We start from the raw sequence: 54,700 nt of genomic DNA, 5'->3' as shown, positions 1-54,700 counted from the left end.
GGGAGTGCACGCGGGCCGCGGAGGAGGCGGCCGCCGAGGCGGTGCGGGCGTGGAGCGATGTGATCGGGGAGGCTGAGGTGCGCGTGTTGGGCGACCGGTTGGGGCGGATCGCGCCCTACGGTCCGATCAGGCCTTCCTGGTGACGGGATGTCAGGGATCCCGCTGTCCTCGGCTATCACTGGAAGTTTTTACTGACGCGTAACTTCACAGTTCAGCTACTCGTCCGTAACTTGATGAGTGAACAGCACCTCGTGATCCGGATCACAGGGCGTAAGGCCATCGCACCTCCCCTTGAGCCGCAAGGAGATCACACGATGCTGCCCTGGAAGCGCGTGCTCAGGCCTCTGGCCGCACTGCTCCTGGCCGCCGCCGCGGTCACCGTCCCGATCAGCGCCGCCCATGCCGAATCCGCCGCCGAGACCACGTCGAGCGGCTGGAACGACTTCTCCTGCAAGCCGTCCGCCGCCCACCCCCGCCCCGTGGTCCTCGTCCACGGCACCCTCGCCAACTCCGTCGACAATTGGCTGGTCCTCGCCCCGTACCTGGAGGACCGCGGCTACTGCGTCTTCTCCCTCGACTACGGTCAGCTGCCGGGAGTCCCCTTCTTCCACGCCCTCGGCCCCATCGACAAGTCGGCCGCGCAGCTCTCCGCCTATGTCGACAAGGTGCTCGCCGCGACCGGCGCCGCCGAGGCCGACCTCGTCGGCCACTCGCAGGGCGGCATGATGCCCCGCTACTACCTCAAGTTCCTCGGCGGCGCCGCCAAGGTGAACGCCCTCGTCGGCATCGCGCCCAACAGCCACGGCACCACCCTCAGCGGGCTGACCAAGCTGCTGCCGTTCTTCCCCGGCGCCGAGGACCTCCTCGACGCCGCCACCCCCGCCCTCGCCCAGCAGATCGCCGGCTCCGACTTCATGACCACCCTCAACGCCGGCGGCGACACCGTCCCCGGCGTCCGCTACACCGTCATCGCCACCAAGTACGACGAGGTGGTGACGCCGTACCGGACACAGTTCCTGAGCGGTGCGAACGTCAAGAACGTCCTCATCCAGGACCTGTGCCCGCTCGACCTGTCCGAGCACGCGCTGCTCGGGCTGATGGACCGGATCGCCTTCCACGAGGTGGCCAACGCGCTCGACCCGGCCCGTGCCACCCCCACCACCTGCGCGTCCGCGCTGAGCTGACGGAGGGGGTTTCGCCGGGGCCTGTCCGGCCTGAGCCGCCGGTCAGGCCCCGGAGTCCAAGGTGCGCGCAGGGTCAGCGGCCGCGGTGGCCGCCGCCCGTCGCGCGCCGCCGCACCGACGCGAACAGCAGCGCCGAGCCCAGCGCCAGGACGGCCGCGCCGCCCGTCGCGAGATACTGGGTGCTGCTGTCGCCACCGGTCTCGGCGAGGTCCGTGCCCGAATCCGAGCCGGTGTCAGCCGCGCCCGCGCCCGCCCCCGCCGCCTTCGGGGCGTTGGCCGAGGTCGTCGTGGAGTCGTCCGTGGACCCGTCCGTGGGGCCGGTCGTGGGATCGGTGGTGGGGTCGGTCGTCGTCGTGGCGTCGTCGTCCCCGTGGCCGCCGTGCTCGATCGTCGACTGGTCCGCACCGTCCTCGATCTGCTCCTCGGACGGCGCGGAGGTTTCCGGCGCGGCACCCGAGCCCGAGTTCGAACCCGAGCCCCCTGCCGCGGCGCCGCCGAACGTGACGTCCGAGCAGGAGTAGAACGCCTCCGGGCTGTCCGAGCGCTGCCAGACCGCGTACAGCAGCTGCCGGCCCGAGCGCTCGGGAAGCGTGCCGGAGAACGTGTAGAAACCGCCCGACGCGACCGGGTCGGTGGCCGTCGCCACCGGGTGCTCCAGATCCAGGTCGGACCAGGCCGGCGGCTGCGCCGGGTCGTAACCGGCCTTGGTGAGGTACACCTTGAAGGTGCCCTTGTGCGGCGCGGTCACGCGGTACTTGAAGGTGTACGAGCCGGCGCCCACGCTCGTCGCCGGCCAGTCGGCGCGGGCCAGGTCGAGGCCCTTGAACTCCTCGTTGTTCGCGCTGCACAGCTTGCCGTCCGGGATCAGCTCCAGGTGGCGGCCGTTCGCGTCGCCGATCCGGATGCCGTTCCAGTCGTACAGCGCCTGAGTGCCGCCGGCCGCGACCGCCGCCCGGCACGCGTCCGACTTCGGGCTCTCGGGGCCCTCCGCGTAGCACTGCGAGACCCGGCTGACCGGGTCGCCCATCGAGCCGTGCGCGGCCGCCGGCGTGGCGGACAGCGAGGTCAGGGCCAGCGGGGTCAGCCCGAGGGCGGCGACGGCGGCGGCCTTGCGGCGTGCGGGCATGGGGGATCTCCTCGGAACCGGGACCAGGGGCGTCTGTGAGCGGCGCGCTGATGTGTGCCGGAACCAAGGAACCCTGAAAACGGCTGCTGGAGGAGGTCCGAAGCGATCTTTAGGGTGGGCTTAAGGAAGCGCTGAGACTGAGATCAGGTAGGTGACGTGCAGTCATGGAGCATGAGCAGATCCGGCCCGCCACGGCGGCCGACGTACCGGCCGTGAAGGCCGTGACGGATGCCGCCTACCGGCCCTACATCGAGCGCATCGGCATCGCGCCGCAGCCCATGGAGGCGGACCACGCGGCGAACGTGGCCGCGGGGAAGGTGTTCGTGACCGGCGATCCCGTCACGGGTCTGGTGGTGGTCGAGGAGTTTCCGGACCACCTGTTCCTGGACAGCATCGCCGTCCACCCCGACGCCCACGGCAGGGGCGTCGGACGGCGGCTGCTCGCCTTCGTGGACGCACACGCGCGTGCGCTCGGCCTGGCCGAGGTCAGGCTCTGCACCAACGTGCTGATGTGGGAGAACCAGAAGATCTACCCGAGGTACGGCTACGAGGTCGTCGGGCGTCGGGTCGACGGCCCGTACGACCGCATCCACTACCGCAAGCGGCTGAGCTGACTCGGGCGGCGGTCAGCCGTCCGGCCACCAGGTGCGGGCGATGTCCTTGCGCACCTCGGGGCGGCCGGCCGGGCGGTCGTCCGTCTCTTCGCGGACCCGGCGGGCGTCCGACTTCTTCAGGGGCTTCTGCACAGTAGTGCGGCGCATGACTGCCTCCTTCAGGGACCACCGCGTTCCGCGTTCTCACGGAGGCAGACCCTTTCGGGGAGAGTTCCTCATCGCCCCGTGCTCTGTCAGTGGCGGCTGTCACGATTCGAGTGTCAGTGGTGGGTGTCACTCTTGGGCACATGAGTGGAAACAGTGACGAAGCGACCGCGGCACGTGTCGACTGGGACGCGGCGGCGGCCGCCTTCGACGAGGAGCCGGACCACGGCCTGCGCGACCCCGACGTACGCGCCGCCTGGGCGGAGCGGCTGCGCACCTGGCTGCCCCGGCGCGCCGGTGACCTCCTCGACCTGGGCTGCGGCACCGGCAGCCTGTCAGTGCTCGCGGCCGAGCAGGGACACCGGGTCACCGGGGTCGACCTCTCCCCGGCCATGATCGGCCTGGCTCGCGCCAAGCTCGCCGGGCGGGACGCGGCGTTCCTGGTCGGCGACGCGGCGGCGCCGCCGGTCGGCGAGCAGCGCTTCGACATCCTGCTCGTACGGCATGTGCTGTGGACCCTGCCCGACCCCGCCCGCGTGCTGCGGCACTGGCGCGGCCTGCTGCGGCCCGGAGGGCGGCTCGTGCTGGTCGAGGGCGTATGGGGGAGTGTCGCACCGGTCGGCATACCGGCGGAGCGGCTCGTCGCGCTCCTGGCCCCGCTCACCGCCGACCCGCACGTGGAGCGCCTCTCGGACGACACGCGGCTGTGGGGCGGGGCCGTGACGGACGAGCGGTACGCGGTCGTGGCGACGGTCTGAGCGGAGCCCTACGCCAGCAGTGACTCCAGGCCGCCCGCCACGGTCGCGAACGCCTCCAGCTCGTCGAGGGCGGTCACCGCGGCGGCCGCGGCCTCGGGGTCGCGCTCCGCCAGCCCGCTCTCCGCGAACTCGTCCTCGTCCAGCCGGCGGATGTCCGTGCCGTCGGCGGAGCGCCACAGGTCGAGGTCCAGGTCCTCGACGACCAGCTCGGTGCCGGAGAGCGTCGCCGGCCGGGTGACATCGCAGTACCAGCCCTTCAGCGCGCCGGACCCGGCCCGGACCTCCTTCACCGCGTACCAGCGGTCCCGCCAGTAGTACTCGGTGAAGACATCGCCGGGCTCGAACCGTACGAAGCCGAAGTCGCGTGCGTCGTCACCCGCCCACGGGGCGCGTACGGCGATCCGCGTGCCGTCGTCGGACAGCAGCTCGGCGCTGTAGCGGATCTTCGTCCGGCCGCCCTTGACCAGCACGACGTCCACCGGGTGCCCCGGGTCAGCCGAGTTCGCGGACATACCGCACCTCCGATGCGTGGATCTCGTAGCCGAACCACTTGTTGATCGCGAGCATCGGCCCGTTGTCCGCGTCGTTGCCCGTGTGTGCCTCCGTGTACCCCGCCGCGCGGGCGCGGTGCAGGGAGGCGTTCTTGACGAGTTTCGCCAGGCCCCGGCCGCGGAAGGCGCGGACGGTACCGGTCATGCCCGTGGCGTAGCGGCGGGCGCCGTCGGTGTGGGCCAGGCTGAAGGCGACCGGCCGGCCGTCGGCCACCGCGACCGAGGTCAGCTCCCGGTCCAGCAGCGGGTGCCGCCAGTTCTCCGCCAGCCAGGCCTCGTAGTCGGTGAACTCGGCGCCGATGTCGCTCGGCTCGTCGGACACCGTCTCCGCGTCCAGCGCGAACAGCGGGCGCGGGTCGTCCTCGAAGTCCGCCGCCGTACGCAGCTCGACGCCGGGCGGCGGAGCCTGGAGCGGGGGCAGCGCGGCGTGCGCCAGGTCCAGTACGAGGAAGTGGGACGAGCGGCTCGCCCGGTAGCCGTGACGCTCGGCGAAGGCCCGGTTGCCGGGCTCGTCCAGCACCCAGGCGAACAGCTTCGTGGCCCCGTGGGCCGCCAGGTGCTCCTCGGCCGTGCGCATCAGCAGCGTGCCCGCGCCCCGGCCGGTGCGCGCCGGGTCGACGTACACGTTGAGGAAGGCCTGGCCGGGCTCCGGGCTGTCGTGGGCGAGCCCGATCTGCGCCGTGCCGACGATCTCGCCGTCCTCCAGCGCGACGAGCTTGCGGTGGTGGGCGTCCGGGTGGGACCGGGACAGGTCGTGGAGCACGGACTCCGGGCTGAAGAACACGTAGGGCAGGGCGAGATGGCGGACCCGGACGTATCTCTCGATGTCGCTGGTCGCGTCGGGGCGCAGATCGCGCACGGTGACGGTCATGTGAGCGCACGCTACGGCGAGTGGGGTCCCCGTGCCCCTCATTTTCCGCCGGGTACGGGACAATCGGGCCGTGACGTTGAAGATCGACATCGATGAGAGCGCCGCGCCGTACGAGCAGGTGCGGGCGCAGATCGCGGAGCAGGCCCGGTCGGGGGTGCTGCCGGTCGGGTACCGGCTGCCCACGGTGCGGGGGCTCGCCGAGTCGCTGGGCCTCGCGGCGAACACCGTCGCCAAGGCGTACCGGGCGCTGGAGACCGACGGCGTGATCGAGACCCGGGGCCGCAACGGCACGTTCGTGGCGGCCGCGGGGTCGGCGGCGGAACGGGAGGCGGCGGGCGCGGCGCAAGCGTACGCCGAGCGGGTGGTGCGGCTCGGGCTCAGCGAGCAGGCGGCGTCGGCCGCGGTGCGGGACGCGCTGCGGGCGGCGTACGGCGGGTGACTCAGCGGCGTGACGCGAGCGCCCTCGGTGTCCGGGTCACCGTCAGCCCCGCTCGTTCCGCCGTTCTGCCGAAGAGGGCCGCGTCGCCCACCGCCGCGCCGCCGGGGTCGTTGTTGAAGTACGCGTAGACGTCCTCGCCACGCGTCCAGGTCGTCGCGACGCGGTCGATCCAGGTCTCCAGGGCGTGCTGGCCGTAGCGCGGCCACGGCTGGGCGCGGCCCTCGTGGAAGCGGACGTAGCCGAAGCCGGCGGTCCGCCACAGCGGTGTGGCCGGGCGGGCCAGGACGTCGGCCCAGCACAGGGCCGCGCCCCGGGCCTCCAGGACCCGCCGGACCGCCGGCGTCCACCAGGACGGGTGGCGCGGCTCGACGGCGACCCGGGTCCGCGGCGGGAAGGCGGACAGGCAGGCGTCCAGCAGCTCGGGGTCGGCGCGCAGGGTCGGGGGGAGCTGGAGGAGGACCGGGCCGAGGCGGGCCCCCAGGCCGGCCGCGTGGGTCATGAGGCGGTGGACCGGTTCCTCGGGGTCGCGCAGCCGTTTGATGTGGGTCAGATAGCGGCTGGCCTTGACCGCGACCACGAAGTCCGCCGGGACCCGACCGGCCCAGGACGCGAACGTCTCCCGGGACGGCAGCCGGTAGAAGGCGTTGTTGATCTCGACGGTGGCGAAATGCTCGGCGTACTCCTCCAGCCACCGCCGCACGGGTACGTCGGCCGGGTACAGGACCTCACGCCAGTCCTTGTACTGCCAGCCCGACGTGCCGACATACAGGGTCATACCTCCATGGAACCACTACAGGTACAGGCCCGCGTCCGCCCCGCCGCGCGGTTCCGGCACCGACGTCGGCGATGTGCCCCGGCGCAGCGCGTACAGCTCCGCGAGCGTCGCGCCCTCGCGGCCGACGCCCTCCTCGGTGCCGAGCCAGTCGACCGCCTCCCGGCGGGTCAGCGCGCCCACCTCGATCCGGGCGAGACAGCGCCCGGGACGGACCACGGCCGGGTGCAGACGCTCCAGGTCCTCGTTGGTGGTGACGCCCACCAGGACGTTGCGGCCCTGGCCGAGCAGGCCGTCGGTGAGGTTCAGCAGCCGGGACAGCGCCTGGCCCGCCGTGTGCTTGGCCTCGCCGCGGATCAGTTCGTCGCAGTCCTCCAGGAGCAGCAGCCGCCAGCGGCCCTTGCCCGTGGAGTCCTCCTCGCCGATCGCGATGTCCATCAGATAGCCGACGTCGGAGAAGAGCCGCTCCGGGTCCAGCACACAGTCCACCTGGCACCACTCCCGCCAGGAACGGGCCAGCGTGCGCAGCGCCGAGGTCTTGCCGGTGCCGGGCGGGCCGTGCAGCAGGAGCAGCCGGCCGGCGATGTCCTCGGGGGTGGTGCCCATCAGGCGGTCCATCGCCTCGGCCACGGGCGCCGTGTAGTTGGGGCGGACCTCCTCCCACGTACCCGCGGAGATCTGCCGGGTCGTGCGGTGCGGGCCGCGCCGCGGGGAGACGTACCAGAAGCCCATCGTCACGTTCTCCGGCTGGGGTTCGGGCTCGTCGGCCGCGCCGTCGGTCGCCTCGTTCAGCACCTGCGCGGCGAGTTCGGCGGTGGTCGCGGTGACCGTGACGTCGGCGCCGCGGTTCCAGCGGGAGATCAGCAGGGTCCAGCCGTCGCCCTCGGCCAGGGTCGCGCTGCGGTCGTCGTCACGGGCGACGCGCAGCACACGGGCATGGGGCGGCAGCAGGGTCGCGCCGGAGCGGACGCGGTCGATGTTCGCCGCGTGCGAGTACGGCTGCTCGCCCGTCGCGAAGCGGCCGAGGAACAGCGCGTCGACGACGTCGGACGGGGAGTCGGAGTCGTCGACGTTGAGCCGGATCGGCAGAGCGTCGTGTGGGAGCGCAGACATGCCGCCATGATCCGGCACAAGGACGTCGTCTGCACCCGGTTTCCGCAGTGCGCGTGGTGTGTCGCGGGTGTCCGGTAGGTCCGGCCTGTCGCGAGCGGCCCCGGCGGAGTCCTCCGCCGGGGCCGCTCGTCGGGCAGTCGCTCAGCCGAGGGCGTCGACCGCCCTGCGCCGCAGCCGCCGTGTCCTGCGCACCGCCGCGTACCCCTTCGTCAGCACCCGGTCCCGGGCGAAGACACGGCCGACGGCGTGGCCGTCGAGGAGCTGTTCGAACTCCTCGGCGCCCGTGCCGCGCCGCACGGTCACCCGCCGCAGGGCGTACGGCCCTTGGGCGCGCCGCGCGAGGGAGTTGCCCACGGCCAGCGCCTGGGCGAACCCGTTCTCGCGCACCGCCGTGCGCACCCGGCGGCTGGAGTAGCCGTACGGGTAGGCGAACGACACGGGCAGGGCGCCCAGTTCGCCGGCCACGATGTCCCGGCAGCGGACCAGCTCGGCGCGCAGAGCCGCGTCGTCGAGCTGGTCGAGCTGCGGATGGGTGTGGCTGTGGCCGCCGATCTCCACACCGGCCTCCGCCAGCCGGCGCACCTGCGGCCAGTCCAGCATGGTGTCGAGGCCGCCGCCGGTGTCGTACGCGCCCCGGATCCAGCCGGTGGAGACGAACAGCGTGGCCGGGAAGCCGTGCTTCGCCAGCGCCGGGAGGGCGTGCCGGTGCACGCCCTCGTAGCCGTCGTCGAAGGTGATCAGCACCGGCCGGCCGGGCAGTGGCCGGCCCGCCCGCCAGCGGGCCGCGAGATCGGCCGTGGTGAGCGGGGTGAGGCCCCGGTCCGCGATCACCGTCATCTGCTCGGCGAACGCCTCGGGTGTGACCGACAGGGCCCGGGTGGCGTCGTTCGGTGCGGCGGCGACCGCGTGGTACATGAGGATCGGCACGCGGGCCCGCGTCATGCGGCGTCCTCCCGTTCCGCCTCCCGTACGGCCCCGATCCGTACGACCTCGAACGTCGTCCCGGCCCGGCGCGCCCGCAGGCTGCCGACCACGTACCCGCCGGCCGCCGTCAGCACCCCGGCGACGATCGCGCCCGCCCGCCGGGCCCCGCCGGGCCGGGCCAGCAGCTGGTCGCGCAGACCGCGCGCCACACCGGCCGGCAGCACCCGGGTGGCGTACCGGCGTTCGGACTCCAGCCCCTTCTCGGTGCCGACGCTGCGCGCGACGAGCGCCTTGGACAGGCCCTCGGCGTAGGTGCGGGTGCGGAAGTAGCCGAAGTGCTCGCGCGCCTCGGGCACCTTGTGGTGGATCACCGCGCGGTCGTCCATCAGCAGGATCGCGTCGGGTCTCGCGCGGGTGAGCCGGATGCACAGATCCGTCTCCTCGCCGCCCATCGGACGTTTGTTGCCGTCGCGTCCGATGCCGGTGGCGAAGCCGCCCACGACGTCGAACGCGGTGCGCCGGAAGGAGGCGTTGCCGCCGAGGATGTTGCGGACCCGCACCCGGCCGGGCGGCAGGCCCCGGTAGGAGCAGCCCACCACCCAGTCGAACTCCTCGGGGAACCAGTCGGGCCGCCGGCCCGAGGACCACACCGGCACGGCCCGGCCGCCGACGGCCAGCACCCTGGGGTCGGAGTAGGGGTCGGCGAAGCGCCGCAGCCAGTCCCGCTCGGCCACGGCGTCGTCGTCGAGGAAGGCGATGACCTCGCCGCAGGAGGCGGCGATGCCGGTGTTGCGGCCGGCCGACAGCCCGCGCGGGCCCGCGTTGGGCAGCACCCGTACGCCGTCGTCCTCCTTGTACTCCCTGGCCAGCCGGTCCTGGAGCGTCGGGTTGTGGTCGACGACCAGCAGGGTCTCCAGGGCCGGGTGGGTCTGGGCGTGCACCGAGGCGACCGCCGCGAGGATGTCCTCCCAGCGGTCCTCGGTGTACACGCAGATGACGACGGAGACGCCCAGCGTGCTCAAGACACCTCTCCCCGGACCGAGTCGAGCATCGGGGAGCGCCGGCCCACCCGGCGCAGCGCACGCCGGTTGGACCGCTCCTTGAGGATCACCCGCAGCACACGCAGCCCGTCGCGGACGGCGCGCAGGTTGCTGACGCCGTGGATGCGCAGGTACTCGTGGCTGGGGATCTCCTGCACCTTCAGGCCGGCCTTGACGACCCTGATGTTCATCAGGGTCTCGACCTCGAAGCCCGTGCAGTCCAGCTCGATCTTGTCCAGGCAGTGCCGCCAGAACGCGTTGTAGCCGTAGCACAGGTCGGTGTAGCGGGCGCCGAACTTGCGGTTGACGATGCCGCACAGCACCCGGTTGCCCAGCCAGCGGATGAAGGTCATGTCGTCGGTGCCGCCGCCGTTGGCGAAGCGGGAGCCCTTGGCGAAGTCCGCGCCGGAGACCAGGGCGGACACGTACGACACGATCTCGTTGCCGTCGGCCGAGCCGTCCGCGTCGACCATCACGATGATGTCGCCGCTGCACGCCTCGAAGCCGGTGATCAGGGCGTCCCCCTTGCCACGCCCCTGCTGTCCGACCACCTTGACGCCGGGCCACAGGTCCCGGGCCACCTCGACGGTGTTGTCGGTGGAGTTGCCGTCGACCAGGACCACTTCGTGGATCCAGTCCGGCAGGGTCTTGAAGACGTACGGAAGGTTCTCGGCCTCGTTCATCGCGGGGATGACCACGCTCACCGGCGGCGCGATGGCCAGGTGAGAGGAGATGGGCCGGTACTTGCCGACCGTCGACGGAGCCTGGAGATCCTGGCCCGATGTCGCCGGCTGAAGAACGGAACTCATGAGTCTGGTCCCTCTCGTCCGGTGGGCCGCCCGCCCCTGGGCGGCCCGGATCCACGTCCGGTTCGAAAGGGGGGTTGTTTTCCCACCCACGGCCGCACGGCACGACGGAACCCCTCTCCGCCGCAGCACGGCACGGCATGACGGAGTACCCCTCCGCGCACACCGGGTGAGCTGGCAAAGCTGACCGGCCGCCCGACATCGGCGGCCGACCGCGCGGCACGGCCCGGTCACCAGTGCGGTCACCGAGCACGGCACCCCCCTACCGCGCCCCGCCCCGAGCACCGTCGCGGTCCTTGAGCCCTCCCCTTGAGCCGCTTGCTGACGGGCCGGTGCGGGTGAGATGTATGACGGTATTGATGATTACGCCCGGATGGCAAGACCTGGAACGAGCCCTCACCTTTTTGTTCGTTTGACCGTTACACAACGGCTCGTCCCGTAACGAGGAACGCGGAACACCGGAGCACGGCGGAGATTCGGGGGCACGGTCCGGACACAAATGGTCCCCGGAGGCGGTGGGGCGCCTCCGGGGACCGGGGTGACTCAGAGCCGTCCGGACGGCCCTGGGGTCAGGGTGCGAGTCTCGGTGAGCGGTTCACCGAGAGACGGAACGGTTCACGGTACGAGCTTCAGCAGCCGGTTCGGGGAGCCGGTGCCCGCGCTGGTGACGACGCCGGTGGTCGCGCCGCCCGTGAGCGCCGTGGAGACCTGCGCCGGGGTGGCCGAGGTGTGGCTCGCCAGATAGACCGCGGCCGCGCCCGCGACGTGCGGGGTCGCCATCGACGTACCGGAGATGGTGTTGGTCGCGGTGTCGCTGGTGTACCAGCCGGCCGTGATGGAGGAGCCGGGGGCGAAGATGTCCAGCACCGAGCCGTAGTTCGAGTAGCTGGCCCGGGCGTCGGCGCTGGTGGTGGCGCCGACCGTGATCGCGGTGGAGACGCGGGCCGGGGAGTACGAGGACGCGTTGGCGCTGCTGTTTCCGGCCGCGACCGCGTAGGTCACACCGCTGGCTATGGAGTTGGCGACCGCCGTGTCCAGCGAGGTGGAGGCGGAGCCGCCGAGGGACATGTTGGCGACCGAGGGGCCGGAGTGGTTCGCCGTCACCCAGTCGATGCCCGCGATCACGCCCGCCGTGGTGCCGGAGCCGCTGTTGTTGAGCACCCGGACGGCCACGACCTTCGCCTTCTTGGCCACGCCGTAGGTGGAGCCCGCGATCGTGGTGGCCACGTGGGTGCCGTGGCCGTTGCCGTCGGAGGCGGTGGTGTCGCCGTCGACGGCGTCGTAGCCGTAGGAGGCGCGGCCGCTGATCTGGGAGTGGGTGATGCGCACGCCGGTGTCGATGACGTACGCCGTGACACCGCCGCCGGCCGTGTCCGGGTAGGTGTACGTGCCGGACAGCGGGAGCGCGGCCTGGTCGATGCGGTCCAGGCCCCAGGGGGCGCTGGACTGGGTGGTGTCGGCCAGGTGGACCGTCTGGTTCTGCTCGACCGTGGCCACCGCCGGGTCGGCGGCGAGTCTGCGCGCCTCGGCGGCGGAGAGGGTGGCCGAGTAGCCGTTCAGCACGGTGCCGAACGTCTTCTTGACCGTGCCGCCGTACTCCTTGATGAGGTCCTTGCCCGTGGCCGAGGACGCCCGGAAGCCGGCCTGGGACTTCAGGGTGACGATGTAACTGTCCTTCACGGCGGTGGGGGAGTTCGCCGCGAGGACCCTGCCCTCGGCCGGGGCGGCCTGGGCCGGGAGAGCGGTGAGCCCGCCGACGAGGGCGGCGGCCGCCAAGGTGGTGACGGCGGCCGTGCGGGCCTTGTTGCTACGCAGGTGTGCCATTACGAGGGAGTCCTCCTCTAGGCGGCGCGCGCCTGGGTGGGGCGCACGACTGTGGGGGGTGCGCGCGGGGCGCACAGCCTCGAACGTCGCGTTCCGCTCTCGGCCGGGGTAAAGCCTGCGTCATCTACGGGCGTAGCGAAAGGGAGTTGAGGGGGCGTCAACATGATTGACATGAGCACGTAACAAAGTGAACGCGAAGCGCTCGTGAACGATCTGGAGGGCGCCAGAAAAGTCTTGGCATGGACACTTCCGGTCAACACGCGTAGTTGCTACCACGGTTGTGGCAGAGATCCTGCTAAAGGGAGGTTCCATGAGACGTTCCCGACTTGTCGTATTCGTCAGCTCACTCCTCCTCGCCGTGGGCACAGCCCTCACCGGGGCGAGTGCGGCCCAGGCGTCCCCGTCCCCCCTCGCCGCGGCCGGCGGCTACGTGGCGCTCGGCGACTCCTACTCCTCCGGAGTCGGCGCCGGCGGCTACCTCAGCTCCAGCGGCACCTGCAAGCGCAGCACCAAGGCGTACCCGTACCTGTGGAACGCCGCCCACGCCCCCGCCTCGTTCACCTTCGCCGCCTGCTCGGGCGCCCGGACGGACGACGTCCTGGCGAGCCAGCTCGGCGGCCTCAACTCCTCCACCGGCCTCGTCTCGATCACCGTCGGCGGCAACGACGCCGGCTTCGCCGACGTCATGACCACCTGCGTCACCGGCTCCGACAGCACCTGCCTGAACCGCATCAACACGGCGAAGGCGTACGTCGACTCCACACTCCCCGGCAAGCTCGACACCGTCTACTCGGCGATCCGCTCCAAGGCGCCGAACGCCCGCGTCGTCGTCATCGGCTACCCCCGCTTCTACAAGCTCGGCACGGTCTGCCTGGGCCTGTCCGAGACCAAGCGCGCCGCCATCAACAACGCGGCGGACTACCTCGACACCGCCCTCGCCAAGCGCGCCGCCGCCCACGGCTACGTGTTCGGCGACGTCCGCACCACCTTCGCCGGCCACGAGATCTGCTCCGGCAGCTCCTGGCTGCACAGCCTCAACTGGCTGAGCATCGGCGACTCCTACCACCCGACCGCGTCCGGTCAGTCGGGTGGCTATCTGCCGGTCCTCAACAGCGCGGCCTGAGCCGTCACTGGGAGGGCGAAGGCGAGGGGGAGGCTCCGCCCGGCGGGGCCTCCGTCTCACAGGTGACCGAGAACGGCACGTACTGGGACGTCGCCTTCACCGGGTCCCGCACCTCGACACCGATCGCGTTGCGGTACGTCCCGCTCTCGGCGTACGTCGACACGATCACCTTGTCCTGCTTCGACTTCCCGCCCCCCGACGGGAAGTCGAGCGTCTTCCAGGTCTGCCCCGACAGCTGACCGTCCTTCGACACCCAGCGGTAGGACACCTGCGCGGGCAGCACGCCCACCGTGATCGTCGCCGTGAACGCGGGCGCGGAGGCGTCCGGCGGCGGACAGGAACCGGTGTAGTCCGTGTTGCTGCCGGTGACGGTCACCGCCACGGTCTGCCGCGGAGCGCTGCTGGAGGCGCTCGGACTCGGGCTCGGGCTCGGACTCGCCGGCTCGGAGGGCGCCTCGCTGGTCTCCTGCTGCGCCGACGGCGAACTCAGGCCCTCGGTCCGGCTGTTGGTGACCCCTCCGGTGCCGCCTCCGTCGTCCGTCCCGCCGTCCCGGTTCAGCAGCCCGTACGTCAGCCCGGCCACCGCCAGCGCGAGCGCGGCCACACCGGCCACGAGCACGACCCCGGCCCGGCGGTTGCGCTCCGGCTCCGCCGTCGCGGTCGTGTGCGCGTTCGCGTTCGTCCACGGCGGGCCTCCGACCGGGGGCACCGGCGTGGCCGGCGTCGTATCCCGGCGGGCCGGCCCGGCGGGGCTCGCGACCGTCGGCGGATACGGCGTGGGCGGATACGGCGCGTACGGCGCCGAACGGGACGTGTCCCCACGCGGGCTGCCGCCCGCGGCCACCAGCCGCAGATCCTGCTCGGCCCGGTCGGCCGGCAGCCGCTCGGCCGGGTCCTTGCGCAGCAGACCCTCGATCACCGGCGCCAGCGGCCCCGCCCGGAGCGGGGGCGGCAGCTCCTCGTCGACGATCGCGCGCAGCGTGCTCAACGGGGTGTCGTGCCGGAAGGGCGAGTTGCCCTCGACCGCCGCGTACAGCAGCACGCCCAGCGACCACAGATCCGACTCGGGCCCCGGTGTGCGCCCCAGCGCGCGCTCCGGCGCGAGGAACTCCGGCGAGCCGATGACCTCGCCGGTCATGGTCAGCGCGGAGGTGCCCTCGACCGTGGCGATACCGAAGTCGGTCAGCACCACCCGGCCGTCGTTCGACATCAGCACGTTGGCCGGCTTCACGTCGCGGTGCAGCACCCCGGCCTCGTGGGCCGCCCGCAGCGCGGAGAGCACCTCGGCGCCGATGTGCGCGGCGCGGGCCGGCTCCAGCGGACCCTCGGCGTCCAGCAGGTCGGCGAGGGAGACCCCGCGCACCAGCTCCATGACGATCCACGGCCGCCCGTCCTCCATGGCCACGTCGTACACCGTGACCACGTTCCGGTTGGCGACCCGGGCCGCGGCCCAGGCCTCGCGCTCCAGCCGCGCGTACATCCGCTCGATGTCGGAGGCGGGCAGCCCCGCCGGGGCGCGCACCTCCTTGACCGCCACCTCGCGGTGCAGCACCTCGTCCCGAGCCCGCCACACCGTGCCCATGCCGCCCTCGCCGAGCGGGGTCAGGAGCCGGTAGCGGCCCGCGATCAGCCGCTCACCGCCCGGTTCTTCGGACACCGCGTCCCCCATTCGCACATCGCATCCGGGCGAAAACCTCCGCAACCACACAAACGTAGCTCAGCCCAGTACGGATGTTGCCCCCTTGAGCACCAGTCCGGCCCCGAGGGCCACCACGAGCAGCGCCGACCAGACCGGCAGGTTGCGGCGGACCAGCGACACGGCGGGGTGGGCCGTCCAGCGCGGCTGCCGGTCCAGCAGGCGGGTGGCGCCCGATCCGAGCTTGACCACCGCGAACCCGGCCGCCGTGAGGGTCAGCGCCAGCCCGACGCCGTACGCGACGACGAGCAGCAGCCCGAACCAGGCGTGCCCGAGCGCCGCCGCGCCGACCAGCACGACCACGGCCGAGGGGCTGGGCACCATGCCACCGGCGAAGCCGAGCAGGATCGTGCCGCGGAGGGTCGGGGCGGTGGCGTGGGTGTGGGTGTGACCGCCATGGGTGTGGGTGTGACCGGCGTGATCGTGGGTGTGCTCGTGGCCGGGGTCGTGGTCGTGGTCGTGCTCGTGCTCATGGGCGGGCGCGGGCGCCTTCGCGCGGGCGGGGGCGTGCGGCCCGGTGTGCCCGCCGGCCAGCACGAGCGGGCGCGCGGGAGCGGTCTCGTGGTCGTGGTCATACCCGTGCCCATGGTCGTGCCCGTGGTCGTCCTGATGATCGTCACCGGGGCCGTGGGGGTGGGCGTGGGTGTGGGGGTGACCACTGGGGCCATGGGTGTGCGTGTGGCCGCCGTGGCTGTGGGTGTGTCCGTGCCCGTGTCCCCGGTTGCGCCACGCCCGGCGTACGAGGGTGACGCCCGCGAAGAGCACCAGGGCGCCGCTGGCCAGGCCCAGCCAGGCGATCACCGAGGGCGCCGCGGCCGAACCCGCGGTCACCAGGAGGCCGAGGGCGACCACGCCCAGGGTGTGGGTGATGGTGACCGACGCGGCCAGCGGCAGGACGTCCTTCATCCGGGCCCTGCCGCCCCGGGCGGCGGCCGTCGCGGCCATGATGGTCTTGCCGTGGCCGGGCGCGACGGCGTGCATCGCGCCGAGGCCGACGGCGATCACCAGCGCCAGCGCGGCGAAGCCGAGGGTGAGGTCCTGCCGGGCGACCAGGCTGTCCAGGGCGCGGGTCCACCGGTCGGCACCGCGCGGCAGCACGGACGCGGCGGGCGCGTCCCGTTCGTCGTCCTCGACCAGCGCCGGACCGCCGGGCCGCACCCGCAGGGACGCGGTCGCGGTGTCGGCGGGCGAGGAGAGCAGTTCCTTCGGGTACGTGGTCAGTCCGTCCGAGATCGATGTCCTCGGTACGTCGGACTCGGCGAGCGTCATCCGGTCGCCGCGCGCGGTGATCTCGCGCCAGCCGGGCCCGGAGGAGGCGCCCGCGCCGCGGAAGGCGACGGTGACCGTGTCGTCGGCGGGCAGCGGGGCCGTCAGCCGGCACTCCACCCGCAGCGTGTCCAGCCCGGCCTGACCGGGCCGTACGACCGCCTTGCCGGCGCCCGCCGTGAGGGTGACGGCGCGGCCGTCGACCGTGACCTCGCTGCCGGACGCGGCCGCGGCGCACCGCTGCCGGGCCCACTCGCTCATCCCGAGGCGTTCGATGTCCGGCTTGGCCTGGGTCGCCGGGATCTCGGCGAGGTCCTCGACGTGGTCGACCCGGAGCTGTCCGGGGGCGGCGACGAGACCGTCGTAACGGTTGACGGTGAAGTTGCCGAGGGGGTGCGCGCTCGCGCTGGCGGAAGGAACCAGCGCGAACGCGCAGCCGGCCGTGAGCACGGCCGCGCAGGAGGCGAACAGACGACGGGGAATCACTGGTCCGCCTCCAGCGTCTTGAGTGCCGTACGGGCCTCGCGGGCGCCCAGCGGGGAGAAGCCGGGGTTCAGCTCCAGGGCCGCCGAGAGGTGCGTACGGGCGTCGTCGGGGTGACCGGTGGCCTGCTCGATCACCCCGCGGTGGTAGAGGAAGGACGCGCTGCGGTAACCGGTGGCCGTGGCTTTCCGGGCGTAGGGGAGGGCTTCGGCGTCCTTGCCGTTGACGTGCAGGGCCCAGGCGAGGGCGTCCGCCGTGTGCACGGTCCGTCGGCGGTCCCACTCGGCGCGGGCCGCGCGCAGCGCCGCCGCCCGGTCGCCGTGGTCGGCGGCCGCCAGCGCGGTGTCGAGGTCGGCGTTGACGCCGTTGGCGCGGGCGAGGGCGGTCCAGGCGTCGACGAGGGTGTACTGGTCGTCGGCCTTCGCCTCGTCGCCCTCGGTGCCGCGGGCCTCGTACAGCTCGCCGAGTTCCACGAGCGGGCCGGGGAGCGGGAAGCGGGCGACGACGTTCTCCAGCCCCTCGACCGCCTCGGTCCGCCGGCCGCTCGCCGCCTGGGCGCGGGCCCTGCCCTCCAGCGCCGGGAGGTAGTTCTCGTCGGCGGCGAGGGCGCGGGCGAAGTGGGTGAGCGCGTCCTCGTAGTCGCCCTGGTTCCAGGCGAGCTGGCCGATCTGGGTGGCCACGTAGGCGATGTCGCCGGGAGAGGTGGACGAGCCGAGCGCCTGGTCGAGGACCCGGCGGGCGGTGGTGACGTCGCCGCGCAGCTCGTGGACGTACGCGTAGCGGGTGAACACCGGGACGCCCGGGCGCCGTTCGTCGGCGGTGTCGGCCGCGCGCCCGGCGTCCTCGTAGCGGCCGAGTTCGACGAGGGCGTCGATCCGGGAACACAGGGCGCGCTCGCTGTAGGGGTTCTGCTTCAGTGCCCGGTCGGCGTACTTCAGCGCGCCCGGGAAGTCGTGGCGGGCGGCGGCCAGGGCGGCCCGGCCCGCGAGCGCCTGGTCGTTGTCGGGGCGCAGGGCGAGGGAGCGTTTCAGGGCCTGCTCGGCCTGCGGGTAGCGGGAGGGGTCGCCGTTGGTGCGGGCCTGCTCGACGTAGGCGAGCCCGAGCGTGGCCCAGCTGCCGAAGTCCCTGGGCTGGGCGCGGAGATGGGCCTGGAGCGAGGTGATGCCCTGCTCGAGGTCGGCGCTCGCGAGCAGTCCGGGGGAGACTGCGGCGGCGGTCACCACAGGGGTGTCCTGGCCGTCGCGCGCGGCGCCGAGGGCGATCGCGCCGGCGGTGAGGGCCACGGCCAGCATCGCCGCGCAGGCCCCGAGCTGGACCCCCCGCCAGCGCCGCCCGGCGGCCGCGACGCGGCGGACGGCGGCGACCCGCTCGTCGGCCTCTGTCTCGGCGGCGGCGGCCTCGGCGGCCTCCAGCGTGTCCGTGGCCTCGGTGTCCTGCACGGCGAACGCGTCCTCGGAATCGGTTTCCGCGAGGATTTCCGTCTCCCCGAAGCCTTCTGGTTCCCCGAAGCCTTCTGTCTCCCCGAAGTGTTCTGTCTCCCCGAGGTCTTCCGTCTCCGCGAAGTCTTCTGTCTCCGCGAGGCTCTCCGTCTCCGCGAGGTTCTTCGTCGTGGGCGTGTCCTCGGACTGCCGTCCGGGTTCCGGTCGCTCGCGCTCCGGCTCGCCGTCGTTCGTACGCGGGGACATGCCTCTCCTCGGTCGCCTGGGGTGGATCAGCCTGCGGTGGGGTGGCGCGGCCCGCGCCGTGGGGGATGAGTACGCGGGCCGCGCCAGTCGGTGGGGCGGGCCGGGGAGCGCAGGATTCTCCCCGGCCCGCCCGGGCCGAGGCCGGGACCGAGGTGCCGGGGCACCCGGAACCGGCCTGGTCCGGACGGAGGGCCTAGTAGCCCCGGTAGGCGCGGCCCCCGGTGCCGCGGGTGGACCGGCGCCACCACATGAGGCCGCCGCCGATGAGGAGGATGCCGGCCGCGCCGGCGCCCGCGGACGCGGCGATCAGGGTGGTGTTGCTCTCGGTCGAGGACGCCGGCTGGAGAGCGTCACCGAGCGCGCTGCGGACGTCGGTGCCGCCGCTGACGCCCTTGCCGAGCGGACCGCGCGAACCCTCGGTCGGCAGGGCGACGTACGGGAAGGCCTTCTCGAAGTTCTTGTCGTTCTTGTCGACCGCGTCACCGAGGTCGTTCTTGGCGCCGACCAGCTCACCCTCGACGACCTGGAGCGAGGCGTCGATCACGTCGTCGGTGAGCCGACGGCCGTTGGGGAAGCCCGCGTTGTCGCCGTCGAGCACGCCCAGCCGCTTGGGGCTGGCGGTCGGCTTGATGGAGGTGTTGAGGCGCAGCTGCTCCGAAGGCGTCACGTACGGCGGCTGGTTGAGGCCCTTGACACCCTTGAGGAACACGTCGACCAGGTCGTTGCGCGGCTCCGCCGGGGCCTTGATCTTGTAGATCGCCTCGATGAGCTTCGGCAGCTCCGGGTTGGTGACGTTCTTCAGGAACTGGCCGTCGTCCTTGGGCTCGGACGCGTTGAACTTGTCCTTGTCCTTGATCGGGTTGACGACCTCGTTGACCAGCGGCATGCCCAGGCGCGAGACCTGCGCGTAGTAGCCCTGCGCGTTGCGGCGCTGGGTGGTCGACCAGATGCCGACGATCGGCTGGTGCTTCGACTCGGTGATCATGTCGGTCGGCACCTGGAGGGCGATCGAGTTGACGTTGTAGCCCTTGAGGGTGTCGTTGCCGACCTCGGAGAGGTTCCCGCCGTACAGCAGGTCGAAGACGCGCAGGTCCAGGAAGAACGGGTCGTCGGCCTGGCCGGCGAAGGTCTTCGCGCCGCCCGGGAGCTTGTAGATCGCCTGGTCGCGCAGCTTGGAGTAGTTCGGCATGGACGCCTTGCCCACGTTCGACGGCGCCACCGGCACGTCGTCCGCCAGCTTCGTCTTGTGCACGACCCTCTGGTTCTTGAGCTTGACCAGCTCCAGGTCGTAGGTCTGGGTGACGTTGAGGTCCTTGTCGTCCAGGCTCTCGACCGCGCCCGTGTTGTAGAGGAACGTCTTCTTGTTCTTCACGTGCGTCTTGAAGGTGTAGCGGAAGAGCAGCTCGCCCTTCGCGTCACCGTTGTTGTCGACGTGGATGTCGTACTGCGCGTCCTCGGCGAACGGGAAGAAGTTCGGGCCGCCGGCCGGCTCCTCGAACGGGATCCAGTTCGCCACGATCGTCGTCGTGTCCGGGTGGTCCGGGCTGACGAACGCGTAGAGGTCGGTGTTGTCGTACTGCGGGGTCCCCGAGATGAGGGGGGCCTCCCGGTGGCTGGAGGCGTGGGCCGCCTCCGGAGCCAGAGTGGCCATACCGGCGGCCGCGAGCCCCCCGGCGGCCAGCGCACCGCATATGAGAGTCGCGACGCCCCTGCGTCCCGCGCCGCTGCTGCTGGAGATAGCTGTCATGCCGTCCGTCCTCCGTGCCAACTTGCCTGACGGACAGTGATACGCAGCGGAGGGCCGATCGGATTGGTCGAAACCCAAAAACTTTTTCTTCCTGCTCGACCCGCGTTTTCGGCCATCTGATCCGTACCCCATCCGGAGGTGTGTCCGTTGCGAATGCCTGGTGTGACGGGTCGGCCCGGGTGTGGCCGTGGAGAGGGGGACCGCATGGAGGCGGACGAGCTTCTGGTGCTCGTCGCGGGAGGCGACCAGAAGGCATTCGAGCAACTGTACGGACTGGTGTCCGGACCGGTGTTCGGGCTGGTGCGCCGGGTCGTGCGGGACCCGTCCCAGTCGGAGGAGGTCACCCAGGAGGTGCTTCTCGAGGCCTGGCGCTCCGCCGGCCGCTTCGACCCCGGCCGGGGCAGCGCCCTCTCCTGGATCCTCACCCTCGCCCACCGGCGCGCGGTCGACCGGGTGCGCAGCGCCCGGGCCGCCGTCGACCGGGAGCAGCGGGAGGGCCGGCGCTATCACGACCCGGCCTTCGACCAGGTGTCGGAGGAGGTCGAGGCGGGCCTGGAACGGGAGCTGGTGCGCCGCTGTCTGAACCGGCTGACGGCTCTTCAGCGTCAGTCCGTCACCCTCGCCTACTACGACGGCTACACGTACCGTGAGGTCGCCGAGCGGCTCTCCCTGCCGCTCGGTACGGTCAAGACGCGCATGCGGGACGGGCTCACGCGGCTGCGCCATTGCTTGGGAGGTGCCGCATGAGCGTCCTCGGTTCGCTGTTCCGCCGTGAGGATCCGCACTCGCTGGCCGCTCCCTACGCGCTCGACGCCCTCGAACCCGACGAGCGCCGCCGCTTCGAGAAGCACCTGCGCACGTGCGACCGGTGCACCCTCGAGGTGCGCGAGCTGGCCGAGGACGCCGTGAGGCTGGCCTGGTCCCAGGCCGCCCCGCCGCCCGCCGCGATGCGCGAACGGGTGCTGGCCGCCGTACAGCGGACTCCGCAGGAGGCGGGTCGTGCGCCGGTGCGGGAGCGCGCGCCCCAACTGCCTCCGCACGTCTGGGGCACGGAACCGCCGCCCGGACGCTCCCGTGCGCCCCGCGCGCGCCGCCCGCTGTTCGTGCCGTTCGCCACGGCCACCGCCGCCGCAGCCCTCGTGGTCGCCGGACTCTTCGCCGTCCAGGCGAACCGCACCCAGGACCAGCTGAACGCCGAGCGTGCCCAGTCACGTGACATCGCCCACGTTCTCGCAGCTCCGGACGCCCGCGCGACGACCGGCACCGATCAGCGGGGCCGCAGTATCGGAGTAATCGCTTCCGCCTCGGAGGGCGAGGCGATCATCACGCTGAGCGGATACAAGGACCTGCCCAGCGGACGGGTGCACCAGCTGTGGCTCATGCGCCCCAACGTGCAACCGCGCTCCCTCGGGCTCTTCGACGGCGACACGCCCCTGGTCGCGACCGGCCTCGACACCGCGGCGACATCACTCGCTGTGACCGTCGAACCCGACGGGGGATCAGCTCAGCCCACCAGCCAGCCCGTTGTCCAACTCACCCTGAAATCGGTTGGATTCGGAGAGTGATCGAGGAGGGGTCGTCAACCCCCTTACGGGGAAGGTGAATCCTGTGAGCTCGATACACGCGTGCCCGAACGGGGCGATAGGGTTACCCTGCCCGGGCCGGGTGGACTCGTACGGGTGGGGAGTGACATGGAACAGATAACGATGCGCAGCAGGGCGAGGGTCCCTGCGATCACCTGCGGGAGCAGCGCGACCAGCAAGAGGCTCGACCGTCATCTCTCGGTGCTGGGTGGCCCCGCCATACCGCAGCGGGAGACGCTCGAGGCGACCTCGCTCATGCGGGAGCTGACCGCGCGTGAGCCCCATGAGCGCAGCTCCCGGGGTGCGCGGGTGAGCCGGGTCTCGCTCTTCGCGCCGCTGCGTCGACTGCGCCGCTCGCTGTTCGGCGGACACCGGCACTGAATCCCCGCGCTCAGGCGGCCACACCGTCCCGGCGCAGCGCTGCGATCTCCTCGTCCGTCATCCCCGCGGCACGCAGCAGCGCTCCGGTGTGCTCCCCGAGCGCGGGTACGCCCCCCATCCGCGCCTCCGACCCGCCCGGCAGTGTGATCGGAGGCAGCAGCGCGCGCAGCGGCCCGACCGGCGACCCCACTTCCCGCCACCGGTCACGGGCCGCCAGCTGTGGATGGTCTCCCAGTTCGCGCAGGTCCCGCAGGCGCGCGCACGCGATGCCCGCGCGCTCCAACCGCGCCAGCGCCTCGTCGGTGCCGAGCGCCCCCAGCGCCTGCGCCACCAGCGCGTCCGTGCGCTCCCGGTTCGTCACGCGTGCCGTGTTCGTCGCGTACGCCGGATCCGTCCCCAAGTCGGGCCGGTCCATGACCTGTTCGGCCAGCCGCCGCCACTCGCGGTCGTTCTGCACGGACAGCAGCACCCGGCCGCCGTCGGCGGTGGCGTAGGCGTCGTAGGGCGCGATCACGGCGTGCGCGAGGCCGGTGCGCTCCGGGGGAGTGCCCCCGTGGATCGTGTGGTGCAGCGGATGCCCCATCCACTCCGCGAGCGCCTCCAGCATCGACACCTCCACCGGCCCGCCCCGCCCGGTCGTGCCCCGCCGCACCAGCGCCGCCAGCACCCCCGAGAAGGCGTACATGCCCGCCGCGATGTCCGCCGCCGGGATCCCGGCCTTCACCGGCTGCCCCGGCGTCCCGGTCACCGACACCAGCCCCGCCTCGCACTGCACGAGCATGTCGTACGCCCGCTTGTCCGCGTACGGACCACCGGACCCGTACCCCGAGATGTCCACGGCGACCAGCCGCGGGTGCGCGGCGCACAGGGTGGCCGCGTCCAGGCCGAGCCGGGCCGCCGCCCCCTGCGCCAGGTTCTGCACGAACACGTCCGCGTCCGCGATCAGCCGCCGTACGACGTCCAGGCCGCGCGGGTCCTTCAGGTCCAGTGCGATGGACTCCTTGCCGCGGTTGCACCACACGAAGTGGGAGGCGAGGCCGCCGGCTGCGGTGTCGTAGCCGCGCGCGAAGTCGCCGCCGTCGATCCGCTCCACCTTGATCACCCGGGCGCCCAGATCGGCGAGCTGCCGGGTGGCGAACGGGGCCGCGACGGCCTGCTCGACGGCGACGACGGTGAGGCCCTCCAGGGGCAGGGGAAGTCCATCCATGGGACGGATCATGTCACCGGTCGGTGTGGGCGTACCTCCGTACGGCGAGCGGCAGGAAAACGGCGATCAGCACCGCGCACCAGGCCAGCGACCCGGCGACCGGATGGGCCACGGGCCAGGCGGCGTCCTGCGGGACGGGCGCGTTGCCGAACAGGTCCCGCAGGGCCGTCGTCACCGCGCTGATCGGGTTCCACTCGGCGAGCGCGCGCAGCCAGCCCGGCAGGTTGTCGGTGGGGATGTAGGCGTTGGACAGCAGCGGCAGCATGAAGGTCGCGCTGCCCAGTTGCCCTGCCGCCTCCTCGCTGCGGGAGAGCAGCCCGAGGAGGATCCCGACCCAGGTACAGGCGAACCGGAACAGCAGCAGCAGGCCCACCGCGCCGAGGGCGGCCGGCGCCGCCCCCTCCACCCGCCAGCCGACCGCGAGCCCCACCAGGAGGAACGGGACCGTGCCCGCCGCCGTGACGACCAGGTCGGCCGCCGCCTGCGCCAGCGGCACCGCCGCCCGGCTCACCGGCAGCGTGCGCAGCCGGTCCGTCACGCCCCGGTGGACGTCCTGGGCCGCCTGGAACATCCCCGTCATGATGCCGTTGGCCGCGGTCGCCACCAGCAGGCCCGGCACCAGGAAGGAGCGGTACTCGGCGCCGGGCATCGCCAGCGCGCTGCCGAAGACATAGCCGAAGAACAGCAGCATGGTGATCGGCATGGTCTGGGTGAGGATCACCAGGGCCGGGTTGTTGCGGACCCGGAGCAGCTGACGGCCCAGCAGGGCCGTGCCGTCGTACGCGAGCGTGCTCATGCCGCGATCTCCTTGCCGTTGTCCTTGCTGTTGTCGCTGTCGCTGTCGCTGTAGCTGTCGCTGTCCCGGTTCTCGCCCGTCGTGCCGGTCAGCCGGAGGAACACGTCGTCGAGGGTGGGCGGCCTGAGGCTCGCGTCGAGCAACGGCACGCCCGCCGCGTCGAGTTCGCGCACCAGCCGGGGGAGGGTGAGCGTGCCGTCCCGGGTGACCGCGCCGACGGCGCCGCGGGCGTGGTCGAACGCAGGCTGCGCGCCGGTGAGCCGGTCGAGCACGCCCGCCGCCTTCGCCAGTGCGTCCGGGTCCGCGACGACCGCCTCGGCGTAGGAGCCGATGACGGCCTTCAGCTGCCGGGGCGACCCGGTGTGCGCGACCCGGCCCCGGTCCACCAGGGCGATGTCGTCGGCGAGTTGGTCCGCCTCCTCCAGGTACTGGGTGGTCAGCAGGATCGTCGTGCCGTCCTGCTTCAGCTCGCGCACGGCGTCCCAGATGCCGGTGCGGGACGCCGGGTCGAGGCCGGTCGTCGGCTCGTCGAGGAAGAGCACGGCCGGCCGGCGGATCAGGCTCGCCGCGAGGTCGAGGCGGCGCCGCATACCGCCGGACCAGGTGGACGCGGGGCGGTCGGCGGCCTCCGTCAGGCCGAAGCGGTCGAGGAGGTCGGCGGCGCGCTCGGCCGGCCCGCGCACCCGGTGCAGCCGGGCGAAGAGCCGCAGGTTCTGGCGGCCGGTGAGGTCCCCGTCCACGGAGGCGTACTGCCCGGTGACGCCGATCGCGCGCCGTACGGCCGCCGCCTCCCGGACCAGGTCGTGGCCGGCGACCCTGGCCGACCCCGCGTCCGGCCGCAGCAGCGTGGTCAGCAGCCGGACGGCCGTGGTCTTGCCCGCCCCGTTCGGCCCGAGGACCCCGCACACCGTGCCCTGCGGCACGGCGAGGTCGAGGCCCCGCAGGGCACGCACCTCGCCGAACCGCTTCCCCAGGCCTTCACTAAGTACACCGTACGTAGTAGTCATGGGTCGACCATAGCGCACTACGTACGGTGTACGTAACTACGATGGTGGGCGAGGTGATGATCGATGGCGGGCCGAGCGGCCGTACCCGAAGTGATCTGGGCCCGTCCCGAGCGGACCGGCCGGGGGCCGCGGCCCGCGTACACCCGCGCGGACATCGCGGCGGCGGCCGTGCGGCTCGCGGACGCGGGCGGGCTCGACGCGGTGTCCATGCGGCACGTCGCCGCCGAACTGGGCTGCGGCACCATGTCGCTCTACAACTACGTCCCCCGTAAGGAGGACCTGTACGAGCTGATGGTGGACGCGGTCAGCGGCGAGCACGAGCTGTGGGAGCCGAGCGGCGACTGGCGGGCGGACATGCTCCGCGTGGGGCGCGACACACGCGCGCTGATGAAGCGCCACCCCTGGCTCCCGAGGCTGATGTCACCGGTGTACGGCTTCAGCCCCCACGCCCTGCGGTACCTGGAGCACTGCCTGGCCTGCCTGGATCCGCTGGACGGCATGGCGTACGGCCTGAAGATGCAGCTCATCGGGATGGTGAACGGGGTCGTGACGACGTATGTCACCAACGAGCTGGCGACCGCCGAGCGGACGCGCTCGCTGCCGTGGTCGGAGGAGCAGGAGAACGCGGTGCGGATCGCGTACCTGGGGAGTCAGGTGGCGAGCGGGGCGTACCCGCGGATGGCGGCGGCGTTCGCGGAGGATCCGGGGCCGATCGATCTGGAGGCCGTGTTCGAACTGGCCCTGAACAGGATCCTGGACGCGTTCGCCCCCAAGGGGCAGTGAGGGCCGACGGGCAGGGGTGAGGGCCGGTGTGGGCCGACGAGGGCCGGTGAGGGCCGACGAGGGCCGGTGAGGGCCGACGAGGGCCGGTGAGGGCCTAGAGCAGGGCGAACTGCCCCTCGGGGCCCTCCTCGTGGTGGTCCAGGACCGTCGCCGGACGGCGGGAGGACTCCGGGGGCGGGAGGATGCCGGCCGTGCGCAGGTCCGCCGCCGTCACCAGGTCCGCCACCTGGTCGCTCACCGTCAACCCCGCCTGCTGCTCCCTGACTTCCGCCAGCAGCGCCAGCACCGTGATCAGCTCCAGGAGTTCGGAGGTCCAGGTCTGCTGCCAGGCCGTCGGGCGGATCGCCGCGAGGGTGCCCGGCTCGGCGTCCTGTGCCGTCCGTGCCGCGAACCAGCGCTCCAGGACCCGGTCCCGGTCCCCCGCGCCCGTCCCGAAGTCCCAGGCCTGCGGCGGGACCGGGGAGATCCGGCCCTCGTCGAGGTGCAGGGCCTCCTCCTCGCGGTCGTAGTGGAGGGTGAGCGGGCGGGCCGGGAGGGGTGCGCGGACATAGGGGCGGCGGCCGCCGGGGAGTTTGGGGCGCTCTCCGTCGCGGCGCAGCAGCCACAGGGCCCGGTGGCCCAGTTCGACGCCCCGGGACCAGAGTCCGGGGTCCCGGGTGAGCGGGACGGTCAGGTCGGGGCGGACCGTGGCCAGGGTCCAGGCCAGGAAGTCCAGCGGGTCGCGGGAGTGGCCCAGGTGGTCCAGCAGGCCCGGGGCCAGGTTGGGTTCCGTGCCGCCGGGACGGCGGTACAGCGGGCGGATCCGGCCGGGGCGCAGGACGGGCAGGAGCCGGGTCGCCAGCAGCGGCGCGTCCGGTGACTCCACCGCGAACACCTGGCGTTCGTCGGCCACCCGCCACAGCTCGGGGCGGGCCGCGTCGATCAGCCGGTGGTCGGGGATCAGCCACTGCTCGTCGAAGGGCGCGGCCAGCACCCGTACCGGCTCCGGGCAGGGCCCCGAGGCACGGACCAGCTTCTCGGTGCCGCCGGGCTGCCCGGGCAGCTGTCCCACCGCCGAGTGCGGGGTGCGGGAGCGCGTCGGTTCGAACAGGACCTCGCGGTCCGGGCCGTCCGCCTTCACCAGGGCGGCCCAGCGGTCCCTGAGCGAGGCCGGGTCGGGGGCCAGCGGCCACTTGCGGCCGAGTCGCGGCGGGGCGACGGACCACGGCATGAGGTCCGCCAGCGGCGGAGCGTCGGCGTGCGTCACGGTGGGCATGCTACGTCCTGCTCAGGTGGCGTCGAGCGTGACCGTGAAGGAGAAACGGTCGCCCCGGTAGTGGATGACGGCCACGTCGAGCACCCGGCCGGCCGTGTCGTAGGTGACGCCCGTGTAGTGCAGGATCGGGCTCAGCAGCGGGACCTGGAGGAGCTGGGCGGTCTCCGGGTCGGCCAGGCGGGCCTCGACGGTGTCCGTGATCCGGCTGATGTCGGCGCCCACGACGTCCCGCAGCACCTTGGTCATCGGCCAGCGGACCAGGTCGTCCGGGTCGATCAGGGCGGCGAGTTCGGGACGGACGTAGTTGCGGGCGTGGTTGGTCGGCTCGCCCGTCTTGTCGTCGCCGCGCAGCCGGTGGTACGTCGCCACCTCGGCCAGATCCGGGAAGTGCTCGGCGAGTTCGGCGGGTACGGCCGCCGTGCCGTGGGCCAGCAGCCGCGTCGTCATCCCGGACTGCTGGGCCACGATCGCGTCGACCGAGCCCAGCAGCCGCACCGGCGCACCTCGCTGCACGCTCGGCTCGATGAACGTGCCGCGCCGCCGGTGCCGGGTGATCAGCCCCTCGTCCTCCAGCTCCTTCAGCGCCTGCCGCATGGTCAGCACGCTCACCCCGTAGTGCCCCGCCAGCTGCTCCTCGGTGGGCAGCCGCAGCGGGTCCCGGGGGGAGCGGCCGAGTATCGAGGCGCGCAGCGACTGCGACACCTGGTACCAGAGCGGCAGCTTGCGATTGAGGACGATCGAATCCGGGGCGAAGGAGGTCACGGGCCATCCGTACCCTTCGGAAATCTTCAGTGCAAGGGGCGGAAGTGCCGTTCGAGGCCGTTCCACACGTCGTCGTAGCGCTGTTGCAGGTGGTCCGCGCCGGCCGCGTGCGGGGTGAGGGTGACCGGCCAGCGGGTCTCGAACATGAACGCCAGTCCGTCGTCGATCCGCTGGGGCCGCAGCTCGGCCGCGCTCGCCCGGTCGAACGTCTCCCGGTCCGGGCCGTGCGCCGACATCATGTTGTGCAGCGAGCCGCCGCCGGGCACGAAACCCCCCTTCCCGGCCGTCTTCGCGTCGTAGGCCCCCTCGATCAGGCCCATGTACTCGCTCATCACGTTCCGGTGGAAGTACGGCGGCCGGAAGGTGTCCTCGCCCACCAGCCAGCGCGGCGCGAACACCACGAAGTCCACTCCGGCCAGCCCCGGGGTGTCCGAGGGGGACGTCAGCACCGTGAAGATCGACGGGTCCGGGTGGTCGTACGAGATCGTGCCGATGACGTTGAAGCGGCGCAGGTCGTAGACGTACGGGACATGGTTGCCGTGCCAGGCGACCACGTCGAGGGGCGAGTGGTCGTAGACCGCCGTCCAGAGGTTGCCGCAGAACTTGTTGACGACCTCCACCGGGCCCTCGACGTCCTCGTACGCGGCGACGGGTGCCAGGAAGTCGCGGGGGTTGGCGAGGCCGTTGGCGCCGATCGGGCCGAGGTCGGGGAGCTGGAAGGGGGCGCCGTAGTTCTCGCAGACGTAGCCGCGGGCCGTGTCGTCCAGCAGCTCGACCCGGAAGCGGACCCCGCGCGGGATCAGCGCCACCTGGCCCGGCTCGGCGCGCAGCAGGCCGAACTCGGTGCACAGCAGCAGTCCGCCCCGCTCGGGGACGATCAGCAGCTCGCCGTCGGCATCGCTGAAGACGCGGTCCATGGAGGTGTCGGCGTGGTAGAGGTGCACGGCCATGCCGGCGCGCTGGGTGGCGTCGCCGTTGCCGCCGAGGGTCCACAGGCCGGCCAGGAAGTCGGTGCCCCGCGCGGGCTCGGGCAGGGGGTCCCAGCGCAGCCGGTTCGGGTCCGGGACGCTCTGCGTGAAGGGAGCCGTGCCCAGGGCGCCGTTGTCGGCGCGGGTGAACGCCGGGTGGGCGGCCGAGGGGCGGATCCGGTACAGCCACGAGCGGCGGTTGTGGGCGCGCGGCTCGGTGAACGCCGAACCGCTGAGCTGCTCGGCGTAGAGGCCGAGCGGGGCGCGCTGGGGTGAGTTGCGGCCCTCGGGCAGGGCGCCCGGGACGGCCTCGGAGCTGTGCTCGTTGCCGAAGCCGGAGAGATGGGTCAGCCCCTCGGCGGTCTTCCGTGCGTCCCCGCGGTTCATCGTCGCTCGCTTCCTTGCCGGCTGATTCCTATGTATCACCGTAGGATTGCGTTTTCGTGGGCGCAAGAGGTGCGCGGGTCCTCCTCTGGGAGGACGATCAAGGGCGACCGGAACCAGACTCCAGGGGGATCCGCGTGTCGGACCGTTGCTCTAATGTCGCCGACATGTCGTGGGTGCGAGCAGCCGTCGCCGCGCTCGCGGTCTGTGTCCTGTTGCTGACCGGATCCGCGGGCTGTGGCTCCAGTGACGCGCGGGAGCGGGGGGACGTGCTCTCGCCCGCACCCGTGGGCAAGGTCCTGAAGGACACCGACGACGACGGGCGCCACTACCGCGAGGTCGACGGGAAGGGGGCGCCCGAGGTCGGCGTCGAGGTGCAGCCGGACGCCGACGGCGGCTGGGACGTACGGCTGAAGCTGGCCAATTTCCGGTTCTCGCCGGACGGCGCGAAGCCGGAGGCGGTCACCGGCCGCGGCATCGCCCGGCTCTACGTGGACGACCGGGCGGTCGCCGACCTGCGGGCCCCGTCCTACCGCATCCCGGCGGGCTACCTCCCGCACGGCACCCACCAGGTCACCGCGCGGCTGTACGCGGACGACGGCACGGTGTGGGCGGTCGACGGCGAGCCGGTGGAGAGCACGGCGGACATCACCGCGTCGCAGCCGACGGGCACCGCCTTCGACCCGTCCTCGCCCTCGGCCCCGGACTCGGCGCCTGCATCGGCCCCGGTTTCCGCCTCGGTTTCGGCTTCGGTCCCGGATTCGGCCTCGCCATGAGCGCACCAGGCATGTTTCTCCGTACCGGGGGGCGAGGTTCACCGGACCACGGCGGAAAGGCATCATGAAGCCCGTGCCCCCAGCGACATCGCTCCGTCGTGCGCCCGTCCAGCGGCGCAGCGCCGAACGGCTCACCAGGATCCTGGACGCCTGCGCCGACCTGTTGGACGAGGTCGGCTACGACGACCTGAGCACCCGCGCCGTCGCCCAGCGCGCCGGCGTGCCCATCGGCTCCGTCTACCGCTTCTTCGGCAACAAGCGGCAGATGGCGGACGCGCTCGCCCAGCGCAACCTGGAGCGCTACTCGGAGCGGGTCACCGAGCGGCTCAAGGGCGCCCGGCAGGGAGACTGGCGGGCCGCCATGGACGCCGTGCTCGACGAGTACCTGGCCATGAAGCGCACCGCGCCCGGCTTCTCCCTCGTCGACTTCGGCAACCAGATCCCGGTCGGCGTCCGCCAGACCGAACCCAACCACCGGGTCGCCGACCGCCTCACCGAGATGCTCTCCGACTACCTCGGCCGCACCCCCGACGAGGATCTGCGCCGCACCTTCCTGATCGCGGTGGAAGCCGCCGACACCCTCGTCCAGCTGGCCTTCCGGGTGGATCCGGAGGGTGACGCGAAGGTGATCGAGGAGACCCGGGAGCTGCTGCGGGCGTATCTGGCGCGGACGCTGGACTGACCTTCCCCGCAAGCCGCATCGCGGCAACCCCTCCCGATGATGCATACCGGTCGGTATGCTCGGCCGGGAAAAGGCAACGCCGCCGCCCCCGGGAGGACCCGTGTCCCGCACCGCCCTGCGAATCTGTCCCCTGTGCGAGGCCACCTGCGGGCTGACGCTCACCATCGAGGGGGCCAAGGTCACCGGCGCCCGCGGCGACCGGGACGACGTGTTCAGCAAGGGGTTCATCTGCCCGAAGGGCGCCTCCTTCGCGGCCGTCGACGGCGACCCCGACCGGCTGCGGACCCCCCTCGTCCGCCAGGACGGCGAGCTGCGCGAGGCCACCTGGGCGGAGGCCTTCGACGCCGTCGCCGCCGGCATCCGGCCGGTCGTCGAGCGGTACGGCCCGCACGCCGTCGGGGTCGTCCTCGGCAACCCCAACGTGCACACCATGGCCGGTGCCCTCTACCCGCCCGTGCTGATCGCCGGCCTCGGCACCCGCAGTCTGTTCACCGCCTCCACGGTCGACCAGATGCCCAAGCACGTCTCCAGCGGACTGCTCTTCGGCGACGCCAACGCCATCCCGGTGCCGGACCTCGACCACACCGACCACCTGCTCCTGATCGGCGCCAACCCCCTGGAGTCCAACGGGAGTCTGTGCACCGCCCCCGACTTCCCCGGCAAGCTCAGGGCCCTCAAGGCGCGCGGTGGCACCCTCACCGTCATCGACCCGCGCCGCACCCGCACCGCCAAGCTCGCCGACCGGCACATCGACATCCGGCCCGGCACCGACGCGCTGCTCCTCGCCGCGATGGCCCACGTGCTGTTCGAGGAGGACCTGACCGACCTCGGCGAGCTGACGGACCACGTCGAGGGCCTCGACGAACTCCGTGACGCCGTACGGGACTTCGCCCCCGAGGCCGTCGCCCCCGCCTGTGACGTCGAGGCCGGCACCATCCGTGTCCTCGCCCGCGAACTCGCCGCCGCCCCCACCGCCGCCGTCTACGGCCGCATCGGCAGCTGCACGGTCCCGTACGGCACGCTTGGCAGCTGGCTCGTCGACGTCCTCAACGTCCTCACCGGCAACCTGGACCGCCCCGGCGGCGCTCTCTTCCCGCAGGCCGCCACCGACCGGACGCCCCGCCCGGCCGGACCCGGCCACGGCTTCGAGCTCGGGCGCTGGCACTCCCGGGTCGGCCGGCACCCCGAGGCCAAGGGCGAGCTGCCGCTCTCCGTGCTCGCCGAGGAGATCGACACCGCCACCGAGGAGGGTGAGCCGATCCGCGCGCTCCTCGTGGTCGCCGCCAACCCTGTGCTCTCCGCGCCCGACGGCGACCGGCTCGACAAGGCGCTCGGCTCGCTGGACTTCATGGTCAGCGTCGACCCGTACCTGAACGAGACCGCGCGCCACGCCGACGTCGTCCTGCCGCCGCCCCCGCCCTCCCAGAGCCCGCACCACGACTTCGCCTTCAACACCCTCGCCGTGCGCAACCAGGTCCGCTACACCCGCCCCGCCGTCCCGCTCGAGGACGGCAGGATGGCCGAGACCGAGATCCTCGCCCGGCTGGTCCTGGCCGTGACCGGGATGCACGGCGCCGACCCCTCCGCCGTCGACGACCTGGTCATCGGCCAGACCCTCGGCAAGGCCGTCACGGAACCCCACTCGCCCGTGCACGGCCGCGACCCCAAGGAGCTGGCCGCGCTCCTCACCGGCGAGAGCGGCCCCGAGCGCCGCCTCGACCTGATGCTGCGCCTCGGCCCCTACGGCGACGGCTTCGGCGCCCGCCCGGACGGGCTGAGCCTCGACCGGCTGCTCGACCACCCGCACGGCATCGACCTCGGACCGCTGCGCCCGCGGCTGCCGCAGCCCCTGAAGACCCGCAGCGGACGGATCGAGCTGCTGCCCGCGCCGATCGCCGGTGATCTGCCCCGGCTGCGGGAGGCGCTGCGCGAGCGGCCCGCCGGGCTGCTCCTCGTCGGACGGCGCCATCTGCGGTCCAACAACAGCTGGATGCACAACGTCCCCGCCCTCACCGGCGGCACCAACCGCTGCACCCTCCAGATCCACCCCGAGGACGCCGAACGGCTCGGTCTGCGGGACGGCGGCGCGGTGCGGGTGAAGGGCGCCGGGGGAGAGGTGACCGCCCCGGCCGAGATCACCGACGGCGTACGGCGCGGCGTGGTGAGCCTGCCACACGGCTGGGGTCACGACCGGCCCGGCACCCGGCTGAGCCACGCCGCCACCGACCCCGGCGTCAACGTCAACCAGCTCCTCGACGGCAGCCTGCTGGACCCCCTCTCGGGCAACGCCGTCCTCAACGGCATCCCCGTCTCGCTGGCCCCTGTGACCTGAGCAAAGCTGTGACCAGGACTTTTGCGCTTATTGCTCGCGCGTCAACGTCTTGTTAACACCGTTTGAACGGACCTAACGTCATCGCACCGCCGACCCCCAGGTGGGATGTTCAAGGGCGAACGTTAGGTATCCACACATGTTGACCATCCTCGGCTTCGCCATGATCGCGACCTTCCTGGTCCTGATCATGCTGAAGAAGATGTCGCCGATCGCGGCGCTCGTCTTGATCCCGGCCCTGTTCTGCGTCTTCGTCGGGAAGGGCGCCCGGCTCGGTGACTACGTCATCGACGGCGTCACCAGCCTCGCCCCCACCGCGGCGATGCTCATGTTCGCGATCGTCTACTTCGGTGTGATGATCGACGTCGGCCTCTTCGACCCGATCGTCCGGGCCATCCTGAAGTTCTGCAAGGCCGACCCCCTGCGCATCGTCGTGGGCACCGCGCTCCTCGCCGCGATCGTCTCGCTCGACGGCGACGGCTCCACCACCTTCATGATCACCGTCTCGGCGATGTACCCGCTGTACAAGCGCCTGAAGATGAGCCTGGTCGTGATGACGGGTGTGGCCGCGATGGCCAACGGCGTGATGAACACCCTGCCCTGGGGCGGCCCGACGGCCCGCGCCGCCACCGCGCTGAAGCTGGACGCCAGCGACATCTTCGTGCCGATGATCCCGGCCCTGGCCGTGGGCCTGGTCTTCGTCATCGCCCTCTCGTACGTCCTCGGCCGCCGCGAGCGCAAGCGGCTCGGGGTGCTGACGCTGGACGAGGTGCTGGTCGAGGAGAAGGAGACCGAGACCGTGCTGGTGGGCGCGGGCGGCTCCGGTACCGACAAGGTCTCCTCCCCGGCCGCCGGTTCGGGCACCGCCGCCCTCGGCGACGACGAGCCCGAGGAGGGCTTCCAGGGCCTCGACCCCGACCGCGCCACCCTGCGCCCCAAGCTGTACTGGTTCAACGCGCTGCTGACGGTCACCCTGCTCACCGCCATGATCATGGAGTGGCTGCCGATCCCGGTGCTGTTCCTGCTCGGCGCGGCTCTGGCGCTGACCGTCAACTTCCCGCACATCCCGGACCAGAAGGCCCGCCTCGCCGCCCACGCCGACAACGTCCTCAACGTCTCCGGCATGGTCTTCGCCGCCGCCGTCTTCACCGGCGTCCTCCAGGGCACCGGCATGGTCGACCACATGGCCACGTGGATGGTGGACGTCATCCCCGAGGGCATGGGCCCCCACATGGCGCTCGTCACCGGAGTCCTGAGCCTCCCGCTCACCTACTTCATGTCGAACGACGGCTTCTACTTCGGTGTCCTGCCGGTCCTCGCCGAGGCCGGCCAGGCGCACGGCGTCTCGACGCTGGAGATCGCCCGCGCCTCGCTGGTCGGCCAGCCGCTGCACATGTCGAGCCCGCTGGTCCCGGCCGTCTACGTCCTGGTCGGCATGGCCAAGGTCGAGTTCGGCGACCACACCCGGTTCGTGGTCAAGTGGGCCGCCCTCACCTGCCTGGTGATCCTCGGGGCGGGCGTTCTGTTCGGCATCATCTGACCGTCTCGGGAGGACAACGCTCATGGGGCCCGGTAGGAACCGAGGCTGGCTGCTCCGCCTCGTCATCGCCTTCGGCTTCGCGCAGGGGGCGGTGTCGATGGCCCGGCCGGCCGTGTCCTACCGGGCCCTCGCGCTGGGCGCGGACGAGCGCGCGATCGGTGTCATCGCCGGTGTGTACGCCCTGCTTCCGCTCTTCGCCGCCGTCCCGCTCGGCCGCCGTACGGACCACGGCCGCTGCGCCCCGCTGCTGCCGGTGGGCGTGGTGCTCATATCCGGCGGCTGCGCGCTCAGCGGCCTGGCCGGCTCGCTGTGGACGATGGCCCTGTGGAGCGGGGTGATGGGCCTCGGCCACCTGTGCTTCGTCATCGGCTCCCAGTCGCTGGTCGCCCGCCAGTCCGCGCCGCACGAACAGGACCGCAACTTCGGCCACTTCACCATCGGCGCCTCCCTCGGCCAGCTGGTCGGCCCGATCGCGGCGGGCTTCCTGATCGACGGTTCCGACCGGGCCGGCAGCAGCGCGCTGGCCCTGCTCGTCGCGGGCGCGGGCTGCGCGGTCGCGTTCACCTCGCTGTGGCGCACAGAACACCGCGACACGACGCCCGAGTCCCGTACGGCGTCCGGCGAGCGCGTCCCGGTCGTTCGCATCCTGCGTACCCGGGGCGTCCCCGCGGGCATCTTCGTCAGCCTCGCCGTGCTGTCCGCGACCGACATCCTGACCGCCTACCTTCCGGTGGTCGGCGAGCAGCGGGGCATCGCGCCGTCCGTCATCGGTGTCCTGCTCAGCGTCCGCGCCGCGGCCACCATCGCCTGCCGGCTCGTTCTGACGCCTCTGCTGCGGCTGCTCGGCCGGACGCTGCTGCTCGCCGTGACCTGTCTGCTGGCGGCGCTGCTGTGCGCCGGGATCGCCCTGCCGGTGCCGGTGTGGGGGCTCGCCGCGATGCTTGCCGGGCTCGGCTTCTGCCTCGGTGTCGGGCAGCCGCTGTCCATGACGACGGTGGTCCAGGCCGCCCCCGCGGGCGCCCGCTCCACGGCCCTCGCGCTCCGGCTGACCGGCAACCGCCTCGGCCAGGTCGCCGCGCCCGCCGCGGCGGGCCTGATCGCCGGGGTCGCGGGCGTGGCGGCGCCGTTCGTGATGCTGGGGGCGCTGTTGCTGCTGTCGTCGGGCGTGGCGCTGCGCTCCCCGGCGAAGCCCGCCGGGGCTCCGGAGCCGCCCGCCGAACGGGCCCGGCCCGGGTCCCCTGTGGTCCGGAAGGGGGACAGCTGACGGGACGTCGGGCGATGCTCCCGCCCTTGCGGGCCAAAATGTGACAAAGAGTCAGATGAAGCACGACTTGTACGATAATCATCAGACTCGGAGGATTTCGCATGCACGTGACGCCCCGTCCACGCCGCGCCGGTGTCCGCACCGCCGCCCTCGCGGCCCTCACCGTCATGGGCGGCGCCCTGACGGCTCCGGCCGTCGCCGTCGCGCCCCTGGCCCCCGGCGACAACGGCACCGTCAAGATCCACTCGGCGTCCGACCCGCGCACGCCGGTCGGCGATCCCCGGGACGAGCCGAAGGTCTGCGAGTTCTACATCGACGCCGTCAACTTCGACGACCTCGCGGACGGCCAGGACATCAACTGGACCATCGAGACCGAGCCCCTCGACCCGAACGGCGCCACGCTCGAAGGCCAGATCACGCTGAACCCGGACGGCACCGGCCACACCGAGGACATCGTCCTGCCGGACGACCAGTACAAGCTCATCTGGACGATCGAGGGCGGAACCGGCGTCGGCAAGCAGAAGGTGTTCCGGGTCGACTGCGTCACCCCGCCGACGTCGCCCCCGCCGACGACCCAGCCCCCGACCACACCGCCGCCCCACGGCAAGGGCCCGCACGGCGGTCCTCCGGCCGGTGGCGGCGGAGGCGCCCGTGACGCGGCGGTCGGTCCGGTCGCCGGCGCGGTCGCGGTGGGTCTGGCCGCGGTCGGCGGGGCGGTCTGGTTCCGACTCCGTCGCCGCCCGCATGGCGCCGCGTAGCGGCTCCGCCGGATGGCCGCCGGGCGGACGTGGGGTCCGTCCGGTGGCCGGGGGACATGGCGCCGGCCGGCCGGTGACGGGTGCCCGGCGGGTGCGCGCGGCGCCCGCCGAGCGGCCCGTCCGGCTGCCGCCGGTCCGGCGCGCCCGCAGGCCCTGGTACCGGACGCGTGCCTTCCGGCTGACGCGTACGGCCGTACTGGCCGCCACCCTCGTGACGGGCGGCCTCTGGTCGGTCCAGGACGAGGACCCCTCCGGAGCGGTGTCGGCCGCACCGGGGGGTGCCTCGGGGCAGGTGTCGGCCCTGCGGGAGGGCATCTCGGGGGTGGCGGACGGTGAGGCGTGGGCGGCCGGGGGGACGGCGGGCGGGATGGCCGACGGGCGGGGCTCGGTGCGCGGGGGTGAGGTGCCCCTGTCCTCGCCTCCGTCTCCGCCCCCGTCCGCGTCCCGGTCCTCGTCCCCACCGAGCCGCCCGCCGAGTCGCCCGCCGAGCCGCCCGCCCGGACGGGCCGGTTCGCCGCCACCCCCCGAACCGGGCCGTCCCGGCGGCTCCCGCCCCGCCGGCCGTCCCGTCACCCCGGTGAGCCCGGGGGCCGCCGGCCACCCCGCGGCCACCTCGCACCCGGCCCCCTCGACACACCCTCGATCCCCGACCCGGCCCGCCGCCGGTGCCGCCCCCGCACCCTCCGCCCCCTCCGCTCACCCCAAGCCCTCGGCGCGCCCCCGCCCCCGCCCCCTCCCGCGCTCCCCCGCCACCCGCCTCCTCATCCCGTACCTCGACATCGACGCCCCCGTCATGGACCTCCGGCTCGACCGCGAGGGCCGGTTGCCCGCGCCGCCGGAGGACGACGCGAACCTGGTGGGCTGGAACGCCGACGGGCCGGCGCCGGGGGAGCGGGGGACCGCCGTGGCCGTCGGGCACCTCGACACGGACACCGACAGGGCCGTCTTCTGGGGTCTGTCCGCACTCTCACCGGGCCACCCGGTGCAGGTGCGCCGTGCCGACGGACGGGTGGCCGTCTACACCGTCGACGCACTGCGGACGTACGAGAAGGCGCACTTCCCCGACCGGGAGGTGTACGGCGACCGGGGCCGCGCCGAGCTGCGGATCATCACCTGCGGCGGCGCGTTCGACCGCCGGACGGGATACACGGGCAACCTCGTCGTCTTCGCCCACCTCGTCGCCGTCCGGGAGCGGGACCGCGCACGTCCGCCGGGCTGAACCGCCCCGTCCGCCGGGCTGAACCAGGACGTCCGGTTTCTCACCTGTCGGATCGGGGCGTCCGATGTGGCCGTGTCTCTTCCCCCGGCCGCCTACGGTCCGTTAACTTCCGTGACTCATAAGCCTCGTGCCGCGCGCGCGAGGCGGCCGGAAACGCGGAGCACCAGCGCACAGGACCTGCCCGAGAGGCCCCGGGGACACTTCTCATGACACGCGCCATCTCCCTGCACGACGTCAGCAAGGTCCACGCCAAGGGCGTCCGGGCCGTGGACCGGCTGTCGCTGGACATCGCACCCGGCGAGTTCCTGGTCCTGCTCGGCCCCTCCGGCTGCGGCAAGTCCACCGTACTGAGGATGATCGCCGGCCTGGAGCACATCACCGAGGGCGAGTTGCTCCTCGACGGCGCGTACGCCAACGACCTGCCGCCGTCCGAGCGGGACATCGCGATGGTCTTCCAGAACTTCGCCCTGTACCCCAACATGACCGGCCGCGACAACATCGGCTTCCCGCTCCGGATCGAGGCCCCCGGCGCCGACCCCGCCCCCCGGGTGGACGCCACCGCCCGGATGCTCGGCATCGAGGACCTCCTGGACCGCTTCCCCGGCCAGCTCTCCGGCGGCGAACGCCAGCGCGTGGCCATGGGCCGGGCCATCGCCCGTCACCCCTCCGCCTTCCTGATGGACGAGCCGCTGTCCAACCTGGACGCCAAGCTCCGCAACCACCTGCGCGCCGAGATATCCCGCCTCACCCGGGAGTTGGGCGTCACCACCGTCTACGTCACCCACGACCAGGCCGAGGCCATGTCGCTGGGCGACCGGGTCGCCGTCCTGCGCGGCGGTGTCCTCCAGCAGGTCGACTCCCCGCGCGTGGTCTACGCGCTGCCCCGCAACGTCTTCGTCGCCGCCTTCATCGGCACCCCGCGCATCAACCTCCTGCGCGGCCTGGTCCGCGCCCCGCTCGACGGCGCGATGACGATCAGCCTCGGCAAGCAGGCCCTGCGCCTGCCCGAACCCCTCTGCCTGGACCACAAGCTGCTGCGGGTGCAGCAGGGCCGGGAGGTGATCGTCGGCCTGCGCTCGGAGGCGGTCCGGATCGCCACGCCCGCCGAGGCCCGCCCGGAGGAGACCCACATCACCGGGCTCGTGGAGCATGTGGAGTTCCAGGGCCACGAGGTGCTGGTCCACTTCAACACCGGCTCCAGCCCCGCCGTCGTCCCCGAACTGGAGGCGCCCCGCCCGGTGCCCGCGCCGCCCCGGCGCCGCCGCGAGGGCGGGTTCCTCGGCCGGCTGCGGGAGCGCGCCGGCAGCCTGCGGGCCGGGCCGGTCGTGGTCATGGACGAGCCGGCGCGGCCGTCCGGGCCCCCGGAGGGCCGGATCCCGGGCGACCTCGTGGTCCGCACCACCCCCGACTTCGTCCTCCGGTACGGGATGCAGATCCCGCTCCTCGTCGACACCGCCCATCTGTACGTCTTCGACCAGCACGGCGACCGCATCTCCCCGGCCCCGGCCCGGCTGCCCGACCTGGAGGAGTGGGAGGCGTGAGACCGTGGCGGGCGGCACGCCGGTGACCCCTGGTGCCGGAAAACTAACGGCGCTAGTTTGGCCGACGACGAGGACCGCCCGCCCGGAAGGAACGTGATGAAGGCACACGACGGCATCTACCTCGACGGGGCCTGGCGCCCGGCCGTGAGCCAGGACGTGATCGAGGTCGTCGACCCGGCCGAGGAGCGGGTGATCGCCCGCGTCCCGGCGGGCGGTGCCGAGGACGTCGATGCCGCCGTACGGGCCGCCCGCGCCGCGCTCCCCGCCTGGTCGGCCACCCCGCCCGCCGAGCGCGCGGCCCGGCTGGCCGCCCTGCGGGACGCGCTGGCGGCCCGCAAGGACGAGATCGCCGAGACCGTCACCGCCGAACTCGGCTCCCCGCTGCCCTTCTCCCTGGCGGTCCACGCGGCCGTACCGATCGCGGTCGCCGGCTCGTACGCCGAACTCGCCGCGACCCACTCCTTCGAGGAGAAGGTCGGCAACTCGACCGTGTACGAGGAGCCGGTCGGCGTGGTCGGGGCCATCACGCCCTGGAACTACCCGCTGCACCAGATCGTCGCCAAGGTCGCCCCCGCCCTGGCCGCGGGCTGCACCGTGGTCCTCAAGCCCGCCGAGAACACCCCGCTCACCGCCCGGCTCTTCGCCGAGGCGGTCCACGAGGCGGGCGTCCCGGCGGGCGTGTTCAACCTCGTCACCGGTCTCGGCCCGGTCGCGGGCCAGGCCCTCGCCGAGCACCCCGGGGTCGACCTGGTCTCCTTCACCGGCTCCACGGCGGTCGGCCGGCGGATCGCCGCCACCGCCGGCGCCGCGATCAAGAAGGTCGCCCTCGAACTCGGCGGCAAGTCCGCCAACGTCATCCTCCCGAGCGCCGACCTCGCCAAGGCGGTCAACGTCGGTGTCGCCAACGTGATGTCCAACTCCGGCCAGACCTGCAGCGCCTGGACCCGCATGCTGGTCCACCGCGACCGGTACGAGGAGGCCGTGGCGCTGGCCGCGACCGCCGCCGCCAAGTACGGCGACCGCATCGGCCCGGTCGTCAGCGCCGAGCAGCGGGCACGGGTGCGGGGTTACATCGAGAAGGGTGTCGCCGAGGGGGCCCGGCTGGTCGCGGGCGGCCCCGAATCCCCGCGCGAGCGCGGCTGGTTCGTCGCCCCGACGGTCTTCGCCGACGTCACACCCGAGATGACGATCGCCCAGGAGGAGATCTTCGGCCCGGTCCTGTCGATCCTGCGCTACGAGGACGAGGAGGACGCCCTGCGGATCGCCAACGGCACCGTCTACGGCCTGGCCGGCGCCGTCTGGGCGGGGGAGGAGGCGGAGGCGGTGGCCTTCGCCCGGCGCATGGACACCGGCCAGGTCGACATCAACGGCGGCCGGTTCAACCCCCTCGCCCCCTTCGGCGGGTACAAGCAGTCGGGCGTCGGCCGTGAACTCGGCGCGCACGGCCTCGCCGAGTACCTCCAGACCAAGTCCCTCCAGTTCTGAAGGAGCCCGTCGTGGTTCGTGCCGCCGTACTCCCCGCCGTGGGCGCCGCTCTGGAGATCACCGACATCGATCTCCCGGACCCCGGCCCCGGCCAGGTCCGCGTCCGCCTCGCCGCCGCCGGGGTCTGCCACTCCGATCTGTCCCTGTCCGACGGCACCATGCGGGTGCCGGTCCCCGCGGTCCTCGGCCACGAGGGCGCGGGCACGGTCGTGTCCGTCGGCGAGGGGGTCACCCATGTCTCACCCGGCGACACCGTCGTCCTGAACTGGGCGCCCTCCTGCGGCAGCTGCCATGCCTGTGGACTCGGCGAGGTGTGGCTCTGCGCCAACGCCCTCAACGGCTCCGCCGACGTGTACGCCCGCACGGCGGACGGCCGGGACCTCCACCCCGGCCTGAACGTCGCCGCGTTCGCCGAGGAGACGGTCGTCAGGGCCTCCTGCGTCCTGCCGCTCCCCGAAGGCATCCCCCTCACCGACGCCGCCCTGCTCGGCTGCGCGGTCCTCACGGGCTACGGCGCCGTCCACCACAACGCGCGCGTGCGCCCCGGCGAGACGGTCGCCGTGTTCGGTGTGGGCGGGGTGGGCCTCGCGACCCTCCAGGCGGCCCGGATCGCGGGCGCCTCGACGATCGTCGCCGTCGACGTCTCCCCGCAGAAGGAGGAACTGGCACGGGCGGCGGGCGCCACCCACTATGTGGTCGCCTCCGAGAACACCGCCCGCGAGATCCGCGCGCTCACCGGCAAGCAGGGCGTCGACGTGGCCGTGGAGTGCGTCGGCCGCGCGGTCACCATCCGCACGGCCTGGGAGTCCACCCGGCGCGGCGGCCGCACCACGGTCGTCGGCATCGGCGGCAAGGACCAGCAGGTCACCTTCAACGCCCTGGAACTCTTCCACTGGGGCCGCACGCTCTCGGGCTGCGTGTACGGCAACTCGAACCCGGCTCAGGACCTCCCGGTGCTCGCCGCCCATGTCCGCGCGGGCCGGCTGGACCTCTCCGCCCTGGTCACCGAGCGCATCGCCCTGGACGGCATCCCCGCGGCCTTCGAGAACATGCTCGCGGGCAAGGGCGGACGGGCGCTGGTCGTCTTCTAGCCCTTTGGCGTCGTGCGGAGCGAGATCCAAGCACGTACTCCCTCTCTCGGAACGTACCTACACCTGCACCGCGTGCGGAACCGTCTCCCCCAGAGACAAGAACTCCGCCCGCGTGATGCTCGTCCGGGCCGGTTTCAACCCGGCTGGTGCCGAGGGCGTAAGACCCCCGGGAGCGCCGCTCCCGCAGGCAGCCTGAGCCAGGAATCCCCCTCGTTCATGAGGGGGAGGATTCAAGCTGAGAGGTCCGCCTCTGGCCGCGGCTCGGCCGCCGCGGCCCGGCGGGGCTTCGACCGCGACACCCACACCCCCGCCAGACACAGCGCACCGCCCGCCAGGGTCAGCAGGCCCGGCACCTCGCCCAGCGCCAGCCACGACATCAGCACCACCAGCGCGGGCACGGCGTACGTGGTGGCGCCCATGCGTCCGGCGGTTGTCCTGGCCAGGGCGTACGCCCAGGTGGTGAAGGCCAGCGCGGTGGGAACGACGCCCAGGTAGACCATGTTCAGGGTGGCGGACAGCGGGGCGTCGGCGGCGTCGTGGACCAGCTGCCCGGCGAACGGCAGGCACACCACCGCGCCCACCGCGCACCCGAACGTCGTCGTCTGCAGCGCGCTCGCGTGCCCGAGCGCCGGCTTCTGCGCCACCACCCCGCTCGCGTACGCCACCGCCGCCAGCAGACACAGCACCACGCCGAGCAGCGAGGACCCGCCGCCGCCGGACATCGACAGCCCGACGGTCACCGCCCCGGCGAAGGACACCGCCATCCCGGCCAGCAGCCGCGGCGGCAGCCGGTCGCCGAGGAACCGCGCGCCCAGCAGGGCGATGAGCAGCGGCCCGATGTTCACGACCAGGGCCGCCGTCCCCGCGTCCACCTGCTGCTCGCCCCAGTTCAGGAGCACCATGTACACCCCGAACCACAGCACGCCGGAGATCGCGATCCCGCGCCAGGCGGCCCTCGGCGGCCACCCCTCGCGCCGCACGGCAGACAGAATGCCCAGCACCAGCGCACCGGCCAGCAGCCGGCCGAGCGCCAGCGCGCCCGGCGAGTACGCGGCACCGGCACTGCGGATCGAGACGAAGGCGGAGGCCCAGGCCAGGACGGTGAAGCCGGCCGCACCGGCGGCGAACAGCTCCGTACGACGAGCGGTGTTCATCATGCTCCCGAGGCTAGGAAGGGACGTGGGGCAGGGGCTCGCGGAAATCGGACGAGGGCTTCGAGGGCCCTCGAGGCACCGGGGCTCAGCGCAGCGCGGCCTCCTCGATCCCCAGCAGCTCGCCCAGCGCCCGTTCGCCCGTCGGGGTCACCTTCACGGCGCGCTCGGTGCCGATCGGTACGCACCACCCCGCGTCCAGCGCGTGCCGGCACAGGGCGGCGCCCGCGACGCCGGCGAGATGGGGGCGGCGTTCGGTCCAGTCGAGGCAGGCGCGGGCGAGCGGGCGGCGGGACGCGCGGTCGAGCGGGATGCCCGCGTCCGCGAACCACCGCAGCCCCCCGTCCGTCAGCGCGAACCCGGTGTCCTGCCTCAGCAGGCCGCGCGCGGTCAGCGCGTCGGTGACGGTGATGCCGAGGCGTCCGGCGAGATGGTCGTAGCAGGTGCGGCCGCGGGCCATCGCCGAGCCGGCGGTCGCGGCGCGCAGGGTGCGCGGGCGCGGGGCCGCGTCCGGGGTGACCTGGGCCGCCAGGTCCTCCACGAGCTGGGCGACCCGCGGACCGGCGAGCCGGACGTACCGGTGCCGCCCCTGCCGCTCCTGCGCCAGCAGCCCGCCCGCGACCAGCTTGCCCAGATGCTCGCTCAGCGTCGACGCGGCCACCCCGGCGTGCCGGGCCAGCTCACCGGCGGTCCAGGCCCGCCCGTCGAGCAGCGCCAGCAGGCAGACGGCCCGTGTCTCGTCGGCCATGAGCCCGGCCAGCGCGGCCAGCCCCGGCGCCCGTACGTCCCTGGTGGTCATGCGTCCCAGCATGCGCCCGGGACGTTTCGGCGTCCGCCGAAGTGTGCCGGGACCGCCTGGTCAGGCGATCCGCCGCAGGCGTTCGTACTGGAGGGCCAGGCCCTCCAGCAGCGCCGTCAGGCCCGTCTCGAAGGCCCGCTCGTCGATCTTCTCCTGCTGCTCGGCGAGCCGGTGCGCCTGGCCGAGGTGCGGGTAGTCGGCGGGGTCGTACGCGCTCGCGTCGTCCACAAAGCCGCCGGCGAACGAGCCGAGCGCGGAGCCCATGACGAAGTACCGCATCAGCGCGCCGACGGAGGTGGCCTGCGCGGGCGGCCAGCCCGCCGCGACCATCCCGCCGTACACCGCGTCGGCGAGCCGGAGCCCGGCCGGGCGGCGGCCGGGGCCCCGGGCGAGCACCGGGACGATGTTCGGGTGGTCGCGCAGGGCGGCCCGGTAGGAGACCGCCCAGTCGCGCAGCGCGGTCCGCCACTCCCGGCCGTCCTCGAACATCGACAGGTCGACCTGGGCGCTCACCGAGTCGGCGACGGCCTCCAGGATCTCGTCCTTGGTGCGGAAGTGGTTGTACAACGAGGGCCCGCTGACCCCCAGTTCGGCGGCGAGCCGACGCGTGGACACGGCCGCGAGGCCCTCCGCGTCCACGAGCACCCGGGCGGTCTCGACGATCCGGTCGGTGCTGAGCAAGGGCTTGCGCGGTCGGGCCATGGCGCACATAGTAGGGCTGCGCCTTGAAACTAGCAGTGCTAATTTAAATGTCCGGCTTTCAAAGGCCTACTTCTGTGAGGTGATCTCGTGGTGAACCTGGGGCTCAGCGAGGAGCAGGAGGCCGTCCGACGGCTCGCCCGGGACTTCGTGGACCGCGAGATCACCCCGCACGTCGTCGCCTGGGACCGCGCCGAGGAGGTCGACCGGTCCCTGGTCAAGAAGCTCGGCGAGGTCGGCTTCCTGGGCCTGACGATCGACGAGGAGTACGGCGGCTGCGGCGGCGACCATCTCGCGTACTGCCTGGTCACGGAGGAGCTGGGCCGCGGCGACTCCTCCGTGCGCGGGATCGTCTCGGTGTCGCTGGGGCTGGTCGCCAAGACGATCGCCGCCTGGGGGAGCGAGGAACAGAAGCGTGCCTGGCTGCCGGGGCTCACCTCCGGCGCGTACGTCGGCTGCTTCGGCCTCACCGAGCCCGGCACCGGCTCGGACGCCGGGAACCTCACCACGCGCGCGGTCCGTGACGATGGGGGCACCTCCCGCTCGAGCGAAGCCGAGAGTGGGGGACGGTACGTCATCAACGGCACCAAGATGTTCATCACCAACGGCACCTGGGCGGACGTGGTCCTGCTCTTCGCCCGCTCCACCGACGCCCCCGGCCACAAGGGCGTCTCCGCCTTCCTCGTCCCCACCGACACCCCCGGCCTGAGCCGCCGTACCGTCCACGGCAAGCTCGGCCTGCGCGGCCAGACGACCGCGGAACTGGTCCTGGAGGACGTCGAGGTCCCCGCGTCCGCGCTGCTGGGCGAGGAGGGCAAGGGCTTCTCGGTCGCCATGTCCGCGCTGGCCAAGGGCCGGATGTCGGTCGCGGCGGGCTGCGTCGGCATAGCCCAGGCCGCACTGGACGCGGCGGTGCGGTACGCCGGCGAGCGCGAGCAGTTCGGCAGGACCATCGCCCACCATCAGCTCGTCCAGGAGCTGCTCAGCGACATCGCCGTGGACGTCGACGCGGCCCGCCTGCTGACCTGGCGCGTCGCCGACCTGATCGACCGCGGCCTGCCCTTCGCCACCGAGTCCTCCAAGGCCAAGCTGTTCGCCTCGGAGGCCGCCGTGCGCGCCGCGAACAACGCCCTCCAGGTCTTCGGCGGCTATGGCTACATCGACGAGTACCCGGCGGGCAAGCTGCTGCGGGACGCCCGCGTGATGACCCTCTACGAGGGCACGAGCCAGATCCAGAAACTCGTCATCGGGCGGGCGCTGACGGGGGTTTCGGCGTTCTGAGTACCCATCTGAGTATCCGTGCGGATGTGGCACGCGCCACGTCGGCCGGATCCTTTTCCCATGAGTGACACACCCGTCAAGCAGCAGAACACGGCCGCGTTCTACGGTCAGGCCGTCGCCTCCTTCGCCATCGCCATGGCGGCCACGGCCATCGGCATCTACCAGTTGAACACCGACGCCTGGGTGCGGTCCTTCCTGGCGATCGCGGTCCTGTACCTCGTGACGTCCGCGTTCACCCTGGCGAAGGTCATCCGGGACCGCCAGGAAGCGGGCACGATCGTGAGCCGGGTCGACCAGGCCCGCCTGGAGAAGCTCCTCGCCGAACACGACCCCTTCGAGAAGATCTGAGGGTTTCCCCTCGGCTGATCGGCCACTCTAAGCGGCCGCTCACCTCGGGCGGTATGGTGTAGCTCCTGTACCGAGAGGGGCGAGCGAGCGATGAGTACGGCGGAGGAGACGGCCGGCGGCGAGATCGAGCCGTGGGAAGAGGTCACCCCTGACGCGGCCCGGCGACTGCTCGTCGCCGCCGTGGAGGCCTTCGCCGAGCGTGGCTACCACGCGACCACGACCCGGGACATCGCGGGCCGTGCGGGCATGAGCCCGGCGGCGCTCTACATCCACTACAAGACCAAGGAAGAGCTGCTCCACCGGATCAGCCGGATCGGTCACGACCGTGCGCTGAGCATCCTGCGCACGGCCGCGAACGGCGACGGCACCCCGGCCGAGCGGCTCGCGGACGCCGTGAGCTCCTTCGTCCGCTGGCACGCCGGGCGGCGCACCACCGCGCGGGTCGTGCAGTACGAGCTGGAGGCGCTCGGCCCGGACGCCCGCGCCGAGATCCTCGCGCTGCGCCGGCAGGTCGACGCCGAGGTGCGCGGGATCATCGAGGAGGGTGTGGCCTCCGGCGAGTTCGACGTCCTGGACGTCCACGGCACCACCCTCGCCGTGCTCTCCCTCTGCATCGACGTGGCCCGCTGGTTCAACGTCGACGGCCCGCGCACACCCGACGAGGTCGGCGCGCTCTACGCCGACCTCGTGCTGCGGATGGTGGGCGCCGCGAAGTAGCGCCCACGGCGGTTACCGGTAGCAACGGAAGCAGCTACAGGTAGTAGCCGTTGCGGCTACAGGCAGTAGCCGGTGCGGGCTACAGGTAGTAGCGGGAGACGGACTCCGCCACGCACACCGGCTTGTCCCCGCCCTCGCGCTCCACGGTGAACGCGAGGGTGAGCTGGACGCCGCCGGTCACGTCCTCGACGCCGGTGATCCGCGCCGTCGCGCGCACCCGGGAGCCGACCGGGACGGGCGCGGGGAAACGCACCTTGTTCGTCCCGTAGTTGACGCCCATCTTCACGCCCTCGACCGCGATCAGCTGAGGCCCGAACAGCGGCAGCAGGGACAGGGTCAGATACCCGTGCGCGATGGTCGTCCTGAACGGACCCGAGGCGGCGCGCTCGGGGTCGACATGGATCCACTGGTGGTCACCGGTGGCCTCCGCGAACAGGTCGATGCGCTTCTGGTCGATCTCCAGCCAGTCGGTGTGGCCCAGCTGCTCGCCCACGGCCGACTTCAGTTCGTCGGCGGACGTGAAGATCCTCGGCTCTGCCATGTGTCTCCGGCCCTCTCGCACGGTGTCCTGCTAAGCGACTGCTTAGCATGGTCGGGTGCGGGGCCGCTGTCAACGGACCCGGGGTGTGACGTGATGGGTAGGCTTCGAGGGGTGCCCCAGATTCCAGAGAAGATCAACGAGCTCACGGTCGGCCAGCTCGCCGCCCGCAGCGGCGTCGCCGTCTCCGCCCTGCACTTCTACGAGTCCAAGGGCCTGATCAGGAGCTGCCGCACCGCAGGCAACCAGCGCCGCTACCATCGCGACGCGCTCCGCAGGGTCGCGTTCGTCCGCGCGGCCCAGCGGGTCGGCATCCCGCTGGCCACGATCCGCGAGGCCCTCGCCGAACTCCCCGAGGAGCGCACGCCCACCCGCGAGGACTGGGCGCGCCTCTCCGCGGCCTGGCGGGCCGAGCTGGACGAGCGCATCAAGCAGCTCAACCGCCTCCGCGACCACCTCACCGACTGCATCGGCTGCGGCTGCCTCTCGCTGGACACCTGCGTCCTGTCCAACCCCGACGACGCCTTCGGCCAACGCGCGTCGGGCTCGCGCCTGCTGGTGGAGCGAAGGAAGACCGAGAAGTAGGGGCGGGGCGCACACCCCGCCCCCCGGACCGACACCGGGCGCCGCACCCGCACCGACGCAGGATGCGGCACCCGCACCGCTCACCCAGTCACTCGCACTCGGTCCCGCCCTTCCGTGTCAGGTAGGCCCCGCTCACCGCCTTGGCGATCGCCCTGCCCCCGGTCACGGAGCTGTACCGCTCGACGGCCGGCCGTATCACGACCCCCTCCCGCAGATGCAGCTCCCGCCCCGACACGGTCTCCCGGCCCGTCGCGATCTCCAGCACCCGCTCACTGTCGTACGGCCCCGCGAACAGCCTCGGTACCAGCGGCAGTTCCCCGCCCACCAGCTCCGCCGCGTCCAGCCAGCGCACCGCCCCGTCGATCTCCGCGGACACGTCGAACACCGCGTACCCGAGCGTCTCGCGCCGCCCGTCCGCGCCGTACGTCAGGTCCTGGACCCCCGCGCCGTACACCTCGCCGAAGATCCCGACCCGTCGCGCGCCCAGCCGCCCGGCGAGCCGGGACGCCGCCTCGACGACGCCGTGGCCGTGCACGGCCCGCCAGTAGAGATTGCGCGGGTCCTCCCTCAGGGCCAGCGACTTCGCGCCGAAGCCCTTCGAGGAGACGTACACCCGCCCCTCGTCCGCGACATACGTCACCAGGCACGCCGAACCGTGCAGCTTCTCGGTCAGGACGACCGGCTCGCCCGGTTCGAAGATGCCGGGATAGCGCTGGATGTTCTCGATGTCGACCCACGGCAGCAGATCCGGCGCCGCCTCGACATCGCCGCTCATGGTCGGTGGGATCGGTGGCACCCACTTCACGATGCCCAGCCGCTCCGCGAAGTCGGTGCCCTCCGCGGCGGCCCGCGCCAGGTCGACGTCCGCCAGCGCCCGCGGCCGGCACACGATGCCCTGCGACAGCTCGCCCCGCAGCCGCACCGCCTTCACCCGGTCCGAGTTGCCGCCCGCCAACCGCCCGGTCAGCCCCAGCTCCTCGACCAGCGCGGCGGGGAGCACCGACTGCTCGGGGATGTAGAGGGCGGCCTCACCGGTGCGGTAGGCGCCCTTGGCGACCACCGCCCGGTACAGGCCGACCTGGGCCAGTTCGAGGGCGTCGGCGTTGGGATGCTCATGGACCGTCAGCACTTCTGCGGTGACGCGCAGCGTCGACATACGGGTGACTCCTTCGGTACCTCAGCTCGGTTTCATCACCCCTGACTCTCCCTACGGGAAAGGTGTGGAGCGACCCGATTAGCCGCTGGTAATGTCACGCTCTTCGGCCGGCGGCGACGCCGTCGCGCACGGAGTCCCGACGGGACGAACTCCCATGACCTCACCGGCCCTTGTTGCCGCCCTCGCGGACATCGACGCGGTCTTCGACGGCTTCGCCAACCCGAGCGAGACCGGATGCGGCTACTGCCACGCGCCCGAGGAGACCGCGTATCTGCGCACGCCGCATGTCCAGGTCCCCGTGGACGTGGTGCGGTACTACCTCTACGAGGTACCCGACCACTTCGACGATCACGAGACGGCCATGCGGCGCCTGCTGCCGCCGGCCGCACGGGCGATGGCCGACGGCACCCTGGGGACGATCGGCTACGGGGGACACGGTCTGAGCCGGGTGGACTGGCGCGCCTGGCCGACCGGGCAGGCAGCCGCGATCGACGCCTTCCTGATCGCCTGGTGGCAGGACGCGCTCGGCACGCCGGAACCGCCCTTCGGTATCGACGACATCTTCGACACCTGCGTCACGATAGCCAGGACCGTGACCCCGTTCCTGGACGGGTGGGCCGACGGGCCGGTCGCCGACGCGCATCTGGCGCGCTGCGCCGACGTCTGGCTGTACGACCTGCTCTCCGACGACTCGCCGTTCACCTGGTGGTACGACGACAGCCATGACGCGGGCCTCGCGGATCTGCGTGCCTGGCTGGCCGGCCCCGGAGCCGCCCGGCTGCGTGCCGCCGGCGAGCCGGACCTCGCCGTGCGCTGTGAACTCCTCGCGCTGCCCGAGGCCGAGCGCTGGGCTCATCCGTACTGGGAAAGTGCCTCCGCCACCAACTGAGCGTTGGACAGGGCCCGTCGCCCGTCCGGCAGGAGCAGGGTGTCCTCCAGTCCGATCCGGGTCGCCAGCCCCAGCCGCCCCGCCAGCCGCAGCACCGGCCACGCGCCGCCGTCCTCGCCGTGCAGCAGCACGGGGCGGCCGGCGGCCGGGCCCAGCTCGGACAGCAGGGCCCGCGCCGACTCCTCGGCGGTCCGCGGATCCGGGTCCGTCACCTCCGCGAGCACGCGCAGCACCTTCGGCGCGAGCGCGGAGGCGGCGAACCGGGCCGCGCCGTCCGTCCCCGACCAGATGCCGGCCTCGACGCCGACCCCCAGGTCGAGCAGTGTCCCGGCGAGTTCCTCCGCGCCCGGCTCGTGCCAGTTCACCGAGGCGTGATCGGGGAGCGCGGTCCAACTCCGCACCCGCTCCGGCCGGAGCACGGGATCGGGCTCGGCCCATGCGCCGGTCGTCACCCCGACCGGCACCGCCACCCGTCGCCGTATCGCGTCGAGGGCGGGCGCCACCACGCGCGGGGACAGACTGTGCCGCCCGCACGGTGTCTTGGGATGGACATGGATCTCGGTGGCCCCGGCCGCGACGGCCCCGGCCGCGGAGGCGGCCAGCGCCTCGGGCGTCAGTGGCACCGCCGCACCGTCGGCGGCCCCCCGCGCGCCGTTCAAACAGACCTGCAGCATGCCTCGATGGTGCCACCCGCCACCGACAACCGGCCGTAGCCGCGGAATCCGGCGTGAACAGGGGGTGCGGCATCCCCGGCGCACCCCCGCCGTGCTCTCAGGGGCGCGTCAGGCCGACACCAGCAGCCGTCCGCGCCGGGCGTACGCCAGCGCCTCCGGGGTGAGCACGGGCCGCGGGACGAGGATCCCGCAGTCCGAGCAGACCGGACCCGCCGACGGTTCGTGGTCCAGGTCGTACTTCCACAGCAGCCGTTCGCCGCCGCAGACGGGGCAGGAGGAGCCCGGCGCCCGCTCCAGCGCGGCGATCAGGCGGCGCAGCACCTCGGCCAGCGGTTCACGGGGGTGGACCCGCGGGTCGTCGCACCATGCCACGCCGAAGCCGCCCCAGGTCAGCCGGTGCCAGTCGTCGACACTGCCCGGCCTGCGCAGCCCGTCGTGCTTCTCCTTCTTGCGGCGCTCGGCGAACTCGACCTCGTAGGCCAGCCACACCGCACGCGCCTCCTCCAGTTCGTCCAGTGCGGCCACGAGCCGCGCCGGATCGGGGGAGCGGTCCTCCGGTCCGAACCCGCCCCGGGAGCACAGATGGTCCCAGGTCGCCCGGTGCCCATAAGGGGCGAACCGCTCCAGGCACTTGCGCAGCGAGTACCGCCGCAGTGCCAGATCGCACCGGGGGTCTCGTACCTGTCTCGCCAGACTCCGGAAACCGGCCATCGCCTTGCACCTCCGTCACATCTGCACCTGTACTTCGGTCACTTCGGCGTCGTCGTACGGACGTCGTCGAATAGACGTATCGACAAGCGATTCGGCTCCATCCGATCTCCGATGACCTCCACCAGCCGAAAACTTGACGCATGTTCATCTTCAAACCCGGGGATACCGGCGGTAACCTTCCGGCCACCCCCGTCGCTAGGAGCAGCCGATGCCACGGCGAACCTCCCGCACCACTCTGGACAGACTGAGAACTCCCGGCAGATTCCCCGGGTTCCTGAAGACCGCATCCGTATGCACCCTCATCGCCGGTCTTCTGTCGCCCCTCGCCCAGACGGCCCAGACGGCCTCGGCCGCCGAGCAGGTCACGGCGGCGAACGACTACTGCGGCGGCCAGTGCTCCGACATCCTGCCGCCCGGTCAGAACGGCAACGCCACCCTCGCCCAGATCCTGCTCAACCAGGCCTTCGGCACCCAGCCCGAACACGCCGAGGACCAGCTCGGCCCCTACGCCAACCTGGCCAAGGGCTACTCCACCCTCACCAACGCCACCATCAACACCTTCTTCAACGACGCGTCCTTCGGAGTCCCGTCCGATCAAGTCGCCTCCACCCTGAAGCCCGCGGGCCGCAGCGACGTGACGATCGTCCGCGACAAGAAGACGGGTGTGCCGCACATCACCGGTACCACCAGATACGGCACCGAGTTCGGTGTCGGATATGCGGCCGCCCAGGACCGGCTGTGGCTCATGGACGTCTTCCGCCACGTCGGCCGCGGCCAGCTCACCACCTTCGCGGGCGGCGACCCCTCCAACCAGGGGCTGGAACAGCAGTTCTGGCGCAACGCTCCGTACACCGAGGCAGACCTCCAGGCCCAGATCGACAACGCCGTCGCCACCAACGGCGCCCGCGGCCAGCAGGCCCTGGCCGACGCGAACGCCTACCTGGACGGCATCAACGCGTACATCGACGCCTCCGACAGCGGCCGCTACTTCCCCGGTGAATACGTCCTGACCGGCCACAAGGACTCAATCACCAACGCCGGCACCATCGACCACTTCAAGGTCACCGACCTGGTGGCGCTGGCCTCGGTCATCGGCGCGCTCTTCGGCTCCGGGGGCGGCGGCGAGGTCAACAACGCCCTCTCCCTGCTCGCCGCGCAGGAGAAGTACGGCGTCGCGGAGGGCACCGAGGTCTGGGAGGCGTTCCGCGAACGCAACGACCCCGAGGCCGTCCTCACCGTCCACGACGGCCAGAGCTTCCCGTACGCCACCAAGCCCGCCGACGCGCAGGGCGAGGCCCTCCCCGACGCCGGCTCGGTCGCCCGGGAACCACTGATCCACGACGCCACGGGCACCGGCGGCGACGCCGCCGCCACCGCCGCCTCCGCCACGGCGGCCGCGGCCGCCGTCAGCTCCGCCCGGCGCGGCATGTCCAACGCCCTCGTGGTCAGCGGGCAGTCCACCGCAAGCGGCCACCCGATCGCCGTCTTCGGCCCGCAGACCGGCTACTTCGCCCCGCAGCTGCTCATGCTCCAGGAGATCCAGGGCCCGGGCATCAGCGCCCGCGGCGCCTCCTTCGCGGGCCTGAGCATGTACGTCGAACTGGGCCGCGGCCAGGACTACGCGTGGAGCGCCACGACCTCCGGCCAGGACATCATCGACACCTACGCGGTCGAGCTGTGCCAGGACGACTACCACTACCTGTACCGCGGCACCTGCACCGCCATGGAGAAGGTCGAGCAGAAGAACGCCTGGAAGCCGACCACGGCCGACGGCACCGCCGCCGGCTCGTACACCATGCGGGTGTGGCGCACGAAGTACGGACCCGTCGAGTACCGCGCGACCGTCGGCGGCAAGAAGGTCGCCTACACCACCCTGCGCTCGTCCTTCATGCACGAGGCCGACTCCATCATCGGCTTCCAGATGCTGAACGACCCGGATCACGTCAAGGGCCCGGAGACCTTCCAGAGCGCGGTGCAGCACATCAACTACACCTTCAACTGGTTCTACGCCGACTCCACGCACACCGCGTACTACAACAGCGGTGACAACCCGGTGCGCGCCGCCGGCGTCGACCCCGAGTTCCCGGTGTGGGCGCAGTCGGCCTACGAGTGGCGGAACTGGGTCCCCGCCACCAACACGGCCGACTACACCCCGCCGTCCGCGCACCCCCACTCCATCGACCAGGACTACTACATCTCCTGGAACAACAAGCAGGCCCTGGACTACTCGACGGCCCCCTGGGGCAACGGCTCGGTGCACCGCGGCAACCTCCTCGAGGACCGCGTGAAGAAGCTGGTCACGGCCGGCGGCGTCACCCGCGCCTCCCTGGTGAAGGCGATGGCGGACGCGGCCCTCGCCGACCTGCGCGCCGAGGACGTCCTGCCCGACCTGCTGAAGGTGATCAACAGCTCCACAGTCACCGACTCCACCGCGGCGGCCGCCGTCACCAAGCTCCAGACCTGGCTGACGGCAGGCGGCAGGCGCACGGAGACCACGGCCGGTTCGAAGACGTACGCCCACGCCGACGCGATCCGCATCATGGACGCCTGGTGGCCGCTGCTGGTGAAGGCGGAGTTCGAACCGGGCCTCGGCACCGACCTCTACACCGCGTTCTCCCACAACCTGCCCATCGACGAGTCCCCGTCGGCCGCCCACGGGCCGACCGGCTCGCACGCCGGAAGCTCCTTCCAGTACGGCTGGTGGAGCTATGTCGACAAGGACATCCGCTCCGTGCTCGGTGAGCCGGTGCAGGGCGGGCTGACCCGGAGGTTCTGCGGCGGCGGCACCCTGACCGGCTGCCGGGACGTCCTCATCGGCACCCTGAAGGAGGCGGCCGGCCGGACCGCGGCCCAGGTCTACCCCAGCGACGCCCTGTGCGCCGCCGGCAACCAGTGGTGCGCCGACTCGATCGTCCAGCGCACCCTGGGCGGCATCAAGCACGGCAACATCAGCTGGCAGAACCGGCCCACCTTCCAGCAGGTGGTGGAGTTCACGTCCCACCGGTGACGCCCGGCGGGGGGGGGGGGGGGGGGGGGGGGGGGGGGGGGGGGGGGGGGGGGGGGGGGGGGGGGGGGGGGGGGGGGGGGGGGGGGGGGGGGGCAGGGGGGGGGGGGGGGGGGGGGGGGGGGGGGGGGGGGGGGGGGGGGGGGGGGGGGGGGGGTGGGGGAGGGGGAG

The 54,700-nt window shown here is 72.6% G+C and carries 53 protein-coding genes and 1 pseudogene (1 of these 54 running past the window's edge); 27 read left to right on the top strand and 27 right to left on the bottom strand.

The window, feature by feature from the left end; genetic code table 11:
- Both ACZ6D7_RS37250 and ACZ6D7_RS37245 read left to right on the top strand, forming a co-directional pair.
- Positions 1-143 carry the end of a MarR family winged helix-turn-helix transcriptional regulator gene (locus ACZ6D7_RS37250; RefSeq protein ID WP_469500643.1) on the top strand. Its footprint begins 301 nt before the window's first position, so 143 of the gene's 444 nt are visible here — the last part of the coding sequence; its start codon lies beyond the left edge, outside the window; the stop codon is at positions 141-143.
- 171 nt (positions 144-314) lie between these two features.
- Entirely contained in the window at positions 315-1,184 is an 870-nt protein-coding gene (locus ACZ6D7_RS37245) for an esterase/lipase family protein (protein ID WP_469500641.1), read from the top strand.
- A 73-nt stretch (positions 1,185-1,257) separates the two neighbouring features.
- Here ACZ6D7_RS37245 and ACZ6D7_RS37240 read toward each other — a convergent pair whose 3' ends face one another.
- On the bottom strand, positions 1,258-2,310 hold the full coding sequence (locus ACZ6D7_RS37240) for a lytic polysaccharide monooxygenase (protein ID WP_469500639.1): 1,053 nt from the start codon (positions 2,308-2,310) through the stop codon (positions 1,258-1,260).
- Positions 2,311-2,474: 164 nt separating this feature from the next.
- Between ACZ6D7_RS37240 and ACZ6D7_RS37235 the strand changes: the two genes are divergently transcribed.
- Positions 2,475-2,924 carry a GNAT family N-acetyltransferase gene (locus tag ACZ6D7_RS37235; RefSeq protein WP_469500638.1) on the top strand — a complete coding sequence of 150 codons (450 nt, stop codon included), beginning with the start codon at positions 2,475-2,477 and terminating at the stop codon, positions 2,922-2,924.
- 12 nt (positions 2,925-2,936) lie between these two features.
- Here ACZ6D7_RS37235 and ACZ6D7_RS37230 read toward each other — a convergent pair whose 3' ends face one another.
- Positions 2,937-3,071, bottom strand: coding sequence for a hypothetical protein (locus ACZ6D7_RS37230; protein WP_469500637.1), 135 nt, complete (start codon positions 3,069-3,071; stop codon positions 2,937-2,939).
- A 140-nt stretch (positions 3,072-3,211) separates the two neighbouring features.
- Here ACZ6D7_RS37230 and ACZ6D7_RS37225 point away from each other — a divergent pair, with 140 nt between their 5' ends.
- Positions 3,212-3,826: a class I SAM-dependent methyltransferase gene (locus tag ACZ6D7_RS37225; RefSeq protein ID WP_469500636.1), complete on the top strand. Its 615-nt coding sequence runs from the start codon at positions 3,212-3,214 to the stop codon at positions 3,824-3,826.
- An 8-nt stretch (positions 3,827-3,834) separates the two neighbouring features.
- Here ACZ6D7_RS37225 and ACZ6D7_RS37220 read toward each other — a convergent pair whose 3' ends face one another.
- Entirely contained in the window at positions 3,835-4,338 is a 504-nt protein-coding gene (locus ACZ6D7_RS37220; protein ID WP_469500635.1) for a ribonuclease FAU-1 family protein, read from the bottom strand.
- On the bottom strand, positions 4,319-5,248 hold the full coding sequence (locus ACZ6D7_RS37215) for a GNAT family N-acetyltransferase (protein ID WP_469500634.1): 930 nt from the start codon (positions 5,246-5,248) through the stop codon (positions 4,319-4,321). Before ACZ6D7_RS37215 ends, ACZ6D7_RS37220 begins: the two co-directional genes overlap by 20 nt.
- A gap of 70 nt (positions 5,249-5,318) precedes the next feature.
- Here ACZ6D7_RS37215 and ACZ6D7_RS37210 point away from each other — a divergent pair, with 70 nt between their 5' ends.
- Complete coding sequence (locus ACZ6D7_RS37210; RefSeq protein ID WP_469500633.1) at positions 5,319-5,687, top strand: GntR family transcriptional regulator; 369 nt, start codon at positions 5,319-5,321, stop codon at positions 5,685-5,687.
- A gap of 1 nt (position 5,688) precedes the next feature.
- Here ACZ6D7_RS37210 and ACZ6D7_RS37205 read toward each other — a convergent pair whose 3' ends face one another.
- The 6 genes from ACZ6D7_RS37205 to ACZ6D7_RS37180 all read right to left on the bottom strand — a co-directional run bounded on the left by ACZ6D7_RS37205 (position 5,689) and on the right by ACZ6D7_RS37180 (position 12,166).
- Complete coding sequence (locus tag ACZ6D7_RS37205; protein ID WP_469500631.1) at positions 5,689-6,462, bottom strand: DUF72 domain-containing protein; 774 nt, start codon at positions 6,460-6,462, stop codon at positions 5,689-5,691.
- 15 nt (positions 6,463-6,477) lie between these two features.
- The gene (locus ACZ6D7_RS37200) at positions 6,478-7,572 is read right to left on the bottom strand and encodes a DUF5925 domain-containing protein (protein WP_469500630.1); all 1,095 of its coding nucleotides are present in this window, start codon (positions 7,570-7,572) and stop codon (positions 6,478-6,480) included.
- A 141-nt stretch (positions 7,573-7,713) separates the two neighbouring features.
- A complete protein-coding gene (locus ACZ6D7_RS37195; RefSeq protein WP_469500628.1) occupies positions 7,714-8,514 on the bottom strand; it encodes a polysaccharide deacetylase family protein in 801 nt (266 codons plus the stop codon).
- On the bottom strand, positions 8,511-9,518 hold the full coding sequence (locus tag ACZ6D7_RS37190) for a glycosyltransferase family 2 protein (RefSeq protein WP_469500627.1): 1,008 nt from the start codon (positions 9,516-9,518) through the stop codon (positions 8,511-8,513). Before ACZ6D7_RS37190 ends, ACZ6D7_RS37195 begins: the two co-directional genes overlap by 4 nt.
- Positions 9,515-10,345 carry a glycosyltransferase family 2 protein gene (locus ACZ6D7_RS37185; RefSeq protein ID WP_469500625.1) on the bottom strand — a complete coding sequence of 277 codons (831 nt, stop codon included), beginning with the start codon at positions 10,343-10,345 and terminating at the stop codon, positions 9,515-9,517. Before ACZ6D7_RS37185 ends, ACZ6D7_RS37190 begins: the two co-directional genes overlap by 4 nt.
- Before the next feature lie 612 nt (positions 10,346-10,957).
- Complete coding sequence (locus tag ACZ6D7_RS37180; protein ID WP_469500623.1) at positions 10,958-12,166, bottom strand: S8 family peptidase; 1,209 nt, start codon at positions 12,164-12,166, stop codon at positions 10,958-10,960.
- A 310-nt stretch (positions 12,167-12,476) separates the two neighbouring features.
- On the opposite strand from ACZ6D7_RS37180, the gene ACZ6D7_RS37175 reads away from it, so the two are divergent.
- Entirely contained in the window at positions 12,477-13,289 is an 813-nt protein-coding gene (locus ACZ6D7_RS37175) for an SGNH/GDSL hydrolase family protein (protein WP_469500621.1), read from the top strand.
- A gap of 4 nt (positions 13,290-13,293) precedes the next feature.
- Here the strand turns inward: ACZ6D7_RS37175 and ACZ6D7_RS37170 are convergent, their stop codons facing one another.
- The 4 genes from ACZ6D7_RS37170 to ACZ6D7_RS37155 form a co-directional block, all read right to left on the bottom strand.
- Entirely contained in the window at positions 13,294-14,946 is a 1,653-nt protein-coding gene (locus ACZ6D7_RS37170; protein ID WP_469500619.1) for a serine/threonine-protein kinase, read from the bottom strand.
- A gap of 60 nt (positions 14,947-15,006) precedes the next feature.
- Complete coding sequence (locus tag ACZ6D7_RS37165) at positions 15,007-16,737, bottom strand: nickel transporter (RefSeq protein ID WP_469500618.1); 1,731 nt, start codon at positions 16,735-16,737, stop codon at positions 15,007-15,009.
- A complete protein-coding gene (locus ACZ6D7_RS37160) occupies positions 16,734-18,419 on the bottom strand; it encodes a tetratricopeptide repeat protein (protein WP_469500616.1) in 1,686 nt (561 codons plus the stop codon). Before ACZ6D7_RS37160 ends, ACZ6D7_RS37165 begins: the two co-directional genes overlap by 4 nt.
- 193 nt (positions 18,420-18,612) lie before the next feature.
- Complete coding sequence (locus ACZ6D7_RS37155) at positions 18,613-20,166, bottom strand: DUF4331 domain-containing protein (RefSeq protein ID WP_469500614.1); 1,554 nt, start codon at positions 20,164-20,166, stop codon at positions 18,613-18,615.
- 204 nt (positions 20,167-20,370) lie between these two features.
- On the opposite strand from ACZ6D7_RS37155, the gene ACZ6D7_RS37150 reads away from it, so the two are divergent.
- The 3 genes from ACZ6D7_RS37150 to ACZ6D7_RS37140 all read left to right on the top strand — a co-directional run bounded on the left by ACZ6D7_RS37150 (position 20,371) and on the right by ACZ6D7_RS37140 (position 22,130).
- Entirely contained in the window at positions 20,371-20,913 is a 543-nt protein-coding gene (locus ACZ6D7_RS37150; RefSeq protein ID WP_469500612.1) for a sigma-70 family RNA polymerase sigma factor, read from the top strand.
- Positions 20,910-21,731, top strand: a complete 822-nt coding sequence (locus ACZ6D7_RS37145; protein WP_469500610.1) for an anti-sigma factor — start codon at positions 20,910-20,912, stop codon at positions 21,729-21,731. The genes ACZ6D7_RS37150 and ACZ6D7_RS37145 overlap by 4 nt, the downstream gene beginning before the upstream one ends.
- A 126-nt stretch (positions 21,732-21,857) precedes the next feature.
- Entirely contained in the window at positions 21,858-22,130 is a 273-nt protein-coding gene (locus ACZ6D7_RS37140) for a hypothetical protein (protein ID WP_469500608.1), read from the top strand.
- A gap of 10 nt (positions 22,131-22,140) precedes the next feature.
- Here ACZ6D7_RS37140 and ACZ6D7_RS37135 read toward each other — a convergent pair whose 3' ends face one another.
- From ACZ6D7_RS37135 to ACZ6D7_RS37125, 3 genes are read right to left on the bottom strand one after another with little or no spacing between them, the layout of a single operon-like run.
- Positions 22,141-23,337 carry a CaiB/BaiF CoA transferase family protein gene (locus tag ACZ6D7_RS37135; protein ID WP_469500606.1) on the bottom strand — a complete coding sequence of 399 codons (1,197 nt, stop codon included), beginning with the start codon at positions 23,335-23,337 and terminating at the stop codon, positions 22,141-22,143.
- A 13-nt stretch (positions 23,338-23,350) separates the two neighbouring features.
- Entirely contained in the window at positions 23,351-24,133 is a 783-nt protein-coding gene (locus ACZ6D7_RS37130) for an ABC transporter permease (RefSeq protein ID WP_469500604.1), read from the bottom strand.
- A complete protein-coding gene (locus ACZ6D7_RS37125) occupies positions 24,130-25,140 on the bottom strand; it encodes an ATP-binding cassette domain-containing protein (protein WP_469500602.1) in 1,011 nt (336 codons plus the stop codon). The genes ACZ6D7_RS37130 and ACZ6D7_RS37125 overlap by 4 nt, the downstream gene beginning before the upstream one ends.
- 63 nt (positions 25,141-25,203) lie before the next feature.
- Between ACZ6D7_RS37125 and ACZ6D7_RS37120 the strand changes: the two genes are divergently transcribed.
- Positions 25,204-25,923 (top strand): TetR/AcrR family transcriptional regulator, encoded by a 720-nt coding sequence (locus tag ACZ6D7_RS37120; RefSeq protein WP_469500600.1) that lies wholly within the window; start codon positions 25,204-25,206, stop codon positions 25,921-25,923.
- Positions 25,924-26,017: 94 nt separating this feature from the next.
- Here the strand turns inward: ACZ6D7_RS37120 and ACZ6D7_RS37115 are convergent, their stop codons facing one another.
- Genes ACZ6D7_RS37115 through hmgA form a run of 3 tightly spaced genes read right to left on the bottom strand, consistent with a single transcriptional unit; the run spans position 26,018 to position 29,295 of the window.
- Positions 26,018-27,178 (bottom strand): type ISP restriction/modification enzyme, encoded by a 1,161-nt coding sequence (locus ACZ6D7_RS37115; protein ID WP_469500598.1) that lies wholly within the window; start codon positions 27,176-27,178, stop codon positions 26,018-26,020.
- A gap of 12 nt (positions 27,179-27,190) precedes the next feature.
- Positions 27,191-27,940, bottom strand: a complete 750-nt coding sequence (locus tag ACZ6D7_RS37110; protein WP_469500596.1) for a GntR family transcriptional regulator — start codon at positions 27,938-27,940, stop codon at positions 27,191-27,193.
- A gap of 26 nt (positions 27,941-27,966) precedes the next feature.
- Complete coding sequence (gene hmgA, locus ACZ6D7_RS37105; RefSeq protein WP_469500594.1) at positions 27,967-29,295, bottom strand: homogentisate 1,2-dioxygenase; 1,329 nt, start codon at positions 29,293-29,295, stop codon at positions 27,967-27,969.
- A gap of 164 nt (positions 29,296-29,459) precedes the next feature.
- Here hmgA and ACZ6D7_RS37100 point away from each other — a divergent pair, with 164 nt between their 5' ends.
- The 11 genes and pseudogenes from ACZ6D7_RS37100 to ACZ6D7_RS37050 form a co-directional block, all read left to right on the top strand.
- Entirely contained in the window at positions 29,460-30,068 is a 609-nt protein-coding gene (locus ACZ6D7_RS37100; protein WP_469500591.1) for a hypothetical protein, read from the top strand.
- A 64-nt stretch (positions 30,069-30,132) separates the two neighbouring features.
- Entirely contained in the window at positions 30,133-30,750 is a 618-nt protein-coding gene (locus ACZ6D7_RS37095) for a TetR/AcrR family transcriptional regulator (RefSeq protein WP_469500589.1), read from the top strand.
- A gap of 100 nt (positions 30,751-30,850) precedes the next feature.
- Positions 30,851-33,082, top strand: a complete 2,232-nt coding sequence (locus ACZ6D7_RS37090) for a molybdopterin oxidoreductase family protein (protein WP_469500588.1) — start codon at positions 30,851-30,853, stop codon at positions 33,080-33,082.
- A gap of 136 nt (positions 33,083-33,218) precedes the next feature.
- A complete protein-coding gene (locus ACZ6D7_RS37085) occupies positions 33,219-34,619 on the top strand; it encodes a CitMHS family transporter (RefSeq protein WP_469500587.1) in 1,401 nt (466 codons plus the stop codon).
- A gap of 22 nt (positions 34,620-34,641) precedes the next feature.
- Positions 34,642-35,883, top strand: a complete 1,242-nt coding sequence (locus ACZ6D7_RS37080; protein ID WP_469500586.1) for an MFS transporter — start codon at positions 34,642-34,644, stop codon at positions 35,881-35,883.
- 101 nt (positions 35,884-35,984) lie between these two features.
- Positions 35,985-36,641, top strand: coding sequence for a hypothetical protein (locus ACZ6D7_RS37075; protein ID WP_469500584.1), 657 nt, complete (start codon positions 35,985-35,987; stop codon positions 36,639-36,641).
- Positions 36,642-36,684: 43 nt separating this feature from the next.
- Positions 36,685-37,860: a class F sortase gene (locus ACZ6D7_RS37070; RefSeq protein ID WP_469500582.1), complete on the top strand. Its 1,176-nt coding sequence runs from the start codon at positions 36,685-36,687 to the stop codon at positions 37,858-37,860.
- A 206-nt stretch (positions 37,861-38,066) separates the two neighbouring features.
- Positions 38,067-39,401 (top strand): ABC transporter ATP-binding protein, encoded by a 1,335-nt coding sequence (locus ACZ6D7_RS37065; protein WP_469500580.1) that lies wholly within the window; start codon positions 38,067-38,069, stop codon positions 39,399-39,401.
- 96 nt (positions 39,402-39,497) lie between these two features.
- On the top strand, positions 39,498-40,886 hold the full coding sequence (locus ACZ6D7_RS37060; RefSeq protein ID WP_469500578.1) for an aldehyde dehydrogenase family protein: 1,389 nt from the start codon (positions 39,498-39,500) through the stop codon (positions 40,884-40,886).
- Between the two features lie 11 nt (positions 40,887-40,897).
- The gene (locus ACZ6D7_RS37055; RefSeq protein ID WP_469500576.1) at positions 40,898-41,977 is read left to right on the top strand and encodes a Zn-dependent alcohol dehydrogenase; all 1,080 of its coding nucleotides are present in this window, start codon (positions 40,898-40,900) and stop codon (positions 41,975-41,977) included.
- A 7-nt stretch (positions 41,978-41,984) separates the two neighbouring features.
- A pseudogene (locus ACZ6D7_RS37050) lies at positions 41,985-42,173 on the top strand (RNA-guided endonuclease TnpB family protein); the annotation flags it as partial.
- A 34-nt stretch (positions 42,174-42,207) separates the two neighbouring features.
- Here ACZ6D7_RS37050 and ACZ6D7_RS37045 read toward each other — a convergent pair.
- The 3 genes from ACZ6D7_RS37045 to ACZ6D7_RS37035 all read right to left on the bottom strand — a co-directional run bounded on the left by ACZ6D7_RS37045 (position 42,208) and on the right by ACZ6D7_RS37035 (position 44,629).
- Positions 42,208-43,134, bottom strand: a complete 927-nt coding sequence (locus ACZ6D7_RS37045) for a DMT family transporter (protein ID WP_469500574.1) — start codon at positions 43,132-43,134, stop codon at positions 42,208-42,210.
- An 82-nt stretch (positions 43,135-43,216) separates the two neighbouring features.
- Positions 43,217-43,927 carry an ArsR/SmtB family transcription factor gene (locus tag ACZ6D7_RS37040; protein ID WP_469500572.1) on the bottom strand — a complete coding sequence of 237 codons (711 nt, stop codon included), beginning with the start codon at positions 43,925-43,927 and terminating at the stop codon, positions 43,217-43,219.
- A 60-nt stretch (positions 43,928-43,987) separates the two neighbouring features.
- The gene (locus tag ACZ6D7_RS37035; RefSeq protein WP_469500570.1) at positions 43,988-44,629 is read right to left on the bottom strand and encodes a TetR/AcrR family transcriptional regulator; all 642 of its coding nucleotides are present in this window, start codon (positions 44,627-44,629) and stop codon (positions 43,988-43,990) included.
- Between the two features lie 90 nt (positions 44,630-44,719).
- On the opposite strand from ACZ6D7_RS37035, the gene ACZ6D7_RS37030 reads away from it, so the two are divergent.
- The 3 genes from ACZ6D7_RS37030 (at position 44,720) to ACZ6D7_RS37020 (ending at position 46,972) form a co-directional block, all read left to right on the top strand.
- Entirely contained in the window at positions 44,720-45,907 is a 1,188-nt protein-coding gene (locus tag ACZ6D7_RS37030) for an acyl-CoA dehydrogenase family protein (RefSeq protein WP_469500731.1), read from the top strand.
- Positions 45,908-45,967: 60 nt separating this feature from the next.
- Positions 45,968-46,255, top strand: coding sequence for a YiaA/YiaB family inner membrane protein (locus tag ACZ6D7_RS37025; RefSeq protein WP_469500569.1), 288 nt, complete (start codon positions 45,968-45,970; stop codon positions 46,253-46,255).
- Between the two features lie 90 nt (positions 46,256-46,345).
- On the top strand, positions 46,346-46,972 hold the full coding sequence (locus ACZ6D7_RS37020) for a TetR/AcrR family transcriptional regulator (RefSeq protein WP_469500567.1): 627 nt from the start codon (positions 46,346-46,348) through the stop codon (positions 46,970-46,972).
- A gap of 79 nt (positions 46,973-47,051) precedes the next feature.
- Here the strand turns inward: ACZ6D7_RS37020 and ACZ6D7_RS37015 are convergent, their stop codons facing one another.
- On the bottom strand, positions 47,052-47,513 hold the full coding sequence (locus ACZ6D7_RS37015) for a MaoC family dehydratase (RefSeq protein ID WP_469500565.1): 462 nt from the start codon (positions 47,511-47,513) through the stop codon (positions 47,052-47,054).
- A gap of 111 nt (positions 47,514-47,624) precedes the next feature.
- Here ACZ6D7_RS37015 and soxR point away from each other — a divergent pair, with 111 nt between their 5' ends.
- Positions 47,625-48,095 carry a redox-sensitive transcriptional activator SoxR gene (gene soxR, locus ACZ6D7_RS37010; protein ID WP_469500563.1) on the top strand — a complete coding sequence of 157 codons (471 nt, stop codon included), beginning with the start codon at positions 47,625-47,627 and terminating at the stop codon, positions 48,093-48,095.
- A gap of 88 nt (positions 48,096-48,183) precedes the next feature.
- On the opposite strand, the gene ACZ6D7_RS37005 is transcribed toward soxR, so the two are convergent.
- Positions 48,184-49,251, bottom strand: a complete 1,068-nt coding sequence (locus tag ACZ6D7_RS37005) for an RNA ligase (ATP) (RefSeq protein WP_469500561.1) — start codon at positions 49,249-49,251, stop codon at positions 48,184-48,186.
- A gap of 154 nt (positions 49,252-49,405) precedes the next feature.
- Here ACZ6D7_RS37005 and ACZ6D7_RS37000 point away from each other — a divergent pair, with 154 nt between their 5' ends.
- Positions 49,406-50,140, top strand: coding sequence for a hypothetical protein (locus ACZ6D7_RS37000; protein WP_469500559.1), 735 nt, complete (start codon positions 49,406-49,408; stop codon positions 50,138-50,140).
- On the opposite strand, the gene ACZ6D7_RS36995 is transcribed toward ACZ6D7_RS37000, so the two are convergent.
- Entirely contained in the window at positions 50,104-50,814 is a 711-nt protein-coding gene (locus ACZ6D7_RS36995; protein ID WP_469500557.1) for a 3-keto-5-aminohexanoate cleavage protein, read from the bottom strand. The genes ACZ6D7_RS37000 and ACZ6D7_RS36995 overlap by 37 nt on opposite strands.
- A gap of 108 nt (positions 50,815-50,922) precedes the next feature.
- The gene (locus ACZ6D7_RS36990; protein ID WP_469500555.1) at positions 50,923-51,525 is read right to left on the bottom strand and encodes a hypothetical protein; all 603 of its coding nucleotides are present in this window, start codon (positions 51,523-51,525) and stop codon (positions 50,923-50,925) included.
- Between the two features lie 208 nt (positions 51,526-51,733).
- Between ACZ6D7_RS36990 and ACZ6D7_RS36985 the strand changes: the two genes are divergently transcribed.
- Positions 51,734-54,532 carry a penicillin acylase family protein gene (locus tag ACZ6D7_RS36985; RefSeq protein ID WP_469500552.1) on the top strand — a complete coding sequence of 933 codons (2,799 nt, stop codon included), beginning with the start codon at positions 51,734-51,736 and terminating at the stop codon, positions 54,530-54,532.
- Positions 54,533-54,700 lie beyond the last annotated feature (168 nt).

The organism is Streptomyces sp. NPDC041784 (assembly GCF_055591025.1).
The sequence above is the reverse complement of the archived record's forward strand: the minus strand, read 5'-3'. Positions and strand labels throughout refer to the sequence as shown.

Bases quoted from the DNA above. Each gene is read 5' to 3' on its own strand.
- ACZ6D7_RS37245 (WP_469500641.1), top strand. From the start codon at position 315: ATGCTGCCCTGGAAGCGCGTGCTCAGGCCTCTGGCCGCACTGCTCCTG.
- ACZ6D7_RS37240 (WP_469500639.1), bottom strand. From the start codon at position 2,310: ATGCCCGCACGCCGCAAGGCCGCCGCCGTCGCCGCCCTCGGGCTGACC.
- ACZ6D7_RS37235 (WP_469500638.1), top strand. From the start codon at position 2,475: ATGGAGCATGAGCAGATCCGGCCCGCCACGGCGGCCGACGTACCGGCC.
- ACZ6D7_RS37230 (WP_469500637.1), bottom strand. From the start codon at position 3,071: ATGCGCCGCACTACTGTGCAGAAGCCCCTGAAGAAGTCGGACGCCCGC.
- ACZ6D7_RS37225 (WP_469500636.1), top strand. From the start codon at position 3,212: ATGAGTGGAAACAGTGACGAAGCGACCGCGGCACGTGTCGACTGGGAC.
- ACZ6D7_RS37220 (WP_469500635.1), bottom strand. From the start codon at position 4,338: ATGTCCGCGAACTCGGCTGACCCGGGGCACCCGGTGGACGTCGTGCTG.
- ACZ6D7_RS37215 (WP_469500634.1), bottom strand. From the start codon at position 5,248: ATGACCGTCACCGTGCGCGATCTGCGCCCCGACGCGACCAGCGACATC.
- ACZ6D7_RS37205 (WP_469500631.1), bottom strand. From the start codon at position 6,462: ATGACCCTGTATGTCGGCACGTCGGGCTGGCAGTACAAGGACTGGCGT.
- ACZ6D7_RS37200 (WP_469500630.1), bottom strand. From the start codon at position 7,572: ATGTCTGCGCTCCCACACGACGCTCTGCCGATCCGGCTCAACGTCGAC.
- ACZ6D7_RS37195 (WP_469500628.1), bottom strand. From the start codon at position 8,514: ATGACGCGGGCCCGCGTGCCGATCCTCATGTACCACGCGGTCGCCGCC.
- ACZ6D7_RS37185 (WP_469500625.1), bottom strand. From the start codon at position 10,345: ATGAGTTCCGTTCTTCAGCCGGCGACATCGGGCCAGGATCTCCAGGCT.
- ACZ6D7_RS37180 (WP_469500623.1), bottom strand. From the start codon at position 12,166: ATGGCACACCTGCGTAGCAACAAGGCCCGCACGGCCGCCGTCACCACC.
- ACZ6D7_RS37175 (WP_469500621.1), top strand. From the start codon at position 12,477: ATGAGACGTTCCCGACTTGTCGTATTCGTCAGCTCACTCCTCCTCGCC.
- ACZ6D7_RS37160 (WP_469500616.1), bottom strand. From the start codon at position 18,419: ATGTCCCCGCGTACGAACGACGGCGAGCCGGAGCGCGAGCGACCGGAA.
- ACZ6D7_RS37155 (WP_469500614.1), bottom strand. From the start codon at position 20,166: ATGACAGCTATCTCCAGCAGCAGCGGCGCGGGACGCAGGGGCGTCGCG.
- ACZ6D7_RS37150 (WP_469500612.1), top strand. From the start codon at position 20,371: ATGGAGGCGGACGAGCTTCTGGTGCTCGTCGCGGGAGGCGACCAGAAG.
- ACZ6D7_RS37145 (WP_469500610.1), top strand. From the start codon at position 20,910: ATGAGCGTCCTCGGTTCGCTGTTCCGCCGTGAGGATCCGCACTCGCTG.
- ACZ6D7_RS37140 (WP_469500608.1), top strand. From the start codon at position 21,858: ATGGAACAGATAACGATGCGCAGCAGGGCGAGGGTCCCTGCGATCACC.
- ACZ6D7_RS37135 (WP_469500606.1), bottom strand. From the start codon at position 23,337: ATGGATGGACTTCCCCTGCCCCTGGAGGGCCTCACCGTCGTCGCCGTC.
- ACZ6D7_RS37130 (WP_469500604.1), bottom strand. From the start codon at position 24,133: ATGAGCACGCTCGCGTACGACGGCACGGCCCTGCTGGGCCGTCAGCTG.
- ACZ6D7_RS37125 (WP_469500602.1), bottom strand. From the start codon at position 25,140: ATGACTACTACGTACGGTGTACTTAGTGAAGGCCTGGGGAAGCGGTTC.
- ACZ6D7_RS37120 (WP_469500600.1), top strand. From the start codon at position 25,204: ATGGCGGGCCGAGCGGCCGTACCCGAAGTGATCTGGGCCCGTCCCGAG.
- ACZ6D7_RS37115 (WP_469500598.1), bottom strand. From the start codon at position 27,178: ATGCCCACCGTGACGCACGCCGACGCTCCGCCGCTGGCGGACCTCATG.
- hmgA (WP_469500594.1), bottom strand. From the start codon at position 29,295: ATGAACCGCGGGGACGCACGGAAGACCGCCGAGGGGCTGACCCATCTC.
- ACZ6D7_RS37100 (WP_469500591.1), top strand. From the start codon at position 29,460: ATGTCGTGGGTGCGAGCAGCCGTCGCCGCGCTCGCGGTCTGTGTCCTG.
- ACZ6D7_RS37095 (WP_469500589.1), top strand. From the start codon at position 30,133: ATGAAGCCCGTGCCCCCAGCGACATCGCTCCGTCGTGCGCCCGTCCAG.
- ACZ6D7_RS37085 (WP_469500587.1), top strand. From the start codon at position 33,219: ATGTTGACCATCCTCGGCTTCGCCATGATCGCGACCTTCCTGGTCCTG.
- ACZ6D7_RS37080 (WP_469500586.1), top strand. From the start codon at position 34,642: ATGGGGCCCGGTAGGAACCGAGGCTGGCTGCTCCGCCTCGTCATCGCC.
- ACZ6D7_RS37075 (WP_469500584.1), top strand. From the start codon at position 35,985: ATGCACGTGACGCCCCGTCCACGCCGCGCCGGTGTCCGCACCGCCGCC.
- ACZ6D7_RS37065 (WP_469500580.1), top strand. From the start codon at position 38,067: ATGACACGCGCCATCTCCCTGCACGACGTCAGCAAGGTCCACGCCAAG.
- ACZ6D7_RS37060 (WP_469500578.1), top strand. From the start codon at position 39,498: ATGAAGGCACACGACGGCATCTACCTCGACGGGGCCTGGCGCCCGGCC.
- ACZ6D7_RS37045 (WP_469500574.1), bottom strand. From the start codon at position 43,134: ATGATGAACACCGCTCGTCGTACGGAGCTGTTCGCCGCCGGTGCGGCC.
- ACZ6D7_RS37040 (WP_469500572.1), bottom strand. From the start codon at position 43,927: ATGACCACCAGGGACGTACGGGCGCCGGGGCTGGCCGCGCTGGCCGGG.
- ACZ6D7_RS37035 (WP_469500570.1), bottom strand. From the start codon at position 44,629: ATGGCCCGACCGCGCAAGCCCTTGCTCAGCACCGACCGGATCGTCGAG.
- ACZ6D7_RS37025 (WP_469500569.1), top strand. From the start codon at position 45,968: ATGAGTGACACACCCGTCAAGCAGCAGAACACGGCCGCGTTCTACGGT.
- ACZ6D7_RS37020 (WP_469500567.1), top strand. From the start codon at position 46,346: ATGAGTACGGCGGAGGAGACGGCCGGCGGCGAGATCGAGCCGTGGGAA.
- ACZ6D7_RS37015 (WP_469500565.1), bottom strand. From the start codon at position 47,513: ATGGCAGAGCCGAGGATCTTCACGTCCGCCGACGAACTGAAGTCGGCC.
- ACZ6D7_RS37005 (WP_469500561.1), bottom strand. From the start codon at position 49,251: ATGTCGACGCTGCGCGTCACCGCAGAAGTGCTGACGGTCCATGAGCAT.
- ACZ6D7_RS37000 (WP_469500559.1), top strand. From the start codon at position 49,406: ATGACCTCACCGGCCCTTGTTGCCGCCCTCGCGGACATCGACGCGGTC.
- ACZ6D7_RS36995 (WP_469500557.1), bottom strand. From the start codon at position 50,814: ATGCTGCAGGTCTGTTTGAACGGCGCGCGGGGGGCCGCCGACGGTGCG.
- ACZ6D7_RS36990 (WP_469500555.1), bottom strand. From the start codon at position 51,525: ATGGCCGGTTTCCGGAGTCTGGCGAGACAGGTACGAGACCCCCGGTGC.
- ACZ6D7_RS36985 (WP_469500552.1), top strand. From the start codon at position 51,734: ATGCCACGGCGAACCTCCCGCACCACTCTGGACAGACTGAGAACTCCC.